The sequence below is a fragment of the Herbaspirillum sp. BH-1 genome, assembly GCF_002870055.1.
Taxonomy (GTDB): domain Bacteria; phylum Pseudomonadota; class Gammaproteobacteria; order Burkholderiales; family Burkholderiaceae_D; genus Herbaspirillum; species Herbaspirillum frisingense.
In genome coordinates, this window is the sequence record NZ_PKOI01000004.1 from 112483 (window position 1) to 168833 (window position 56351).

Genomic DNA, 56351 nt, shown 5'->3' on the forward strand with positions numbered 1-56351 from the left:
TATGGTCACCGCCCCTCATCACCTGGCCGCCCAAGCCGGCGCACAGATCCTGCGCGAAGGCGGCAATGCGGTCGAAGCCATGGTGGCTGCGGCGGCCGCCATCGCGGTGGTCTATCCGCACATGAACGGCATCGGCGGCGACGGCTTCTGGCTGATCAGCGAGCCCGGTCGCGAGCCGGTGGCCATCCGCGCCTGCGGACCGTCGGCGGCCCTGGCGACCAAGGCGTTCTATGCCGGTCATGGCTACAGCGCGGTACCCACCCGTGGCGCGCATGCGGCGCTGACGGTGGCCGGCGCCGTGGGCGGCTGGTCGGCCGCGCTCGATTACGCGCAACGCTTCGGCCGCGCTCTGCCGCTGCCGGTGCTCTTGGCCGACGCCATCCGTCACGCCCAGGCCGGGGTCCCCATCACCCGTTCGCAACATGAACTCACCCGCGACAAGTGGTCCGAACTCAAGGACCAGCCCGGCTTCGCCGCCACCTATGCCGCGACCGGCATTCCGGCCCAGGGCGCGGTGCTGAAACAGCCAGCCCTGGCCGCCAGCCTGTCACGCCTGGCCGAAGCCGGGCTGGACGACTTCTATCGCGGCGACCTCGCCGCCACCCTGGCTGCGGGCCTGGAAGCGGCCGGCAGCCCGGTGCGTCGTGCCGATCTGGAAGCCTTCCACGCCCAGATCGTGCAGCCGTTGATGGTGCAATTGCGCTCAGGCCGCGTCTACAACCTGCCGCCGCCGACGCAGGGCGTTTCCGCGCTGATGATCATCGGCCTGTTCGACCGCCTGGGGATCACCGAGGCCGACGGCTTCGCCCACATCCACGGTCTGGTGGAAGCCACCAAGCGCGCCTTCATCCTGCGCAACAAGCATGTCACCGACCCGGCCCACATGAGCGTGGACGCGGCGCACTGGCTGCTGGCCGATGCACTGGACCAGGAAGCCCGCCAGATCCACCTGCAGCAGGCCGCGCCCTGGCCGCATCCGGCCAAGCCCGGCGACACCATCTGGATGGGCGCGGCCGATGCGCAGGGCCGCGTGGTCAGCTACATCCAGAGCATCTTCTGGGAATTCGGCAGCGGCGTGGTGCCGGCCGATACCGGCATCGTCTGGCAGAACCGTGGCGCCAGCTTCACCCTGGACGATGGCGCCAACCAGCTGCAACCGGGCAAGCTGCCGTTCCATACCCTCAATCCCTCGCTGGCGCGTCTGGAGGATGGTCGTACCCTGGCCTACGGCACCATGGGTGGGGAAGGGCAGCCGCAGACCCAGGCCGCCGTATTCACCCGTCATGTGCTCTTCGGCCAGAACCTGCAGGCCGCCGTCAGCGCACCGCGCTGGCTGCTGGGGCGGACCTGGGGCGATGTCTCCACCAACCTGAAGGTCGAAGGCCGGGTGCCGGCCGCTACCATCGACGCCCTGCGCCAGGCAGGTCACGAAGTGCAGGTGGTGGAGGAATACACCGACATGATGGGGCACGCCGGCGCAGTCTGCGTGCATCCGGATGGCGTCATCGAAGGCGCCACCGATCCCCGCGCCGATGGCGTGTGTGCCGGCCTGTAAATCTCCATTCCCCACCCCGCGACGGATGGCCGCGATCCTCACAGATCGTCGCCATCCGTTGTCTTTTTGCATTTCCCGCCTGTCGGGAAATGCTGTCTATTGCGCGCTTTTGCCTGCAGTCATGTCGCTTTGAGGGGAAAGCGCTGCGGAGTATTGGTGAGTATTTTCCTGCGTAAAAATTTTCTCGAAGTTTTTCGGGAAATGCGATGAAAAACCATAGTTGTTCTGGCAAGATGCCGAAATACCCAAGCGGTTCACAGGGGAGCCGTCATGCATCCAGTCGTATCGCAGCATTTTGTCTGAATTGAACAAGAAAAACGCCCCATCTCCGCCGAATCTGTCGTCGCTGATTACGCTGGGGGTGGTTATAACCGTGCTCATCACGACCGTGTCAGTGCTGATTCTGGTGGATCAGTTCACGCGCGGCTACGCGCGTTCGGAATCCGAAACACGCATGAAGCAGCTGGCCTGGCAGATGCAGGACGCGCTCGAGCGCGGCATGATCGAACGCGAGATCGATCTGCGTCTGCTGGTGCAACGCCCGTCCATCCGCGCCGCGACCGATGTGGCGCGCGTGCGCCGGGTGCTCAACGAACTGCAGTCCAATGTGCCGCACTATGCCTGGATCGGCCTGGCGCAACCCGATGGTGCCGTACTGGCGGCCACCAATGGCTTGCTTGAAGGTGTCAGCGTGGCCGAGCGCCCCTGGTTCCAGGAAGGCCGGAAAAGCGAATATGCGGGCGACTACCATCCCGCACTCCTCCTGAGCAAGAAGCTGCCCCCGCAGTCCGATCCCTGGCGCTTCGTCGACCTCGCCGCACCCGTGCAGGATGCAAACGGTCAGCTGGTGGGCGTGCTGGGCATGCACCTGTCCTGGAGCTGGGCCCGCGATATCGCCGCCAAGCTGCTCGACCCCGCCGGCAACCGCTATGACGTCGACGTGATCATCGTGCGCGATGACGATACCGTCATCCTCGGTCCCCGCAATCTCGAAGAAACCAAGGTCGATACCGCCAGCCTGCGTGCCGCGCGCGCCTCGCGTACCGGCGGCTCGCTGCTGGAGACCTGGCCTGACGGTTTGCGTTATGTCACCGGTTACGCCCGTACCGGCCAGCAGGGCGGCATGAAACTGAACTGGAGCGTGCTGGTGCGCCAGCCCGAGTCGGTGGCGCTGGCCGCCTTCCGCGATCTGGAACGACGCGTGATCGTGGTCGGCACGCTCTCCGGGGCCGTGCTGGTGATCCTGGCCTATGTGCTCACGCGACGCCTGGTGGCGCCCATCAACGCACTCTCGGCAGCGCTGGAGCAACGCGCCGCCGGTCGCTCCGACGTCTCCATCCCGCGGGTGGACAGCTATCGCGAAATCCATCTGCTGTCCTCCACCCTGGTCAACATGGTGGCACGCGAAGAAAGCTATCTGCGCGAAGTGCGCTCCCTTAATGAAAGCCTGGAGCATCGGGTCGCCGAGCGCACCAGCCGCCTGCACGAGACCGCCACCGCCCTGCAGCAGGCGCTGGACCAGCAACAGGCCAACCAGATCCAGCTAGAAGAAAGCGCCGCCGAACTGCGCGCCATCCTGGAAAACGCCCAGGACGCCTTCATTGCCGCCGACGAACACGGTCGGGTGGTCGAATGGAACCGTCAGGCCGAACTGTTGCTGGGCTGGCCGCGTGACCAGGCCATGGGGCGCGACATGGCCGAACTGATCATCCCGCCCGACATGCGCGCCGCCCACAATCGCGGCATGGAGAAGTTCTTCGAAGATGGCACCAGCGTGGTCATCAACAACCGCATCGAACTGCAGGCCCTGCATCACGATGGACATGAACTGCCCATCGAGATCACGGTCGGGCATGTCAAGCGCCAGAGCGGCCACCTGTTCATCGCCTTCCTGCACGACATCACCGAACGTCTGGCCTTCCGCGACCAGATGCGCGAACTGGCCCTCACCGACGTACTGACCAGCCTGCCCAATCGCCGCGCCTTCAGCGACCGCCTGCCCGAGGGCATGATGCGTGCGCGCCGCGCCCATCAACTGCTGGCGCTGTTCTTCATGGACCTGGATGGCTTCAAGGGCATCAACGACCGCTATGGTCACGAAGCCGGCGATGAACTGCTGGTCGAGTTTGCGCGGCGTCTGCAACAATCGGTGCGCGACGTCGATACCGTGGCGCGCCTGGCCGGTGACGAGTTCGTGGTGATCCTGGAAAACCTGCAATCCCAGGAAGACGCCCTGATGGTGGCCGAGAAGGTCCTCCATACCATCCGCGAACCCTTCCAGCTGACCCACTCCACGGTCAACATCTCCAGCAGTATCGGGGTGGCGGTCTATCACCCCGACCTGGACGGCGAAGTCGGCCCCGAAGAACTCCTGGCCATGGCCGACAAGGCCATGTACGCCGCCAAGCGCCTGGGCAAGAACCGCGTCGAACTGGGCAAGGTGTCCGACGTCTGATCGGCCGGCGCTGCCGGCCGCTGTTGTTTTCTCTTCCCGTTTCTCCCCTCGTTATTACCGTAGCGCCGCCATGGTGTCTTGCGGTTGTCAGGTATTCCAGCGTCTTCTCGGCGTGATGCCCTGCCAATCGGAATCCGGACGCGATCCAGACCTTGCATTCAAAGACATTCAAAAGACATTCTTCGATTTATTGCGCTTTCTTCGACGCGGCTTCTTATCGCGCCATGCTGGTCACAGATAATCCCGGACTCTGCGATATCTACGTTTCAGTCATCTCTTCATTCGCTCCTACGGACTCGACGATCGTGAAAACAGCTCTCGCCGCCCCACCAGATGTTGAATTCGGAAAATCCGACGGAGAACCGACCATCGCGTCCAGCTCCCGTATTGCGTAGCTACCTATACACATGGTCAATCGTCCCGAATCCGATTCGTCGGATCATGCCGACTACGCCGCCGCCCACACCGAGATCGTGGACCTGATCGAGACGGCCCGACGCGCTGCCGCACGCAGCGTCAATGCTTTCATGACGGCCAGCTATTGGGAGATCGGGCGACGCATCGTCGAGCTGGAGCAGGGTGGCAGGGAGCGGGCAGGATACGGACAGGCTTTGCTCAAGCGTCTGTCGGCCGACCTGTCTGCCCGCTTCGGGCGAGGGTTCGGCGTAGACTCACTGGAATCCATGCGCTTGTTCTACCAGACCTATCCGCCTTCGACGATATCCGAATCACTGATTCGGATATCGCCAGCAGGCAGCCTGGCGCTGCCCCCAAGGTCGTTGACCAGACATTTCGACATCCGTCAGATGGCGCAAGTATTCCCGCTGTCCTGGACCCACTATATCCACCTGATGCGCCGTACACGTTCAGCTCAAGAGCGGGCATTCTACGAAGCCGAAGCCCTGCGTGGCGGGTGGAGTGTACGCCAGCTAGACCGCCAGATCAGTTCCCAGTTTCACACCCGCGCCTTGCTGTCGAAGAACAAGCGCACCATGCTTGAAGAAGGAAGCCAGCAGCAGCCCCAGGATGTCGTCACGCCAGATGAGGTGATCAAAGATCCCTACGTGCTGGAGTTCCTCGACCTCAAGGATGAGTATTCCGAATCCAATCTGGAGGAGGCGCTCATCCGACGCCTGGAAGATTTCCTGCTTGAACTGGGTAGCGACTTCACCTTTGTCGGCCGCCAGCGCAGACTGCGCATCGACGAAAGCTGGTTCCGCGTGGATCTGCTGTTTTTTCACCGCCGCCTGCGTTGCCTGGTCATCATCGATCTGAAACTGGGGGAGCTCAGTCATGCCGATGTCGGGCAGATGCATATGTATTGCAACTATGCCCGTGAGCATTGGACGTTGCCGGATGAAAATCCGCCCGTCGGCCTGATCCTGTGCGCCCGTGCCAGATCGGCGCTGGCCCGCTACGCCCTGGAAGGTCTGCCCAACAAAATCATGGCGGCCCAATACCAAACCGTGCTGCCTGACGTAAAGCTGCTGGAAGCAGAACTGGAGAAGACGCAGAGAGAACTCCAGGCGCGGCACGTTGTGGGCAATGTCGATGGTGTTGACGACCTGTAGTGCGCACTCGGACGCCAGAGAAACCTCCGGTCCTGCAAATCACCTCGTCTCGCCCGGCCCTACCTCGCTCCGCCCGCACGTCATCACCTTGCCGGCCCACGTTTACTTCTTGTTTACACCCCCGCCCCAAACATTTACCCGGATTTAATGCCGCTTTCCCTATCGTTCCACTGTCGCTGATTCCGGTTCCCGGAGCGGCGGGACACAACGTCAACAATGGAGTGGGAAATGTGGCAAACGGATTTTCTCTACGTGGGCATGCTGCTGGTCTGCGGCATCTCGATGTGGGCATTCATCGCCCTGTGCAGCCGTCTGGAACGGCAGGAAGGCGAGAAGAAATGAACCTCATGTATCTGCTGGGGCTGGTCGTTTCCATTGCCCTGTTGCTGTACCTGGTCTATGCGCTGATCAAGCCGGAGGACTTCTGACATGGACAGCAACAACTACCTCCAGCTCGGCCTCTACCTGGCCGTGCTGCTGATTCTCTCCCTGCCGCTGGGCTGGTACATGGCCCGCGTGATGGAGGGCAGGTCACGCGTGAATCGCCTCTTCGGTGGCATCGAACGCGTCTTCTATCGCCTCTGTGGCATCAGCCGCGAGCAAGACATGGACTGGAAGCAGTACGCCATCGCCGTGGTGCTGTTCAACTTCCTCGGGTTGATCGTGGTGTACCTGCTGCAGCGCGTCCAGCAATGGCTGCCGCTCAATCCGCAGGCCTTGCCCACCATCAGTCCCGACTCGTCCTTCAACACCGCGCTGAGCTTCGTCACCAATACCAACTGGCAGGGCTATGTGGGTGAAGCCACCATGAGCTACCTGACCCAGATGGCGGCGCTGGCGGTGCAGAACTTCCTCTCGGCGGCCACCGGCATCGCGATCGCCTTTGCGCTCATTCGCGGCTTTGCCCGCCACAGCAGCAAGGGCATCGGCAACTTCTGGGTGGACCTGACCCGCAGCACGCTCTATGTGTTGCTGCCGCTGTCGGTGGTGCTGGCCCTGGTGCTGGTGCAGCAGGGCAGCATCCAGAACTTCCGTTCCTACCAGGAAGTGAAGACGCTGGAAGTGACCCACTACACCGTGCCAAAACTGGATGCTGCCGGCCAGCCTTTGAAGGATGCCAAGGGCGAACCGCTGGTCGATGCCCAGAGCACCGACCGGCAGACCTTGCCGATGGGACCGGTGGCCTCGCAGGAAGCCATCAAGATGATCGGCACCAACGGCGGTGGCTTCTTCAATGCCAACTCGGCCCACCCCTACGAGAACCCGACTCCGCTCGCCAACTTCCTGCAGATGCTGGCCATCCTCATCATCCCGGCCGCGCTCTGTACCAGCTTCGGCGTGCTGGTTGGAGACCGGCGCCAGGGCTGGGCCATCCTGGCCTCGATGACCTTGCTGTTCGTGGTGCTCACGCTGGTGCTGATGTACAGCGAGTCGCAGACCAATCCCATGCTGGCGTCGCTGCACGCCTCCGGCCCCGGCATGATGGAAGGCAAGGAGACCCGCTTCGGCATCCCGGCCTCGGCCCTGTTCGCTTCCATCACCACGGCGGCGTCCTGCGGTGCGGTCAATGCCATGCACGACTCGCTCTCGCCACTGGGCGGGCTGGTGCCGATGCTGCAGATGCAACTGGGTGAGGTGGTGTTCGGCGGCGTCGGCTCGGGCCTGTACGGCATGCTCATCTTCGCGGTGCTGGCGGTGTTCATCGCCGGCCTGATGATCGGCCGTACGCCCGAATACCTGGGCAAGAAGATCGGCGTATTCGACATGAAGATGATGTCGATCGCCATTCTCATGACCCCGGCCCTGGTGCTGATCTTCACCGCCCTGTCGGTGATGGTGGAGGGCGGCCTGGCCGGCATCGCCAACCCCGGTGCGCACGGTTTCTCGGAAATCCTGTACGCCTTCAGCTCGGCGGCCAACAACAACGGCAGCGCCTTTGCCGGGCTCTCGGTCAATACGCCGTACTACAACATCACGACCGGCCTCTGCACCTGGCTGGGCCGCTTCGGCATCATCGTGCCGGTGCTGGCCATGGCCGGTTCGCTGGCCGGCAAGAAGCGCCTGGCGGCCACCTCCGGCACCTTGCCCACGCACGGTCCGCTGTTCGTGGCCCTGCTGATCGGCGCGGTGATCCTGGTGGGTGCGCTGACCTATGTGCCGGCACTGGCGCTGGGTCCGGTGGTGGAACACCTGCAGATGATGGCGATGTAATTGATTCGATGGCTTGCGCGGCAAGGGCGGACACGCCCGCGCCGCGCAGCAACCCGCAACGGAAAACCTATGACTACCCCTTCCAGCAATACTCCGGCCGCTGCCAGCAAGCTGCAGGCCGATGCCATTCCGTCCGCCGCGCAGACCGCGCGCTGGATGTTCGATCCGAAGATCGTCAAGCCGGCCCTGGCCGACGCCGTGCGCAAGCTGTCGCCACGCGTGCAGTGGCGCAATCCGGTGATGTTCGTGGTCTATCTCGGCAGCATCCTGACCACGCTGCTGTTCATCCAGGCCCTGGTCGGCAAGGGTGAGGCGCCGGCCGGTTTCATCGGCGCCGTCGCCGCCTGGCTGTGGTTCACGGTGCTCTTCGCCAACTTCGCCGAAGCCCTGGCCGAGGGCCGCAGCAAGGCCCAGGCCGCGGCCCTGCGCGGAGTCAAGAAGAGCGTGACGGCCAAGAAGTTGCGCAATGCGGCCTCGGTGGCAGGCACTGCGAACGCCGCCCGCCAGTGTGAAGTGGTGGAAGGCGACAGCCTGCGCAAGGGCGACCTGATCCTCATCGAAGCCGGCGATACCGTGCCGGCCGACGGCGACGTCATCGAGGGCGTGGCCACCGTGGACGAGAGCGCCATCACCGGCGAATCGGCACCGGTGATCCGCGAATCCGGCGGCGATTTTTCGGCTGTCACCGGCGGCACGCGCGTGCTGTCGGACTGGATCGTGGTGCGGGTCTCGGTCAATCCGGGCGAAGCTTTCCTGGACCGCATGATTGCCATGGTGGAAGGCGCCAGCCGCAAGAAGACCCCCAATGAACTGGCCCTCACGCTCTTGTTGGTGGCGCTGACGCTGGTGTTCCTGCTGGTGACGGTGACCCTGCTGCCGTTCTCGATCTTTTCCGTGACCGCCGCCGGTGCCGGTGCGCCGGTGTCGGTGACGGCCCTGGTGGCACTGCTGGTGTGCCTGATCCCGACCACCATCGGCGGCCTGCTCTCGGCCATCGGTGTGGCCGGCATGAGCCGCATGATGCAGGCCAATGTGATCGCCACCTCCGGCCGCGCCGTGGAAGCCGCCGGTGACGTCGACGTGCTGCTGCTGGACAAGACCGGCACCATCACCCTCGGCAACCGCCAGGCCGCCGCCTTCATGCCGGCGCCCGGCGTGGCGGAGCGCGAACTGGCCGATGTCGCCCAGCTGGCTTCGCTGGCCGATGAAACGCCGGAAGGCCGCAGCATCGTGGTGCTGGCCAAGAACCGCTTCAACCTGCGCGAACGCGAAATGGCCGGCCTGGGCGCGGAATTCATCCCGTTCTCGGCGCAGACCCGCGTCTCCGGCATCGACATCGGCAGCCGTCGCATCCGCAAGGGCGCCGCCGACGCCATCCGCAAGCTGGTGCGCTCGGCCGACCAGCGCTTGCCGGCGCAGGTGGAGAGCGACGTGGAAGCCATCGCCCGTCGCGGCGGCACGCCGCTGGTGGTCATCGAATGGCACGCCGAGGCAGCCATGGTCAACCAGGGTGCGCCGATCCGCATCCTCGGCACGGTGGAATTGAAGGACATCGTCAAGGGCGGCATCAAGGAACGTTTCGGCGAACTGCGCCGCATGGGCATCAAGACCATCATGATCACCGGCGACAACCGCCTGACCGCTGCTGCCATTGCTGCCGAAGCGGGTGTCGATGACTTCCTGGCCGAGGCCACGCCGGAGCAGAAGCTGGCGCTGATCCGCCAGCACCAGGCCGAAGGCAAGCTGGTGGCGATGACCGGCGACGGTACCAACGACGCCCCGGCACTGGCCCAGGCCGACGTCGCCGTGGCCATGAACAGCGGCACCCAGGCGGCCAAGGAAGCCGGCAACATGGTCGATCTGGACTCCAATCCGACCAAGCTGATCGAGATCGTCGAGATCGGCAAGCAGATGCTGATGACGCGCGGCAGCCTGACCACCTTCAGCATCGCCAATGACGTGGCCAAGTATTTCGCCATCATTCCCGCCATGTTCGTGGCGACCTATCCGCAGCTGGGCGCGCTGAACGTGATGCATCTGGCCAGCCCAGACTCCGCCATCATGTCGGCCGTGATCTTCAATGCGCTGGTGATCGTCGGCCTGATCCCGCTGGCCCTGCGCGGAGTGCGCTATCGCGCCCTGGGCGCGGCCGTGCTGCTGCGTCGCAACCTGCTGATCTACGGTCTGGGTGGTCTGTTGGTGCCGTTCGTGGGCATCAAGCTGATCGATATGCTGCTGGCCGCTTTCGGCCTGGTATGAACTTGTCTCCTAGCTCCAAGGAAAGCCTCATGAAAACCTCTACTCCCCATCCTTTGCGTCCGGCCATCACGCTGTTCATCCTGCTGGGCGTGCTGCTGGGCGGCCTCTACCCGCTGCTGGTGACCGGCCTGGCGCAGGCCTTCTTCCCGCAGCAGGCCAATGGCAGCCTGATCGAACGCCAGGGACAGCCGGTCGGCTCCGAACTGATCGGCCAGAACTTCAGCAGCCCGGCCTATTTCTGGGGCCGCCCCTCGGCCTCGGGCACCTTCCCCAACAATGGCATGGCCTCCGGTGGCAGCAACCTGGGTCCGACCAATCCGGCCCTGAAGCAGGCCGCCGAAGACCGTGCCAAGGCCCTGCAGGAAGCCGATCCCGGTAACACCGGCGCCATCCCCATCGACCTGCTGACGGCCTCGGCCAGCGGCCTGGACCCGCACATCAGCCCGGCCGCTGCCGACTACCAGGCCGCTCGCGTGGCCCGTGCACGTGGCGTGAGCGTGGAGCAGGTGCGGGCGCTGATCCGTGGCAACAGCGAGACCCCGCAATGGGGCCTGTTCGGTGAACCTCGCGTCAATGTGCTCAAGCTGAACCTGGCCCTGGATGTGGCCGCGCCAATGCGCGCCCAGGCCGATCCCAAGTAGGTCAGACATCCGCGCAAGCCAGGCCGGGGGCACGCGTTTGCCGTGCCCCCGGCCTTTTGCCACTACAATGCCAGCAACCCGAATACCCGCCATGGACCAACGCCCCGACCCCGACGACCTGCTGGAACGCGTGATGCGCGACGAAGAACGCCAGGCACGCGGCCGCCTGAAGATATTCTTCGGCTTCTCGGCCGGCGTGGGCAAGACCTTTGCCATGCTGGAAGCGGCCCAGGCGCTGGCGGCCCAGGACGTGGACGTGGTCGCCGGCGTGGTCGAAACCCATGGCCGCGCCGAGACCGAGGCGCAACTGGCCGGCATTGCGCGCCTGCCCATGCGCATGGTGGCCTACCGCAATCGCCAGTTGCCCGAGTTCGACCTGGATGCCGCGCTGGAACGCCGGCCCGGCGTGATCCTGGTGGACGAACTGGCGCACTCCAATGTCCCCGGTTCGCGCCATGCCAAGCGCTGGCAGGACATCGACGAACTGCTGCGCGCCGGCATCGATGTCTACACCACCCTCAACGTGCAGCACATCGAAAGCCTCAACGACGTGGTGGGCCAGATCACCGGTATCCGCGTCTTCGAGACCGTGCCCGACCATGTCTTCGACGATGCCGACGACGTCAAGCTGGTCGATATCCCGCCCGACGAACTGCTGGCGCGGCTGCAGCAGGGCAAGGTCTATCTGCCGCAGCAGGCCGAGAAGGCCGGACGCAACTTCTTCCGCAAGGGCAATCTCATCGCGCTGCGCGAGATCGCCCTGCGCCGCACCGCTGACCGTGTCGATGCCGACATGCGCCAGTACCGCGCCGACCGCTCCATCGCCCAGCTGTGGCAGGCGCGTGAGCGCATCGTGGTGGCCATCGGCAGCGGCGTCGGTGAGGAACGCCTGATCCGCGAAGGCGCCCGGCTGGCCGCCAAGCTGCAGGCCGAATGGCTGGCGGTGCACGTCGATCTGCCGCGCCAGCGCCAGGCCATGGCCAGCCGCGAGCGGGTGGTGGCCTATCTGAAACTGGCGCAATCGCTGGGTGCGGAAACGGCCAGCATCAGTGGTGAGGAGCTGGCCGCCGCACTGCTGCAGTTTGCCCGCAGCCGCAACGCCGGCAAGCTGGTGATCGGCCAGCAGAGCCGCGGTCTGCGTCACCTTCTGCAGTGGCCGCGTGGCTCGCTGGCGCAACGTATCGCCGCGGCCGGTGGCGAGATCGATCTCTACACCATCGCCCGCAGCCGCACCCGCGAGCAGCCCGAGGGACGTGCCGGTGACGGTACCGACAGTGCGGCCAGCGCGGCCGAGGCCCTGCTCACGCGGCGGCGTCGCACGCGTGGCACCCTGTGGGCCGTGGCCAGCTGCGCAGCCACCACGACGCTGGCCTTCCTCTTGGACGGCAAGCTGCATCCGGCCAACGTCATCATGCTCTACCTGGTGGGCGTGATGCTGGTGGCGATGCGCCATGGGCGAGCAGCGTCGGCGCTGGTGTCGGTGCTGTCGGTGATCTCCTTCGATTTCTTCTTCGTCGATCCGCGTTTTTCGATCACGGTGTCCGACGCCCAGTACCTGCTGACCCTGGCGGTGATGCTGGCGGTGTCGCTGTTCATCAGTTCGCTCACGGCACGCCTGCGGCGCCAGGCCAGCGTGGCCATGCAGCGCGAGGCGCGGGCTGCCAATCTCTACATGCTGGGCAAGGAACTGTCGGCCCTGCTCACGCTGGACCAGATACTGGAAATCGGCCGCCGTCACCTGGCCGCGGTGTTCGGGGCGCGCATCGCCTTCTTCCTGCCGGACAGTGCCGACCAGTTGCGCCTGACGGCGCCGGAGCAGGACGGTAGTGGCGCGCATGTGCTGCACAGTGTGGATGCCGGCGTGGCGCAGTGGGTCTATGACAACGGGCAGGTGGCCGGCAAGGGCACGGCCACCTTGCCTTCGGCCGCAGCCCTGTATCTGCCGCTGACGGCCACCATGCGGACCCGTGGCGTACTGGCTTTTGCCATCGATGCCGCCAGCGAGGAAGAGGGCCAGTTGGCGGCCGCCCAGCTGGCGCTGCCCGAGAATCGGCAGATGCTGGAAATCTTCTGTTCCCAGATCGCCATGGCCATCGAACGCCTGCACTACGCCGAGGTGGCCCAGGATGCGCTGGTGACGATGGAATCGGAACGCCTGCGCAATTCGCTGCTGTCGGCCATCTCGCACGACCTGCGCACGCCGTTGACCTCGCTGGTGGGCAGTGCCGACGTCCTGGCCGCCAATGCCCGCCTGGACGATGACGCCCGCGCCATGGCCCGTACCATCAGCGAGCAGTCGCAGAAGATGGTCGGGCTGATGAACAACCTGCTGGACATGGCACGGCTGCAGGCCGGTGTGGTTACGCTGAACCGGCAATGGAATGCCCTGGAAGAATTGACCGGCTCGGCCCTGCGTCTGCTGGCCAAGGCACTGGAAGGACTGTCGGTGGAAACCCGCATCGCCGCCGACCTGCCCTTGCTGCGGGTGGACGCGGTCTTGCTGGAGCGGGTATTGGCCAACCTGGTGGAGAACGCCATCAAGTATTCACCCGCCGGCAGTCCCATCACCATCGCGGCCCATGTCGAGCAGAGCGATGGCAGCCGCCAGCTCAAGGTCAGCGTGAGCGATCAGGGGCGCGGCTTCCCGCCGGCCATGACGCAGCATGCCTTCGAGAAATTCACCCGTGGCGACAACGAGTCCAGCACCCCCGGCGTGGGCCTCGGACTGGCGATCTGTCGCGCCATCATCGAGGCGCACCAGGGCCGCATCTGGATCGCCCCGCAGGAAGCCGGGCAGGGGGCTACCGTCTGCTTTACCCTGCCGGTGGAAACGCAGCCGGCCCTGCCTGAAGAATGAGGAACACCATGCAAGAACACGCAGGCAATATCGTCTTCATCGAAGATGACCCGCACATCCGCAAGCTGGTCAAGGGCGCGCTGGAGCAGGAAGGCTTCATCGTCCACGAAGCCCGCACCGCCCGCGAAGGCATCACCGAGGCCGGGACCCGCAAGCCGGACCTGATCATCATCGACCTCGGCCTGCCGGACGGCGACGGCAAGCAGGTGGTCAGCGAAATCCGCAACTGGAGCAGCGTGCCCATCGTGATCCTCTCGGCCCGCACCCAGGAGTCCGAAAAGGTGGAGGCGCTCGACGCCGGGGCCGACGATTATCTGGTCAAGCCCTTCGGCATGCCCGAGTTGCTGGCCCGCATGCGCGCACAATTGCGCCGCCATGCGCGTGCTTCGGCCACGGGACAGGCCAGCGGTCGCTACCGCATGGGGGAGGTGGCGGTGGATCTGCCGGCGCGCAGCGTCACGCGCAATGGTGAGCCGTTGCATCTGACGCAGATCGAATATCGCCTGCTGGCCACGCTGCTGCGCGATGCCGGGCGCGTCATCACGCACCGCCAATTGCTGGTGGCCGGCTGGGGACCGTCGCACGTGGAAGATGGACATTACCTGCGCATCTACATGCAGCGCCTGCGCCAGAAGCTGGAGCGCGATGCCGCCCAGCCGGTGCACATCCTTACCGAGATCGGCGTGGGCTATCGGCTGGCCGATGTGGTGGCCGAATAGTCGTTGCGGGCAGGGCGATCAAGGCCAGTTCAGCAAGGGCAGCGCCAGCACCACCATGGCGATGCAGCCGAGATTGAGCAGCATGCGCTGGCGCTTGAGCACGAAGGACAGCAGCCAGGCCCCCGCCACGAAGACGATGAAGTTGGACAGATACTGCTTGGCCGCTGCGGCCACCGGCAGCTCCGGTGCATCGGCCAGGCCCGAGAATTTCCAGGCGCATGCCAGCGCCGCCAGCACGGCGCAGTTGAAGTAGGTATTGACGGTGGGGAAGCTCTCTTCCTGATGCGCGGAAATCTCCACGCTCTGGCATTGCCCGTCGCGATACACCGCATCCAGCCAGTGGCGCTCGCCACGCCAGCGTTGCAGGGTGCTGCCGTCATCCTGTTCCACTTGCGCATGCGGCTTGCCCAGCCGGGCGAACAGGAAGTCAGGCGCGGTAGCGCGCCAGTCGCTGGTCTGCGCAGCACGAAAGCCCTGTTCCAGCTGCCTCGCCTTGCGGCGTCGCCCCAGTTGCTTCAGGGCCAGCTGGGCCAGGGCCAGTGAATTGAACAGGTAGATCCATTGCAGGATGGTGGCGTAATCGGCTTGCATGAGCAGTCTGATGAAATGAGTAGCGGCGGGGATGCGGCATCTTGCCGTCAGCCCCGCCACTTGTCCAGTCCATCGCACGCTCAGGGACGGGAAGTGAACCTAAAGGTCCCCCCATAGGTCGATCTGGCGCCGGATTTCGCCGCTGCGCGCATCGCAGATGAACATTACTTCACGCAGGTCCTTGCGCACCACGTAGCGGAAATATTCGCGATCGCTGCGTGCCACGAAATCCTCGCTTTCTATCTTCCCCGCCATTACCTGGCCGATCTGGCGACGACAGTCCTTGCGGTGCTGCAGGGCCTGCGGCGAGGGGCCGTAGTCGTCTTCAGCGCGATAAGGGGCCACTGCCTGGGTCAGTGGCGCCATGCCGGCGCATACCAGGAAGATCAGCAGCGCCACCAGCATGCAGCGGTAGCGCCGCCGCTGCGCGGTACGCAGGAACAGGTGGCGCGGCGAGAGCGGATGGAGGCGGTCCTCGCCCCGTTTCCAGTGCAGACGGCTACGCATGATGGACTTCCTCCTTGCGCGTGGTTGGGGATCAGAAGCCCTTGTTGAGCGAGGCGATCCACTGGTTGCGGCCGATGTTCTTGCCGCGCAGGGTGTAGCCGGCGTCGGGTGCGTTGCTGCCGGTATAGGCCAGGCCCAGCACATAGCCGGAGAAGTCGCGGCTCATGCCCAGCTTCCAGTCGGTGTAGGACAGGTTGGCGGCATTGGGGCCGGTGTAGTGCTGGCGGCCGATATGGGCCAGTCCGGTGATGCCGGCGAAGAGCTCATGCGTGAGCGACAGGTCGGCGTAGCTGCTGCCGCGGGTATCGGCATTGCCGAAGGTGTTGCCGGTGCTGTACGAATACTTGAAGGCGATCCATTTGGCATCCAGTCCGAGATAGAGCTCGGTGGTGTCGGGGTGGGTCATGCCATCGGGATAGCTGCCAGGATAGGCATAGTGCAGCACGCCGATGTCGCCGTTGAGCCAGTCGCTCAGGACCGGCTTCCAGCCGCCATAGATATCCGCTTCCAGGCTGGCCGAGGCGGCCGGGTTCGTATCCGAAATCCAGCTGATGTTGGACAGCCATACGCCGGCGTAGAGACCGTTGTCATGCGTGAGATCGAAGCCGCCCTGCAGGGCCGGCTTCTGGTTGGTCTGCGTGGTGCCACGGAAGACGTACTGGCTGACCACGCCGATGTTACCGGCCAGGTGCAGGGCGGAAGTATCGGCCAAGGGTGTGGCATTGGCATTTTCTTCAGCCTGCGCCGGGGTGACGACGGCGATGGCCAGCAGCACACTGGCGGCCAGGGTCGCCAGTCCGGCCACACCGGCCAGTTGGGCCCGGCGCAGGCGGCGCTGGCCCAGCGGGACCAATTCCGGTTGGGTTTGTTGATGTTGTTCCTGGTGACGGCGAATCATGCTGGGTGCTCCACGGGTTGAGGAGCACGCAGCTTAGGTGGGTGGGCGTTTAATCCGGATAAAACTTCATCTTGGCGTCGTATACATGACGTAAAAAACCGGCGCGGAGTCGAAATTCTATCTCGTACGAGCGAGCGTATGGCGTGCCGATAAAGCCTCCAGCCTGAGTAACTAGAATTTTTTTGAACTTGTTTTTGGGAGTTTTCTAGCTTTCGCTCATTTGTTCGCGCAGACCGAGCCGTGGCCCACAATTCGTCGCAAAGTCCTGCCTTTCCTCGCGTGCCCGTCACGCGCATCGACCGTGCAGGAGTTTCCATGAGCCAGGCTGTTCCTTCTTTCCAGCAATTGCTTCAGCAACACCAGCGTCAAAACCAGCGGCTCATGCGGCTGCATTTCCCCCAGGACGATGCTCCGGCTTCACCACTGCTGGTTCAGCGGCTGGATGCCGAGGAAGCAATGTCGCGGGACTTCAGTTACAAGGTGGAATTGCTGAGCGACGATCCCAAGCTCGCTCTCAAGGAGATGCTGGGCAAGCTGCTGGTCATCGAACTGGTCTGTCAGGATGGCAGCCTGCGTTACTTTTCCGGGCACGTCATCTCGTTTTGCCGCACCCGTGCCGACGGCGCCTTCGTGTTCTACGAGGCGGTACTGGGACCCTGGTTCACTTTTCTCTCATTGCGCCGCGACCATTTCCTGTTTCACGAAAAGAACCTGCGCCAGCAGACCAACGAAATCCTCGCTGACTACCGCCCGCATGCGCGCTGGGAATGGCACGTCCGTGCCGATGACCCGGTCATGACCGATGCCTGCCAGTATGACGAGACCGATCACAACTACCTCAGCCGGCGCTGGGAAGCCGCCGGTTGGTACTACTGGTACGAGCACGACGCCACTGGCCACACGCTCATCGTCGCCAGCGATAGCCGCCTGCAACCTGCCATCGATGGCGATCAGGAAGTACGCTTTCACGGCGCCGGCGGTTCGCAGGAAGAGGACGCCATCGACCAGTGGTCGCCTCGGCGCCAGATGGCGTCTGCCAACGTCGCGCTGCGCAGCTTCAACTTCAAGGGACCGCTTCCGGTGCAGGTGGGCATCGCCACGGTAAATCGCCAGGGTCGGCTGCCGCTTCTGGAGGATTACGAATACACCGGCCATCTGGGCTTTCGTAACCTGGACCATGGCGAAGCCCAAAGCCGTGTCCGCATCGAGGAAATCGAATCCCTGGCCCGCCAGGTCGAAGGGCAGGGCAACTGCTGCAGACTCTTGCCCGGACGCTGGTTCCAGCTGACCGATCACTTCGAGTTGCCGCGCATGCACTGGGATCGGACGCCGGGACATGACGAATTCCTCATCCTCGGCATCCGTCATCGCGCTGTGAACAACTACCTGCCCAGGGAAGGCGATAGTGACGAACCGTCTTATCGCAACTGGTTCAGCTGCAGCCGTCGCCCCTACCCGTGGCGCCCGGGGCGCGGCTTCAACAGCACCACACCACGCGTCGCCGGACCACAGACTGCCACCGTGGTCGGCCTGCCCGGTCAGGCTGCGCTCTATACCGATGAATACGGACGCGTGCGCGTGCAATTCCACTGGGACCGGGCCGGCAAGCTCAATGCCGGCAGTTCGGCGTGGGTACGTGTGGCCAGCCCCTGGGCCGGTGCGCGATTGGGCGCAATGGCCTTGCCCCGGGTCGGCGCGGAGGTCGTGGTGCAATGGCTGGACGGCAACCCGGACCGGCCACTGATCATCGGCAGCGTCTATAACGCATTCAACATGCCACCCTGGAACCTGCCCTCGCAACGGACCCTGACGGGTATGCGCAGCCGCGAGCTGACCGGCAAGACCGGCAATCATCCCCTCGGTCGCAGCAATCACATGATTCTCGACGACACGCTCGACCGCATGCAGGCGCAGCTACACAGTGACCATCAGAGCAGCCAGCTCTCGCTGGGGCATCTGCATCGCATCGAGGATGAAAAAGGTCGCCAGGACGCCCGTGGCGAAGGCTGGGAATTGCGTACCGATGCCTGGGGTGTATTGCGCGCCGGACGCGGCATGCTGGTGACCACCGAGTCCCGCCCTCGCGCCCGCCGCCACGCCAAGGATCTGGGCGAGACGCTGGCGCGCCTGGTCACGGCACGTCAGGAACAGCACGCACTGGCCCGGCTGGCCCAGCGCGCCGGCGCACAAGAGAGCGATGCACAACAAGCAGAGGTGGCGGCGGCCCTCAAGGCACAGACCGTTGCCATCCGCGGCACTGGTCCTGGCACCGCAGCGGGTACGACGCAGGCCGGAGAACAGGGCTTCCCTGAACTGTCCGAACCCTCGCTGGTGCTAGCGAGCGCAGCCGGCATCGCCGCCAGCAGCGCGCGGGACACGCACCTGGCCAGCGGCGGCGATACCGCCTTGACGGCCGGCCGCCATCTGTCGCTGGCCGCATCTGGCGGCTTCTTCGCCAGTGTGCGCGATACCTTTCGCCTGTTCGTCCAGAAGGCAGGTTTGCGGATGGTGGCCGCCAGCGGTGACATCGACCTGCGCGCCCTCAAGGACAACATCCACCTGCTAGCCAAGTTGAAGATCACCCAGACCGCCGACGAAATCGTCTTGAGCGCCAGGCAACGCATCGTCCTCAACGGTGGCGGGAGCTATGCCCGCTTCGATGGCAGCGGTATCGAACTGGGGACCAAGGCCGGGTTCGATGTGAAGGCTGACCTCAAGCGATTCATGGGTAGCAATGCCATGCCGTTACCGCAGGTCGATGTGAGGGAGATGACGGCGTTTGACGAACGCTTCCGGCTGGTCGATGAGGCCGGCCAGCCGATGGCCAATTGTGCATATCGGGTGGTGAGCAGTTGCGGCATGACATGGGAAGGTCGCAGTGACGCGCAGGGCTTGACCCCGTATTTCAATACTGATCAGCCGAGCAAGTTGCGGCTCGAAATTCTTCAGGAGGCCAATGATGGTTGAAAAGAAAAAGCAGAGCAGAAAGGGTAATGACAACGCCGGCATGACTAACCGCACCAAGAAATCCCTGGTGGAGGTTGTCGTGCGCACGGACGACCGGGGGGAATGGGTGAAGCCAGACACGATGGAGAAATTCTTCATCGATGAAGAAGCAGTGTTTCCCAACATCGAATTCGAATTCAAGACCGAGGTGCCGGGACCTTATCTCTGGGCTTGGAAGATGACCTGGAGTGCGAAGGTCAGTGGTTTGAGCGAAAAGGACAGAGGGCGGGAGCTAAAAACATACATGGACGGAGGAAGCATCACGCAGGAAGGGAAAAGCTGGAACGCGCGCAGCATAGGCAAGGTGATCGGCGGCATTCTCACGGTCACCGTTACGGTTGGTACGGAGAAATTTATCAGGACAGTCGAGGTGTTGGCCAAGCAGCCGGGTAAAGAACGCATCGTGGCGCTGATCCGCAAGAACAATGAACCCCTGATGGAAAAGGCCATCGCGCAGGAATCGCGCTTCAAGCATGTGCGCGATAAGGATTTCCAACCGATCGTTTCGGGAGATAAAGGATTTGGTGCAGGCCAGCTTACGAAGGATCCCCCAACCTACGAGCAAATCTGGAGCTGGAGAATCAATATCGAAGAGTCGATAGATCGCCTCAGGAAGAAGCGAGCTATCGCAGAAGCCTATCTAAAATCGGAAGGAGGAGCGTATACGCCACAGATGTTGGATCTTGAAACGGTGACTGGCTGGAATGGGGGGAAGTATCACAAGTGGGACGACGCGTCGCATTCATGGAAACGTATTGGAAATATCCAATGTGATACGCAGACGGGGAATATCGGTTGGGATATGGATAAGGAGGCAAACACCGGGAAGAGTGAAAAAGAGCTTCGGGAGCGTGATAAAGATAGTTACAACAAAATGAAAAAGGGACAAGACGCGGAACATCAGTGGAAATATTCTGGGGTTTGTTATGCCGACCACCTACTTAAAAACTAAGTTTTTTATTGTTGCTATTTTTTTTCCAATTTTCTCTTTCGGTCGAGATTTTCCCGGGATGAGCGAAGACATTGTGGCGAGTTATCGTGCGGAGTCCCCGCCTGGAATCCCACCGGAGAAGTACGTCCTTGTTCACCCGGATGGCTCATGGGCGGTGAACATGAAACTTAACGATCCCATCTACCTGCTCAACATCCGGACGGAATCGGCTGACAACCTCTTCTATTCAAGAGAAATCGACAGCCTTTTTAAAGGAGATTTCAGCGTCCTTGTTGATCGAGAGACACTGCTGAGTAATGGGAAGACAGACTACGTCATTTTGACGATGTCGCGCCCTGCGGAGAATAATCCGTACTACGTGCGTTGCGCGCCAAACATGGGAGAGGATCGAGCCTATCTTCTCGCTATCTCCGATGGCAAGGTCAAGGTCGTCAGCAAGAAATTCGGTGGATGTTCGCGCACATATGAAGTTATTCGTGAGCAGGAATTCATCGGCTACCGCGTGAAGGAGGGAGGCGAAAATCCAGAGATTTTGCGATACATGATCCGAGGGAATTCAATCGTCTGGGAGCGTGAGTAGGAGTATTCGATTGCGAGAGATTGGTGACAGGGAGACTTTGGTCGGTGCGGTCGCTTAGGACCGATTTATTAGAGGAACTCTGAAAAATAGGCAGATGCGGAAGGTCGCCCCTGAAGTCCAAGCAGGCAAGAATGAATTTGGTGATATCTGAATGATGCAGGGCCCGGGAAACGGAGCCAATGTCGCGAATAAAAGAGATTTTTATGTCGATTAGATCATTGAAAAGTAAGTTATTTTTTATTTTTATATGTTTTCCACTTATTTCATTCGGTCGAGATCTGCCAAAAATAAGCGAGGAAATCGTTGTGCGTTATCGTGCGAGACCTCAACCTGAAAGCCAACCGGAGAAATACGTTCTTGTTCACCCGGATGGCTCATGGGCGGTGAACGTGAAACTCAACGATCCCACCTACTTGCTCAACATCCGGACGGAATCGGCTGACAACCTCATCTATTCAAGAGAAATCGACAGCCTTTTTAAAGGAGATTTCAGCGTCCTTGTTGATCGAGAGACACTGCTGAGTAATGGGAAGACAGACTACGTCATTTTGACGATGTCACGTCCTGCAGAAAACAATCCACGCTACGAGCGTTGTGCGCCAAACATGGGAGAGGATCGGGCCTATCTTCTCGCTATCTCCGACGGAAAAGCCAGAGTTGTCAGTAAAAAATTCGGCGGGTGTTCGCGCGAGTATGAGGTAGTTCGGGGCCAGGGTTTTGTCGGTTATCGGGTGACAGAGCGAGGCGAAAATCCAGAGATTTTGCGATACATGATCCGAGGGGATTCACTCGTCTGGGAGCGTGAGTAGGCGTGGTGATGTGACGAGACTGACTAGGAGAAAGGCCAGGCTGGTCTTCCTTAGAGAGTGGTTCGATCGGAATAAGGTAGGAAAGCGCGAGCCGGTTGTTCAGAAAGCGTTGCTTCCTCACGTCGCATAGATACATTGTCGAGCGTTGATGACGCGGAAGTGATTTCCCTGAGCGTGATCGCGCGGCAGTCGATAAATAAAAGGATAAACACAATGAAGAAAATGCTTTCAAATATTCTGCACTATGTGACTCAGTCCATAGCGAGAAACAAGAGCTGCCTGGCCGCCACGTTGATGGCGATACTTGCCGCGCCGGTCCTGGCACAGCCGGCGATCAGCGTGAATCAGTTGAAAGAGTTCCGGGCGATGTACGGGCGTTCCCCGATAGCGGTGAAATATGTGCTTGTCCGCAGTGATGGGAGCGAGTGCTGCGAGGATGGGGCGGCTACGCCAGCCTATCTGCTGGATATCACGTCCAAGAAGGCGATAAAGCCGGCTCCGTTGAAGGAGGCATTCAATCTCCTGAAACAGGACTTCGTCCTCGCCATTGACGATGAATCACTCATCAGTACAGCGCAGGGCGATTATGTCGTGATGACCGTGACGAGGATCCCGGAGAATAAAACGCAGTACAAGCCGTGCATGACCGGCATGGGGGATGAACGTGCATACCTGATTGCAGTAAAAGGGCGCACGGCGAAAGTCATCAACCGCGATTTTTGGGGGTGTGGAAAGAGTTACGAGGTGATCCGGGAAGGGACAGACCTCGGTTATCGGGTGAAAGAGCAGGACGGGGCGACTTCCACCCGATATCTGTTGCGCGGTGGCGCGTTAGTTGAAGAGAAAATGGTTTCAAGGGAAATGTCACGGCAATGAATGGCGTAGTCCCTGTTGGGGCGGGAGATAGGACGAGAAACGCCGATGGACATGTTCTTCAGCGATCTGCCGACCTCGTGAAAAAATCGGAGCTATCGCCAGCTCGCGTGTGCGAAATCCGTGTCCGGGAAATCCGCCTTGTGCAAGGAAAAAATGATGTTCGAAAAAACGGAGTCGTGGAGACGCATCATGCAAGACATCGCCTCGATACTTTCAGCGCGCCGTTCAGGTCGGCGCGCTTCATGCTCCGCGGTGATTCCATCGTAAGAGAACCCGACTATTTGAATAAGGACAGTGGCAAATGAAAAGCGCCGTTTTAAGAGACTATGAATCCACCCCAGACGATCTGGTCCGCGCCGTTCTCTATCCTTTTTGCATGGCAGATTATGACGGAGATGAGGCGATCCGGGGCAGTGCCGTGCGCACGTCGGATGTGCTGGACGGGCGACGCGTCGAACTGGTCAATGAGGCCTTGTCGGCCGCGCAGGAGGCTGGGCTGATCGAGCAGGTGGAGGACCGCCCCGGGGCCATCGCGATGACCCTGCTGGGGAAGAAGAAATTCCTGCTGGTGCGCGACGATTTCCTGGACGACGAGGTGGTGGTCCAGTTGCGTGATGAGCTCAAGGGCATTGATCTTTACGCCATGCTGGAGTCGCAGGCCTACCGTCATCACAAGCAGACCTGTACCGCGCTGGCGGTCTTTCCCGAGCAGCCCTGTCCGGTGTCTGGTCGGTGGGTGGCGCGGCGCCTGGACCAGCGACAATGTGCGCTGCGCGAGGGTGATCCTGTTCCCTTGCCAGAACTGGACGAGAATGATGACCCCGTGTTCTGGTACCTGATGAAGACTTGATCAAGACCTGATGGACCGCAAGTCGGCGGCAATCGATTCTCCTTGATTGCCCCGGAACCTCATGGCAACAGATCCCGCGGCGGGCGCAGATCTCGCCGAACCAGCCATTTATTCCCGCGTCGGGTGCCAGCGCGGCACCCGCTTCTCCAGAAACGCATCGATCCCTTCCATCGCCTCCGCATCCATGATGTTGCAGGCCATGACCTCGGCCGCGTGGGCGTAGGCATCCGGCAGGGCCATCATCTGCTGTCGGTACAGCATGGCCTTGCCGCGCCGGATCGAGATGGCGGGCTTGCTGCAAATCTCGTGCGCCAGCGCCAGCGTGGCGGCGTCCAGGCCGGTATCGGGGACGGCCTGGTTGATCAAGCCCCACTGGGCCGCGGTGGCGGCATCGATGAACTTGCCGGTGACCAGCATTTCGAAAGCGCGCTTGATGGGCAGGTTGCGCGTCAGCGCGACCGCCGGGGTGGAACAGAACAAGCCGACATTGATGCCCGATACCGCGAAGCGGGCGCTCTCGGCCGCGACCGCCAGGTCACAGCTGGCCACCAGCTGGCAACCGGCAGCAGTGGCCAGGCCTTGCACCTTGGCGATGACCGGCACGGGGAGTGCGCGCAGCGATTGCATCAGCCGGCTGCAACGGTCGAACAGCTGTTGGAAGTAGGCCTGCTCGGGCGTGGCCCGCATTTCGCGCAGGTCATGGCCGGCACAGAAGGCGCGACCTTGCGCAGCCAGGATCACGCAGCGCGCGTTCTCGTCCCGTGCGAGCTGATCCAGCTGTCCCTGTAGCGCATCGAGCATCGCTTCCGAAAGGGCGTTGAATAGCTGTGGGCGGTTCAGAGTGAGGGTGGTGATGCCATCCTGGTCCTGCCGCAGCAGGATAGATTCGTGAGCTGTCATGCATGGGTCTCCTTGAGTATTGTTGTGAGATGGTAGCGCGTCATCATGAGGCCAGTCCGCTCAGCTATGCCGCCCCGCGATACGCATCTCCTGTTGTTTGGGAATTGTTGTGCCGGGACTGAAAAATAGTCATGAAAAATACAGACTTTCACTGAAATCACCCTTTAGCCGAGGACATTGCCGGCCGTAAACGAGGATGGGGGAGTGAACGTCGCGCCGGGGTCCCGGCAGCGGGTGGCGTGGGCATTCGGCTTTCCCGATCACCTCACAAACGCAGTGCAACCACGGCCACCTCTTTCCGATCATGAACAATCTCTCTCTGAAGAAAAAACTCTGGCTTCCGCTAGTGTTCTCCTGGATCGCCCTGCTGGTGCTCTCGATCTGGCATGCCTACCAGACCCGCGACCTGCAGATTGCCGAACGGCAACGCGGTCTGGAAGACGTCACCGAGATGGCCTATACCACCGTCGCCGGCTACGCCAAGCTGGAAGCCGACGGCAAGCTGTCCCGCGAAGACGCACAGAAGGGCGCCATTGCACGCGTGCGCGACCAGCGCTATACCGGTGATGGCTACGCCACCATCGTGGCCGCCGATTCGGTCATCGTGATGCACCCGATCAATAGCAAGCTCGATGGCCGCAACATGATCGATTTCAAGGATGCCAAGGGCAATGCGCTCTACAAGATGATCGCCGCAACCGGCTCCTCGGCCGATGGCAAGGGCTACCTGGAATACTGGTGGCCCCGGCCGGGCAGCGACAAGCCCAGTCCCAAGCTGGGCTTCGTCAAGCGCTTCAAGCCCTGGAACTGGGACCTGATCTGTAGCGTCTATTCCGACGACATCGAGGCCGATTTCCGTCGTGCCCTGATCCAGGCGGTGGTGGTGCTGGTGGTGCTGGGTGTGATCCTGTCGCTGATCGCGGGCCTGGTCTCGCGCAACATCTTCCGCTCCATCGGCGGCGAACCCAGCGAGGCGGCGGAGATGGCGCGCAAGATCGCTGCCGGTGACCTCACCGGCACCATCCGTACCATGGGGGGTGACGACCGCAGCCTGGTGGCGGCCGTGGCCTACACGCGCGACCGTCTGGTCGATACCGTGCACGGCATCAAGGGCGCGACCGAGTCCATCAAGACTTCGGTCGATGAGATCGCCAACGGCAACATGGACCTGTCCAACCGCACCGAGCAGCAGGCCGGTTCGCTGGAAGAAACCGCCTCGGCCATGGAAGAGCTGACCTCCACCGTCAAGCAGAATGCGGCCAATGCCCAGCACGCCAACGAACTGGCGTCCGGTGCGGCCAAGGTAGCGATCCAGGGTGGCGAGGTGGTGGGGCAGGTGGTGCAGACCATGGCCTCCATCAATGAGTCGTCGCGCAAGATCGTGGACATCATCAGTGTGATCGATGGCATCGCCTTCCAGACCAATATCCTGGCGCTGAACGCCGCCGTGGAAGCGGCCCGTGCCGGCGAGCAGGGACGTGGCTTTGCAGTGGTGGCTTCCGAGGTGCGTTCGCTGGCGCAACGCTCGGCGGCGGCAGCCAAGGAAATCAAGCAACTGATCGATGACTCGGTGGGCAAGGTCGACGCCGGGACGCATCTGGTGCAGCAGGCCGGGCAGACCATGCAACAGGTGGTCTCCAGCATCCAGGGCGTCTCGACCGTGGTGCATGAGATCGCAACCGCCAGCCATGAGCAGAGCTCTGGCATCGAGCAGGTGGGCGAGGCCATCACCCAGATGGATGAGACCACCCAGCAGAACGCGGCCCTGGTGGAACAGGCTGCCGCTGCGGCGCAGTCCCTGCAGGAGCAGGCCGACAAGCTGGTGGGCCTGGTGGGCGTGTTCACGCTGGATCGCCCGGCAGGCGCGGTGGCGGCGTCCCGTTCCTCTTCGCTGGTGGTCAAGCGCTGAGGATATCCCTGGCGGCCTGCTGCGGCACCGCAGGCCTTGCGATCAAACCGGGGCGGCGCAGTTCGAAGTGGTGCATGCTGCGCCAATTTGGTTTGTTCGAATAATTAATCTGAAAATCAGGAAATGGCAGCAGGAAATGCTGCAAACCTCGTTTCTCCAGATCAAATACGGCAGCACTTTTTGCCGTCTGTTCTCTACCATGAAGGCCGTTTGGATGCGCTGCAACATGCATCCGGCGGCCTTTTTTCATGGGCCGTCGGGCAGGGTGGCGCTCCTGTTGCCTACCTGGAGTCCGAGATGTCCACCGCCATTGCCACCCCCCATGCCACCCGATCCGCAGCTGCCCGGCAACCGGCCATGAGCCGCCTGTTCCTGGTCTGCGTGGTACTGGCGATCTGCATCTGGGGCGGTAACTGGCCGGTGATGAAGTTCGGCAGCCAGTTCATTCCGCCGCTGTGGTTTGCGGCCAGCCGTTTCCTGTCGGCGGCGTTGCTCAGCTTCGCAATTGCTGCCGTCATCGGCAAGCTGCGCCTGCCCACTCGCCAGGAGTGGCCGGTGGTGATCGGGGTGGGGGTGCTGCAGATGGGCTTGTTCACGGCACTGGTGACCGGCGCCTTGCATTTCGTCATGCCGGGCCGTGCTTCGCTGATCGCCTATGCCACGTCGATCTGGGTGGTGCCGGGCGCCGCGCTGGTGTTGAAGCACAAACTGAACGGCCGGCAATCGCTGGCCACCGTCTGCAGCTATGTGGGGATTGCCGTGATCGTGCTGCCGGCGCTGCTGCATGCGGACCTGCACAGCATGATCGGCTACCTGATGCTGGGCGCGGCCTCGCTGTCGTGGGCCATGAACATCCTGCAGATCAAGCTGACCCCGGGCGTGAAGCTGGACTTCGACCTGCTGCCCTGGCAGACGCTGGTGGCGGCCGTGCCGCTGTGCGTGCTGGCGACGCTGGTCGATGGTGCGCCGACCTTCCTGGCCGACCCGCACTCCTGGGGCGTGATCGCCTATACCGGTCCGCTGGCCACCGCGCTGACCTTCCTGATCGTATTGCAGATGACCCAGCGCCTGTCGCCGGTGACGGTGTCGGTGTGCATGCTGGGCGTGCCGGTGGTGGGCCTGACGCTGTCGTCGCTCATCTTCGGGGAACGTCTCTCCCCCGATCTGTTGCTGGGCATGGGCCTGCTGTGCCTGGGCCTGTTGCTGCCGGCGCTCCCGGCCATGGGTTGGCGCCGCCTGGCCATCAAGGGCTGAAGCTCGACTTCAGCGGTCGGCGAGATAACGCGCGATGCGCTCGCCGAGCAGTTCGCGCAGGGCCCGTACCGTCGGTGACAGGCTCATGCGATGGGTACACACCAGATCCAGTGGTGAGGGTTCGCCCAGATAATCTTCCATCACCGCTTCCAGCTTGCCGCTGCGCAGATCGGCCAGCACGTCCAGGCGCGACTTGTAGGCCAGGCCACGGCCATCGACCGCCCAGCGGTGGACCAGCTCGCCATCGTCGCAGACGCGGTCGCCGCTGACCTGCACCTGGATTGGTGTGCCGTCCTTGAAGAAGGTCCACTGCGAATGCAGCATGTCCGACAGCAGGTAGCGCAGGCAATTGTGCTGGCGCAGGTCAGCCGGCGTGCGCGGGCGTCCATGGCGTGCCAGATAGTCCGGCGAGGCGCACAGCACGCGCCGGTTTTCCGGGGCCAGCGACAGGGCGACCAGGCTGGAATCGTCAGGCGGGCTGTAGCGGATGGCCACCTCTACCGGTTGCCGGAACATGTCGGCCACGCGGTCGCTGATGCGTACCTGCAGGCTGACCGCCGGATGCTGGGCCTGGAATTCGTCGAGCCAGCGACACATCAGGTTGCGGCCGAAATCGGAGGGCACCGATAGCGAGAGATTGCCACCCACCATGCGCCGGCCATGGGCCACCGCGTCGCGCCCGGCGTTGACTTCGGCCAGGGCATTGCGGGCGTATTGCAGGTAGCGTTCGCCATCGGAGGTGAGGCGCAGGCTGCGCGTGGAGCGGGCCAGCAGACGCGCGCCCAGTTCGGCTTCCAGCCGCTTCATGGCGGCGCTGGCCACAGCAGGCGTGACGTCATGCTGGCGGGCAGCGGCGGAGAGGCTGCCGTTGTCGGCAGCGCAGACGAAGATGGCGAGGTCGTCCAGGCGGATCATGGGTGGGCGTCAAGGCAGAGGTGAGATCAGGCGGCTATTTTACTTTCAATTTTTTTTTGAAAATGTTTTTGCCGCGCCGTACTTTTTTGAAAGCGCTTCCTGCCCGATGATGTCATGCAAGCAGCCGTCCCACTGGCATGCCCCCGCATTGTTCAACACCATCGCCAACCCATTCACGCAAGGAAATCCCATGAGCCTGCTCCACGCCGCCCGCAAGCGCCATTCCACCAAGGCCTTCGATCCCAGCCGCAAGATCCCCGAGACCATCATCGCCGAACTGCGCGAACTGCTGCGCCTGGCACCGTCGTCGGTGAACTCCCAGCCCTGGCATTTCGTATTGGCGTCGACCGATGCGGCCAAGGCGCGTATCGGCAAGGCGGCCGAGGCCGGTTATCCGTACAACCTGCCCAAGATCCTCAATGCCTCCCACGTACTGGTGCTGTGTGCCCGCACCGCCATCAGCGAGACGCACCTGGAGGCCTTGCTGGAAAAGGAACAGGCCGATGGCCGCTTCGTCAATGACGAGGCACGCGCCGGCCAGCGCGGCTCGCGCCTGTCGTACAGCAACCTGCATCGCTATGAATTGAAGGATGCCCAGCACTGGATGGAGAAGCAGGTCTATCTGGCCCTGGGCACGCTGCTGCTGGGCGCGGCCGAACTGGAAGTGGATGCGGTGCCGATGGAAGGCTTCAATGCCAAGGTGCTGGACGAGGAACTCGGCCTGCACGCGCAGGGCTTCACCAGCGTGGTCCTGGTTGGCCTGGGCTATAGCGGTGCCGACGATTTCAACGCCAAGCTGCCGAAGTCGCGCCTGGCAGCGGAGACGGTCTTCACCGAACTCTGAGCCGTCTCGCCCTGATCCTCAGACCTGGTTGATCAGGGTATTGGCAGCCTGCTGCAGGGCGGGCAGGATGCGCTCCAGTGCCTGTTCGCGGCTTTCGGCGGCCATCGGGATGCTCAGGCTCAGGGCGCCGATCACCCTGGCATGGCGGTTCTTCAGCGGCACCGCGATGCCGCGCACGCCGGTCTGCAATTGCTGCTCGACCACCGCATAACCGAGCTCCCGGGCCTGGGCGATGAGTTCGTACAGGCGCCCTGGGTCGGTGATGGTATGCGGGGTGAAGGGCGTCATCGCGCAGGTGGCCAGCCAGGCCCGCACCTGCTCTTCCGGTAGCGCACCCAGCATCACGATACCCGGCGAAGCCAGTTGCGCCGGCACCCGTGCGCCCAGCACGAAGCCGGTGGTCATGACGCGGGTGGCGCCGTTGCGGGCGATGAAGACCAGTTCCCAGTCATCGAGCACGCTGGCATAGACGGCTTCGCCGGTGTGGCCGGTGATCTGCTGCAGGTGCGGCTGCAGGATGCGTGGCAGCGGCGCCGAATCGAAATACGACCAGCCCACCTTGAGCACCCGTGGCGTCAGCGCGAAGGTCTTGCCTTCACTGTGCAGGTAGCCGAGATGTTCCAGGGTCAGCAGATAGCGGCGCGCCGCCGTGCGCGACAGCCCGGTGCGGGCAGCCACCTGGGCCGAGGTCATGCGCTGGTTGTCGTAGTCGAACGCTTCCAGTATCAGCAATCCCTTTTCCAGCCCGGCGATCCAGTCGCGGCGCGACAGGCCGCCCGGAGCGGCGTCCATCGATGCGGGTTGATCAGGCGCAGTCATCGGGTCTTCCTCACACCCACATCATCAGCGTATTGGCCGTGGTCTGCAGCGCCGGAACCCCGCGTGCGATGGCATCCTCGCGCGAGCAGGCGGCCAGGTTGGAGGTCACGCTGAGGGCGCCGATCACGCGACCATTGCGGTTCTTGACCGGGATGGCGATACCGCGCATGCCCATCTCGAACTGGTTTTCCGTGATGCCATAGCCCTGCTTGCGCATGGTGACGATCTCCTGGAACAGCGCGGCCTTGTCGGTGACGGCCATATGGGTGTGCGGGATCAGGGTGATGCGCTCCAGATAGGCCTGGATTTCCGCATCCTCACGCGTACCCAGCAGCACCCGGCCGGCGGTGGTGGTATAGGCCGGCAGGCGGGTACCCGGTTCAAAGCCGGCATTGACCAGCTGGGCCGCCGTGACCCGGGTCACATAGACGATCTCGTCGCCATCGAGCAGCGAAAAATTGGTCGATTCCTGCAACTGCTGCGTCAGCCGCTGCAGGAACGGCACCACCGCGCGCGGCACCCGCGCCGATTCCAGATAGGACTGCCCCAGGTTCAGCAGACGCGGCATGAGCCAGAACTTCTTGCCGTCCGAGGCCGCCATGCCGGTGTGTACCAGCGTGAGCAGGTAGCGGCGGGCCGCGCTGCGGGTCAGGCCGACACGCTCGGCCACTTCGCTGGCGCTCAGTTGGGGGGCGTCGCTGGTGAAGGCGGTGATGACATCGAATCCCTTCATCAATCCCTCGATCAGATCACGCTTCTGGATGTCCAGGTCCACCGGGTTTGGGTCGATCATCGTAAAAAAAATCCGAAAATGAGTGATTGGCGAACAAGTTGCGCGATTATCGCACGTTTGACGCCAAATCGGGCTGTCTGTGGGGGTGGTGCTTGGCTATACTCGGCTCCGAGACAAATCATCGGGATCAAGATGAACACCATAGAAAACAATCCTGTCCCCACCAATGCGCTTGGCATCGATGGCATCGAGTTCATCGAATACGCCACCACCGAGCCGCTGGCGCTGGGCGCCGTGCTGGAGCGCATGGGGTTCGAGCAGGTCGGGCGGCATCGCTCGCGCGAAGTGGTGCTGTATTCGCAGGGCGAGATGAACGTGATCGTCAATGCCGACGTGTCGGCCTGGTCCGGCTTCGATCACGAGGTGCAGGCTACCAACCTGAGCGCCATCGCGCTGCGGGTGCGTGACGCCAACGAGGCCTATCGGCGCGTCACCGAACTGGGGGCCTGGGCCATCCCGACCCGGGCCGGGGCGATGGAACTGAACATCCCCGGCGTCCATGGCTGCGGCGACACCATCCTCTATTTCGTCGATCGCTATCGCGATTTCTCCATCTATGACGTGGACTTCAAGCCCTCCAGCCAGGAGCGGCGCAAGACCACCGCACTGGCCGGGCTGCATTTCTTCGGCGTGGTGCAGGCGGTGCGGCCGGAGCGTACCCGTGAGTGGATCGACTTCTACTCCACCCTGATGGGGTTCACGGTGCTGCCGGAAGGGCAGTTCTTCGGCATCCTGCCCAAGGGGACGCTGCTGGCCAGCCCTTGCCGCCAGTTCTACATCCAGTTGGTCGAGCCCCCGGAGGGCACCGAGGATATCCAGTGGGAAGAGGAATTGCTGCGCCTGGGCCTGGGTACGCCGGACGTGCCGCAGGCGGTGCGGCAATTGCAGGAACGTGGCGTGGTCTTCGTCGATCGCGCGCCCACCCAGATCAGCGAGCGCGGTGCGCTCACCCAGCTCTACAAGGGCGGCGTCAGTTTCGAACTGGTGCGCAGCCGGAAAGAACAGAACTAGGATCATGAAGGAAATCACAGGCACCACCCGTATCTTCCCTGTCATCGGCTGGCCGGTGGAACAGGTGAAGGCGCCGACGCTGTTCAACGCCTATTTCAAGCGCCACGACCTGGATGCCCGGGTCATTCCCTTCAAGATCGAACCGGAGCGCTACTGCGAGGCGGTGCGCATGTTCATGAAGACGGCCAATGTGGGCGGTATCTTCGTCTCCATCCCGCACAAGCCGATGACGCTGGAGGCGGTCGAGCAGGCCACGCTGCGCGCGCGCGTGGCCGGCGCCTGCAATGCCGTCTATCGGGATGCCGAGGGCGTGGTCTGGGGCGACCTGATCGATGGCGAAGGCTTCATCCGCGCCCTGGCCCGCACGACGGCCGAACGACCACTGCAGTGGAACCGGACGCGGGCGCTGGTGGTGGGGACCGGTGGCGTCGGTTGCGCCATCGTGGCCTCGCTGGCCGCCCAGGGAGTCGCCGAGATCAGCGTCTTCGATACCAACCGGGCGGGCGCCGAGGCCCTGCTGGCACGGGTCGAGGCGGCCTATCCCGCGACCCGGGTGCGCTTCGCCCAGCCGGACGCCAGCGGCATGGACCTGCTGGTGAACTGCACCCCGCTGGGCATGCATGCCGGCGACCCCATGCCGTTTGCGCTGGAGGGCGTGAGCCCGCAGGCGGTCGTCGCCGATTGCGGCATGAAGATCGAGATGAGCCAGTTGCTGGTGCAGGCCCGGGCCAAGGGCTGCCGCATCCAGAAGGGCAAGGAGATGTTGATCGAGCAGGCGCCGCTGTATCTCGAACTGTTTGGCTGGCCGGATGTTTCGTCCGACGACTTCCGTCATCTGGAGGCTTTATGAATCTCGACAATTTCGGCATGGATACCATTACCTTGCCGGGTGGGCTGGAGTCCAAGCTGCAGGCGTCGAGCGCGGCCGGCTTCACGCAGATCATGCTCTGGTCCCGGGACCTGGTCGGTTATCCCGGCGGGCTGGAGGCGGCCGTGAAGCTGGTGCGCGACAGTGGCGTGCGCGTCACCGGCATCCAGGTGATGCGCGACTATGAGGGCTTGCAGGGAACGCTGCATGACTACAAGGTGGACGTGGCCAAGAACTTGCTGCAGATCTGCAAGGCAGTCGGTGCGCCACTGTTGCTGGTGTGTTCCTCGACCTCGCAGCACGCCAGCGGCGACACTGGCCACATCGCGCGTGACCTGGCCAAGCTGGCCAACCTGGCGGTACCACTGGGCATACGCGTGGGGTTCGAGGCGCTGTCCTGGGGCCGCCACATCAACCAGTACATGCAGGCCTGGGAAGTGGTGGAGATGGCCGATCACGCCAACCTCGGCGTAGTCATCGATTCCTTCCACATCCTCGCCAATCGCGGCGCGCTGGAGGACCTGGATGCCATTCCCGGTCGCCGTATCGTGATGGTGCAATTGTCGGACTTCATGTGGCGCGACATCCGCAGTCCCGAGGAACGGCTGGAGACGGCGCGCCACCTGCGGGTGTTCCCCGGCGAGGGCGAGCACTCGGCCGAACTGTCGGACATGGTGCGGCGCCTGCATCGCGGCGGTTATCGCGGCGATTACAGCTTCGAAGTGTTCAACGATGATTACCTGCAGATGTCGCCGGCGGTGGTGGCGGGACGCGCACACCGTTCGGCCAAGTGGGTCACCGATCAGGTTCTGCGGCGCGGCTTGCGCGTGCGCGAAGCGCTGGTCGCATGAGGCTGGCCGGATCGGCCAACGATAGACGCACACAGATGCGCACAGACGCACATAGATGCAGGCCAGCTCGCCCAACACAAATACAAGAGCGGGCAGGTTTTCCGATGTCGGTCCGCACGACGGCCACATCCACACCCTAGAGGAGACGACATGACAACGCAGCGCCCTTCATCCTGAGCCCCTGCCGGCGCGCCGGCACGGTCCGATTCCCCTTCTTGTATCGCGCATGTCGCCCCGGCGTCGGCAGGGGATGCCTGCGCCCGCAACCAGGGCTGTTCTACCCACCACAACGACAACAGAGATTACCGAGACATGAATATCAGAACCTTGCGGACACCCGTCGCCATGGGCTTGCTGCTGGCTGCGTCGGGAGGCGCGCTGGCACAGAGCGCCAGCAACGTCACCCTCTACGGCACCGTTGACCAGTACCTGGGCTACATGCGCAGCAGCAGTGGCAAGAGCCTGTGGGCGCTCAACGACGGCGCGATCCTGCGCAGTCGCATCGGCATCAAGGGGAGCGAAGACCTGGGGGGCGGCTATGCAGCCACCTTCACGCTGGAAAATGGTTTTGCCGGCGATACCGGCGGGCTGGCCGACAGCAACCGCCTGTTCGACCGTCAGTCCTGGGTCGGCATCAAGACCCCCGAGGCCGGCGAGTTGCGCATCGGTCGCCAGAACAGCGTGCCCTTCTTCATCGGGGGCGCCATCGACTATACCGAGCGCACCACCTACGGTTCCATCATCAATACCTTTGGCGTGCCTTCGCGCTTCGACAATGACCTGTCCTGGAAGTCGCCGCGCTGGGCCGGCTTCCAGTTCGACATCCACTACGCCATGCCGGAGACCGCCGGCGAGGGCCTGGGACGGCGCGGCGTCTATCAGTTTGGCGTGGATTACACCAACGGTCCTTACCGCGCGGGGTATGCCGGCCTGCTGGCAAAACCCAATACCGGCGGTCGCTACGACAACGCGGTGCAATACCACAATGTCTATGCGGACTACGACTATGGCGCCGGCAAGCTCTACCTGGCCTACGTTCGCAGCAACAACACGACCGCCAATGCCAACGGCAACAATGCGGCCACCATTCTCAACAACGTCAGCAATCCCAATAACTTCTTCGCCGGCAATGATCCGAACATCCAGCGTTTCTATAACGTCTACCAGGTCTCGGCGGATTATCGATTGACCCCGCAACTACGCATCGGCGCCCTGTATGGCGTGATGGTTGATACCTCGCACCAGCAGGGCGGCGCGCAGGGTGGCAACGTCGGTGCCTACTACGACCTTTCCAAACGCACCACCCTGTACGGATTCGCCAACTACATGAAGAACCAGTCCAATGCCGGCTGGCGCTTCAGCGGGTCGGCCGGGCCGGGCAGCAACCTGGCCGGGGCCGATATCAATGGCAAGAGCCTGGTCGGCCTGCAGATGGGCATCCTGCATCGCTTCTGACACCATCCCGGCGAGCCGGCCCGCTCCACCGAGGACGGCTTGCCAGGGGCCTGCCCCTATAATCTGCGCTCGCGCAGCCTGGGTGGTGACAGGCCCTGACATCACCAGACGGAGACACCATGCAATCCTCACATACCAACGACCCTACCCAGCAGAGCAAGAAAGCCGCCGCCAGCGGCTGGATCGGCTCGGCGCTGGAGTACTACGATTTCTTCATCTACGCGACGGCGGCTTCGCTGATCTTCCCGCAACTGTTTTTCCCCAAGGGCGACCCCACTACCGCCATCATCGCCTCGCTGGCGACCTATGGCGTGGGCTACGTGGCGCGTCCGATCGGCGCCTTCGTGCTCGGCCACCTGGGCGATACCCATGGCCGCAAGAACGTGCTGCTGTGGTGCATGTTCCTGATGGGGTTTTCCACCATCGGGGTCGGCCTGTTGCCCACCTATGACCAGGTCGGTCTGTGGGCGCCGGCGCTGCTGGTGATCATGCGGCTGGCGCAGGGCTTTGCGGTGGCCGGCGAGATTTCCGGCGCCAGTTCCATGATCCTGGAGCACTCGCCCTTCGGGCGACGCGGCTATTACTCCAGCTTCACCCTGCAGGGGGTGCAGGCCGGGCAGATCCTGGCGGCCGCGGTCTTCCTGCCGCTGGCGCACTACATGCCGGCCGAGCAGTTCAATGTCTGGGGCTGGCGCATTCCCTTCCTGTTGAGTTTCCTGGTCATCATTGCCGGCTGGATCATCCGTCGCACAGTCGAGGAAACGCCGGTCTTCAAGGCCGCCGACCAGCAGCAGGCCAAGCGTCGTTCACCGGTGGTGGAGGCCTTCCGCGATTGCACGCCCAACATGCTGCGCGTGGTCTGCATGGCGTTGATGAACGTGATTCCGGTGGTGGCCACCATCTTCGGCGCGGCCTATGCGGTCCAGCCGGCCTATGGCATCGGTTTCGCCAAGGACGTCTATTTGTGGATTCCCGTGGTGGGCAACATCGTGGCGGTGCTGGTGATCCCCTATGTGGGCAAGCTGTCGGACCGCATCGGCCGTCGTCCGCCGATCATCGTCGGCTCGCTGCTGGCCGGCCTGTTCGCCTTTGCCTACCTGTATGCGATCAGCATCCGCAATGTCCAGCTTGCCTTCGTCATGTCGATCCTGATGTGGGGTGTGGTGTACCAGGGATATAACGCGGTCTTCCCCAGCTTCTATCCGGAACTGTTCCCGGCCCGTGCGCGCGTCTCGGCCATGGCGATTGCCCAGAACGTGGGGACCGCGATCACCGCCATGCTACCGGCCCTGTTTACCGCCGTGGCACCACCGGGATCGAACAACATCTGGCTCACGGTCGGCTGCATTGCCTTCGGCATCACGGTGGTGGCAGCCCTGGCGGCATGGTCGGCGCGCGAGACCTATCGTATTCCGCTGGACAAGCTGGGCGAGGCCGATGCCCAGCCGCTGCCACGCAACGAGTACGATCGCCTGCGCGCCCAGTCGGAACTGGAGGGACGCTACGCCAAGTCGTAAGCGGCGTCGGTGGTTGGCAGTTGCGTTAATGAAAACGCTGTTTCCTGACGGGAACAGCGTTTTTTTTCGTTCATATGCGGTCATCGGCGCAGCATTGGCGCTGCGCCAGGAGCTGTCGTGCAAGGGAAAATACCTTCTCTTTCCGCAATTGAATGCACGCCATAGTCGTGATAATCCCCTTCGTAAAATCGCAGGCGGTACGCTATGGAAGACGTATTTCCACTAGAGGACGTCACCTGATTGTTTTCGACCGAGGGATGCAATGATGATGGGATGGTTCAAGAATCTGAAGATTGCCAAGAAACTGCAGCTGGCATTCCTGGCGGTACTGCTGCTCATGGCGATCCTGGGTGTCTTCTCGATCAGCCAGCTGGCCAAGGTCAAGAACGCGTCCTCGGAAATCTCGCGTGACTGGATGCCTGCGCAGAAGAAGCTGGGCGACATCAAGCTGTACTTCGTGCGCCTGCGGGGCACCGAGTCGCAGCTGGCCATCTACGATGGCGATGTGGAGGCCATGAATGGCCTGATTTCGCGCAGTCAGGCCATCCTGACCGGGCTGGACAAGACCATGAAGGACTACCAGGCCAGCCTGGACACCCCCCAGGAGCGCGAAATCTATCCTCGGGTCGCGGCCCAGATCGCCGAATTCCTGGGCGAGCACAAGAAGATCGTGGCCGCTTTCCTGGCCAAGAACAACAGTGAGGGGCGTGACCTCTTCCTGGGCTATTCCAACAAGCTCTATCCGCAAATCCTGGGTGACCTGGAGAAGCTCATCAAGATCAACCAGGACGGCGGTGATGCCGCCACCGCCGGGGCTGACGACACCTTCGGCAAGTCGCAGGTGGGCGTTCTGGGTTTGCTGATCGCGGCCCTGGCCATCGGCATGGGGCTGGCCCTGTACATGGGGCGCATCATCGCCCGGCCGATGCAGGAGGCGGTGGAGATCGCCCGCCGCGTGGCTGCCGGTGACCTGGCGGCGAAAATCGCCGTGCAGAACCGGGATGAGACGGGGCAGCTGATGGGGGCGCTGCAGACCATGAACGAGGGTCTGCGCCAGGTGGTGGGTGAGGTGCGCAACGGTACCGACAGCATCGCCACGGCCTCCACCGAGATCGCCACCGGCAACCTCGATCTGTCGCACCGTACCGAGCAACAGGCGACCGCCCTCGAAGAGACAGCATCGGCACTGGAAGAATTGACCTCGACCGTCAAGCAGAATACCGACAACGCCCGTCAGGCCAATGAACTGGCCATGGCGGCCTCCGGTGTGGCGGTGCGGGGCGGCAGTGTGGTGGGCCAGGTGGTGGAAACCATGCAGGCCATCGATGAGGCCTCCAACCGCATTGTTGAAATCATCAGCGTCATCGATGGCATCGCCTTCCAGACCAATATCCTGGCCTTGAATGCGGCGGTGGAGGCGGCCCGGGCCGGTGAGCAGGGCCGTGGTTTTGCGGTGGTGGCGTCGGAAGTGCGATCGCTGGCGCAGCGTTCGGCCTCGGCTGCCAAGGAAATCAAGCAACTGATCGACGACTCGGTCAGCAAGGTCGGTGCCGGTACCTCGCTGGTGCGTCAGGCCGGGGCCACCATGTCGGAAGTGGTGGAAAGCGTCAAGCGGGTGACCGACGTGGTCTCGGAAATCTCCGCCGCCAGCAACGAGCAGAGCGTGGGCATTGACGAGATCAACCGCGCGGTGGCCCAGATGGACGAAGTGACCCAGCAGAACGCGGCGCTGGTGGAGCAGGCCGCCGCAGCCGCGCAATCCATGCAGGAGCAAGCCGCCAGGCTGGCATCCACGGTCAGCGTGTTCAAGCTGCGCTGAGCCTGCCGTCTGGCAGCTCAGGCCGGGCCGGGTGGTCTGGCGTCCTGCTGTTGCTGTCGCAGCTGATCGTCGGCCGTCTGCCGTTGCGCGGGCGGCAGAGGCATTTTCCTTTGCAGCTGGGCCTTCACTTTCTCGCGCATCTCACTGAAGACATCCATCTCCAGCAGCGCAGTGCGCCTGAGCAGCTTTTCCATCAGCTTGCGCTGTCTGGCGGTCATCTGGGCCGAAGACGTGTCTGTCCCGATGCGGTCGGTGAGGCTGCTCTGCAATTCCTCGGCCAGGCGCTGCCTGGCCTCCCCGGACAGCTTGACCACCGTCGAGGCGGCATTGGGTGCCACGCTGTCTTGCGCGGCGTCGCTGGCCGCTGCCTGATCGGCGGCCGCCGGTAATGCGAGCTCCCCAGTGTTTGTCGTGCTTGCCGTGGTTGTTGTTCTTGCAATCTGCATGATCGTCTCGCCAGGAATTCGATTCCGGTATTATCGGCGGCCAATCGTCCCGCTGAAGCCGATGTCAGGAAGTTTACCTGCCCAAAGGTGCAACTTTTGGGCTGTATGACAACCTTAGTCATATCGTGGGCGAACGTATAATGCGTGAAAACTCATTAATCCTTCGCACAATAAAAAATTCGAGCATCCATCCACATGAGCGATCACCAGCAGCCCCATCCATCCGCCCCCGTCCGGACCCATCGGCCCAGCCGCATCCCCCTGATCAGTACGGGGATTGCCGGGTTTGACGAGATCCTGGGTGGCGGTCTGCCAGCGGGTAGCCTGTATCTGATCCAGGGGCTGGCCGGCAGCGGCAAGACCACGCTGGCCTCGCAGGTGGGCTTTGCCCAGGCGCGCGGCGGCAGCAAGGTGATGCTGTTGACGCTCATTGCCGAATCGCACGCCAAGATGCTCAATCATGTGAGCAATTTTGATTTCTTCGATGAGAGCCTGGTCGGCGAGCAGATGCAGATGCTCAGCGGCTATGGCGCGCTGGCCAGCGAGGGCTTGCGTGGCCTGTTGCGGCTGATCAGTGCCGAACTGAATCGTCATCGTCCGGCCATGCTGATCATCGACGGCTTCCGCTCGGTGCGCGATTCGGGGCCGTCGGACCTGAATCTCTCGGAATTCATGCATTCGCTCAATGCCCTGGTCTTCGCCATGAATTGCACCACCATCCTGCTTTCCCCGGTGGAGGGCAACATGCCCGAGTCCGAGAACACCCTGGTGGACGGTGTCATCGAGCTGAGCCAGCACGAGTCGGGCATGCAGCTGGTGCGCGAGATCAAGGTGTTCAAGCTGCGCGGCGCCAATCACCTGCTGGGCAAGCATGTGTTCGAAATCAACCAGAGCGGGGTCGAGATCTTCCCCCGCTTCGAGGCCACCGCCACCCGCGCCGGCAAGGTCCCGGGCACCTCGGACCGCTATGTCAGCGTGGGCATCCCTTCCTGGGACAAGTGCATCGGCGGTGGCGTGGTCAGTGGTTCCCTGACCTGCCTGCTGGGCAGCCCCGGGGTGGGCAAGACCCTGATGGGCCTGCATTTCATCGAGCAGGGATTGAAGGATGACCAGCAGTGCCTGATCCTGGGTTTCTACGAATCCCCCGAGCGTCTGCTGGCCAAGGCCCGCAAGGCCGGCATGCCCATGGAACAGCATATCGAGAGCGGTGCCCTGCAGATGATGTGGCAGCTGCCGCTGGAAATGCTGTGCGACGACCTGGCCAAGCGCATGCTGGACAACATCTCCAGTCGTGGCGTGACGCGCCTGCTGATCGATGGCGTCGACGGCCTGCGCAGCATCGTGGTGCAGCAGCAGCGCGTACGGCCCTTCCTGGTGGCGCTGACCAACGAACTGCGGGCGCGGGGCGTGACCACCTTCATCACCGAGCAACTGCCGTATTTCCGCGAATCACGGCCCCAGGTCGACCCCAGCTCCTCGCAGCTGTATGAAAACATGATGTTGCTGGAGTACGTGGTCCAGCACGATGTCAGCCGTCGCCAGATTTCAGTGATGAAACTGCGCGAAAACGGCTATGACGGCGCCAGCCGGCTGATGAACATTTCGGATGCCGGCATTGAGATCGATGGCCTGGTCTCCCCCTCTACCGCGCCGGTTGCGGATGGACGTTGACCATGTCCGGCGTGTCATCTGCACCAACGGCGGCATTGCCGCTACTGTTGATCGTCGACGATGAGATCGATATCACCGATACCTATTCCATGCTGCTGGAGCTGCATGGATACCGGGTGGTGACCGCTCAGCATGGCGCCGATGCGCTGGTCAAGGCGCAGCAGGAATGGCCAGATCTGGTCATCTCGGATTGCATGATGCCGGTCATGAATGGGCTGGAGCTGTGCGCCGCGCTGCGCGCCTTGCCTGGCGGACAGAGCTTGCCGGTCATCCTGTGCAGCGGGGCGCCGGAGCGTCACGATCTGTCGCAATCCAGTCACAACCTGTTCCTGCGCAAGCCCGTCTTCTTCGACCGCCTGCTGGAAGAAATCCAGCGCCTGCTGCCTTCCTCTCCCTGATCCCCTCGGGCTGCCCGTCCTACGGCCGAGCTTGGCCGGGCGCGGGTCGGCCACGCTTTTGCTCTCCCTGACATCGACGTTTTCCCCCTGCGTGAAGGCCATGCAGGGAGCGCCTCGTCGTATTGTGCGCATGGCCAGGCGGCAATGTTGTCGAGAGTTTCAGGAATTTCCTGATATCCCGATTCTTCGCCAACCATCACCATCAGTCACAACAAGTCACCGTGACATCGTGTACGGGATGAATGACAGGAGGGATGTTGTGGCAAACAGCGACAAGCAAACGACCGTACTGGTCGTCGAAGACCATGCAGACTCGCGCGAAATGCTGTGCGAACTGCTGCGCCAAGGGGGATTGACGGTCATGGCGGCGGCCGACGGGGTGGACGCCATCGCCATGATGCAGGCCGCCACGCCGGCGCTGGTGCTGACCGATCTGCGCATGCCGCGCATGGATGGCATGGAGCTGGCGCGCTATATCAAGTCGCATGAGCGCTATGGCCATATCCCGGTGGTATTGATCAGCGCGCACCTGCCTGCGGCCAGTGCCCGCATTCCCACCATTGCTGCCTTTCTTCTCAAGCCTTGCTCGGTCGACCACCTCCTGGGAACCGTCACCGGGCTACTGCGCCAAAGCGCGCAAAGCCAGGCGCAGCGGAGTTTTCAGGGCTGAGGGGTCTGCGAGTTTTTATGATTTTATGCGCAGATATTTTCTGTATAACGTTGTGATTATGGAAAGCATCTCCCTGCCTGCAGGTGGGCCCGGATGCACGTACGGAACAGTACGCGGGGGATGCTCCGGAAGTCATAAAAACAGTTTTCATCCGGAACGCTAGAGTATGAAAGTATTAATTGTTGAAAGCGATCTCGAGTGGCGCAATTCGCTGAACGCGCATGTGGGGGAGTTGGGGTATGAAATCTCGGTCTGTTCCGCATTGGGACAGGCGCGGGATATCCTCAGGAGCCGCCAGCCCGACATCCTGTTATCCGACGTCGGTCTGCCTGACGGTAGCCTGATGCCCGAACTGGCTTCGCTGCGCCAGCATTTCCCGTCCATGGGCATCATCGTTTTGACCGCTGCCAGCCGCAGCGAAGAACGGGTGCGCTGCATGAGCGACGGCGCCGACTATACCCTGGCCAAGCCGGTCAAGCTGGACGAAGTCTCGGCCACCCTGACGGCCCTGGCGCGCCGCATGAAGACGGCGCCGCACCAGAGTTCGCCGCAGTCGGAGACCTGGGCCTTCCATCGCCGCTCGGGGCGCCTCTCCCGCAATGGGGCGGTGGCCCTGCAATTCACCGACAAGGAGAGCACCGCCCTGGCGGCTCTGCTGCAGAGTCCGAATTATCCGGTGTCGCATGGCCAGCTGTTCGACCTGCTGCGCTCCGGTGGCGAAGAGTACGACGCCCACCGCATCGACGCACTGATCTACCGTGTGCGGCAGAAATTGCGCTCGTTGCCGGAGTCGCCCATGCAGATCCGCAACATCTACGGCGAAGGCTTCCTGATGCTGCGTCGCAGTTCGTCGGTCGATATCGTGCTGGAATCCTGACCTGCCTATCGGTGGCCGGCTCGCAACAGTGCCGGTACCACCTGCTTTTGCGGGCGAACTGCCTGCTAGTACGTTCATATTAGAAGCTCGCATTGCGAATATATTGCAATGCGGGCTTTTTGCCTTCTGCAGTACTCCCAACGTGCCACCGCCGCTGATGCTGCGCAGCTTTCCAGTCACGGCAAGAAATGCTGCGCCGCGAAAGTTTTGCCGCTTTCGGGTATCATTAAGTCAGTTTCGACGCTAAATCGTATATCTCTACTCTACGTTTTTTGCTGAATCTGTCCTGCGCAGACATGCCGTCTGCGGCCACCCGACCGAAAAGATGAAGCAGGCCATCCGGCCCGCTGCGCCATTCCCATGCACATCGTGCAGCGGCGCAGTCGCGCCGGATGTCTGCTTTGCCGTTAGTGAACCATCATGACCACTTCCGCTGAATTTACCGGGGCCTTGAACGAGTCCCAGCATCGCCCTCTCACTTCCTCCGACTATCGCACCCTGGGCCTGTCGGCCCTGGGCGGCACGCTGGAGTTCTACGACTTCGTCATCTATGTGTTCTTTGCCGCCGTCGTCGGCAAGCTGTTCTTCCCGGCCGACATGCCGGAATGGCTGCGCATGCTGCAGACCTTCGGCATCTTCGCTGCGGGCTACCTGGCGCGTCCGGTGGGCGGCATCATCATCGCCCACTACGGCGACGTGATCGGCCGCAAGCGCATGTTCACGCTGTCGATCTTCCTGATGGCCGTGCCCACGCTGGTGATCGGTCTGTTGCCGACCTATGCCAGCATCGGCGTGGCCGCGCCCATCCTGCTGCTGTTGATGCGCACCCTGCAGGGTGCGGCCATCGGCGGCGAGATGCCCGGCGCCTGGGTGTTCGTGGCCGAGCACGTCCCGGCCAACCGCTACAGCTTCGGCGTCGGCTCGCTGACTGCCGGCATCACCGGCGGCATCCTGCTGGGTTCGCTGATGGGCATCTTCATCAACAGCGTCTATGCACCGGCCGAGGTGGCGGGTTACGCCTGGCGCATCCCCTTCATCCTGGGCGGCGTGTTCGGCCTGGTGTCGGTCTACCTGCGTCGCTACCTGGAAGAAACGCCGGTGTTCCGCGAGCTGGCCGCGCGCCGCAAGCAATCCACCGAACTGCCGCTCAAGACCGTGCTGCGCGAGCACCGCGCCGCCAGCATGCTGACCGCCGGCATGACCTGGTGCCTGTCGGGTGCCGTGGTGGTGGTGATCCTGATGACCCCGTCCTACCTGCAGACCGTGCATCACCTGCCAGCCAAGCCGGTGATGCAGGCCAACTGCGCCGGTACCCTGATGCTGACCATCGGCTGCCTGGCCATCGGCTGGCTGTGCGACCGCATCGGCACCCGCGCCAGCATGATCATCGGCTGGGGTGGCCTGGGCTTGTCCACCTGGTGGTTCTACGGCCAGCTGCCGGGCTCGCCCGAGTCGCTGATCTGGGGCTATGCGCTGGTGGGCCTGTTCGTGGGCAGCATCTCGCTGACCCCGATCGTCTCGACCCGCGCCTTCCCGCCGGCGGTGCGCTTCACCGGCCTGTCTTTCGCCTACAACATGGCCTATGCCATCTTCGGTGGCCTGACCCCGGTGCTGATCTCGCTGTGGATCAAGGCTGACCCGCAAGGTCCGGCGTTGTACGTGATCGGTCTGTCCATCCTGGGCGTGCTGCTGGCCTTCGTGCCGATGAGCAGCAAGGGCTACCGCGCCTGATCCGCACTTCGACATCCTGACGCCACCAGGCCCGGTGACCGCAAGGCACCGGGCCTGGTCGTTTTTGTGGATGGCTCGCGTACAATGCCGGCACCGTTGGCCGTCCCCGATCCGTCGACCATGCCCCCTTTGCCCCGTTGCGCCGGCTGGCGCTCCCTTCTCTTGCTCGTGCTGGCCGTGCTGCTGGCCTCCTGTTCACGCCAGCCCGCCGCCGAGGTCGGGCTGGCCCAGGATGTCTATGTCTGGCAGCGCCAGTGGACGCCCGCGCTGCGCAACGCCCTGTCGGCCTCCAATGCCCATGTGGCGCGCTGGCATGTGCTGGCCGCCGAGCTGGGCGCCTCCGGTGGCTGGATCGACATCCAGCCCGACGCCGCACTGCTGGCCGGTACCGGTCGGCCGCTGCTGATGACGGTGCGCATCAATGGCCAGTTGGCGCGCTTCGATGGTGCCGCCATCCAGACCCATCTGCTGGAACTGGTCGACGCCTGGCGCCAGCGCGGATTGCAGCCGGCCGCGCTGGAAATCGACTATGACTGCGCCACCGCACGCCTGCCCGAATACACCGCCTTCCTGCGCAGCCTCAAGACGCGCATCGCCCCGCTGGACCTGACCGTGACCGCCTTGCCCACCTGGCTGGCCAGCCCGCGCCTGGCCGATCTGCTGGCTGTTGCTGACGCATCCACATTGCAGGTGCACGCCGTGCAGGACCCGCGCCTGGGCCTGTTCGATGCCGAGCGCGCCCAGGACTGGATGCAGCAATATGCCCAGCGCACCCGTCGCCCCTGGCACGTGGCCTTGCCGGCCTATGGATCGCGGGTGGTCTGGAACGGGCAGGGCAGGATCGCCGCCGTCGAGAGCGAGTCGGCGCTGCTGGTCGGTGGCGTGGCGCAGGAGCTCATGGCCGAGCCACGCACCATGGCGCGCTTCGTCACGCAGTTGGAAAAAGCGCCACCGGCGGGCCTGGCCGGCATCGTCTGGTTCCGCCTGCCGACCGGGGACGATCGTCGCGCCTGGAGCCTGTCGACCTGGATCGCCGTCCTGCAGCGCAAGCCGCTCCAGGAGGGCCTGGCGGTGCAACTGGTGGCCGCCCAGCCCGGCCAGCCTGCACGCGACATCCGCCTGGACAATGCCGGCAATGCCGACGCCCCCTTGCCGCTGCGCATACGGGTGCGCCAGGGATATCCGTCACCGGCCGGACCGGTCGGGAACACCTGCACCGCTGACGGCATCAATGGCTACACGCTGGAAAACGATGCGCAGGGACGTTACCTGCGCCTGAGCCAGGCTGGCCTGCTACGCGCCGGTGCCAGTCGCACCATCGGGTGGTTGCGCTGCGACGATGCGGCCGCCCCGGATATCACACTGGAAATGGGATCCTGATGAAACGAAGCAACCCGGCCGTCCGCGTTGCCTGCGCACTGAGCGGACTGCTGGTCCTGGGCGCGGCCACGGTAGTGGCCTGTGGCCCGGACTTCCCGCTGCAGCTGCTGGACGACCGCGCCGGCAGCCTGCGCAACACCCCCGCCAATTCCTTCACCTGGGAGACCGCTCATCTGGTGACTGCGACCGACCGGCTGCAGGCCGACGAGGGCAGTGGCTATGAGCAGGCCAGTGGCAGTCCCGATGATCCGCGTTCGCTGCGCATGCTGGAGAAGGGCCAGCTGGACGCCACGCAATGGGCCGCGCTGCAGGCCATGCGCGCCGCCTCCGATGGTGAGGCCGCCTATGCCGCCGGTGCTGCGCTGCCGCCAGCGATCCGGCTCTACACTGCCGGCGCCCAGGATTTCCGTCACAACGCACTGGAACCGGCACGCCAGCGCTTCGAGGCCGTGCTGGCCTTGCCGCCGGCGCAGGCCAGCGAGCGTGCCGTGTGGGCGGCCTACATGCTGGGTCGCCTGCATGCCACGCAAGGCCAGCGGGCACAGGCCATCGCCAGTTTCGACAAGGCCCGCACCCTGGCGGCAGCGGGCGCGCCCGATCCGCTGGGGCTGGCGGTGGCCAGTTATGGCGAACAGGCGAGGCTGTTGCTGGTCGGCGCGGCGGGCGCCTGCAACTGGTCCGATTTCAACGAGGGCCGCGACTGTGGCGAGAGCATCCCGCCGGCCGATTTGAAGCAGGCCATCCGGTTGTACGCGGAGCAGGCTGCGCGCGGCTCCTATAGCGCGCCCTCCTCGCTGCAGGCGCTGGCCGCGTGGAGCCTGGCGCGCCCGGCGATTACCATGGCCCTCATCGATGATGCGGTCGCCCAGAAGCTGCTGGTGGCCTATGCGCTGGCGCGCGTGGGCGATGTCAGCGAAGGCCCGCAGATGGCCGGTAGTGACTACGACCCGGGCGCAGCCGGTAGCGGCTCCTCCGGTTATGCCGATGCCGCCCGCGGCAGCCGCATCCAGCCCAATCCGGTGCTGGTGAACCTGGTCGATGCCCTGCGCCGGCGTGGTCTGGAAAAGATCGCCGGGGCCGATCGCGTGGCTGCCCTGGCCTATCGCACCGGTCGGTATGACCTCGCGGCCTCGCTGGCCGGCCGGCAGGAGTCGGCGTTGGCCTGGTGGGTACGCGCCAAGCTGGCGCTGCGCCAGGGCGACAACGACGGCGCAGCGCAGGCCTATGCGCGTGCCGCGCAGGGATTCCCGCGCAACGATGCCAGCGTGGAACCGGGCAATGCCAATCTGCTGGTCGGCGAGCAGGGCGTGCTGACGCTCTCACGCGGGCAGTACGTGGAAGCGCTGGCGCAATTCCACCGCGCCGCCCGCCAGACCGCCCAGGCCGGCGGCAACGGATTCGCCGCCTACATTGACTATTACAACGACCTGGCCTACGTCGCAGAACGGGTGCTGACCACCGACGAATTGAAGACCTATGTGGATGCCCACGCCCCGGCTTCGCCCATGCCGGCACCGGAAGCGGTCGCCAAGGCAGCGGCGCAGCAGGAACCCGGCCGGCAGTCCCTGCGCTGGGTCGCGGTGGGCTTGTCGGCGGTCACGGTGGAAGACCGTCTGCGCCAACTGTTGGCGCGCCGTCTGGTGCGCGAGGGCAGGGTGGAAGCATCACTGGCCTACTTCCCCGATGAACGCGATGAGCGTTTCGTCGACAGCAGCTTCGACGACAACGGCAAGGAACTGCCGGTGACCTGGCGGGTACGCGCCAAGGCACGCGACTATGGCCAGGCGCTGGAGCGCGGGCAGCATGCCTGGCGCGCCAACAGTCGCGCCCAGGGCTGGTACGAGGCGGCCGTGATTGCGCGGCGTCAGGGCATGGAGATCATGGGATACGAACAGGGACCGGACTTCGCCGTCTATGGCGGCAGCTACCCCTGGGGCGCCGGACGTGGTGCAGCCCCGTATGGCGACGAGAACAGACCGCTTCCGACCACGCCCCAGTCACGAGCCCAGGCCGACCTGCCCGGGCCGCTGGTGACCGAGGGTGAGCGCCAGCGCTATGCCGCCAGTGAAGCCAAGCCCTACAAGCGCTTCCACTACCGCGACATCGCAGCGGGCTACGCCATGAAGGCGGCCGACGAACTGCCGCCGCGCTCGCAAGCCTTCGCGGCGGTGCTGTGCCAGGGTGTGAATTTCGTGTATTACGACCCGCCGCGTGCCAAGCAGCTTTATCTTCGCTATGTGCGGCAGGGTGCGGCCGTGCCGTTCTCGGCGGACTTTGGGCAACACTGCGCAGAACCGGACTTTGCCGCAGCGGCGCGCTTCCCGTATCAACAGGCCTGGCGCAGTACACGGCAGTGGGTGAGCCAGCATCGCGCGCTCAGCGCGGCGCTGTTGCTGGTCATCGTGGTCGGTGGTGGATGGAGCGTGGCGCAGTGGCGTCGCCGCCGCCGCGCCGGAAGTGCGGAAACAGGAATTAGTTGACCAGTTCGCGCTTGAGTTCGGAAATGAGGGCTGGATTCAGCGGCCCCGCGCACAGGAAGGCAGGCCATTGTCCCTTCACCAGATCCATCTCCCGCTCATCGCGGCAGAGCAGGATCACCGGCACATCGGCCAGCGTGTCCTGTGCCTTGAGGTAGTGCGCCAGGCGCAGGCCGCTCATGCCTTCCATGGCCAGCTGGGCCAGCACCAAGTCGGGCCGGTCCAGGGCGATGTGCTCGATGGCATCGTTGCCGCTGCCGGCGATCTGGATATCGATGTCGTTGATGGCCAGCCACTCGGTCAGCGCGCGGCTGACTTCGGGTTGGGAAGTGGCGATCAGGGCGGTCTTGTGCATGAGGGGCTCTCGCGATGGTCGTTGGACAAGCTCATCATGCCCCGATGGCAACACTGTCGCCATCGGGGTTTTCCTGAGGCCATCTCACCCATCCTCACGCTCTCTCACAGCGATCCCCGCAGCGACAGGCTCAGGTATTGACGATCTCGCCCCCGTTGGGATGCAGCACCTGCCCGGTCATGTACGAAGCGCCTTCGGTGGCCAGGAACACGTACGCCGGCGCCACTTCGTCCGGCTGCCCGGGGCGGCCCAGTGGCACGTTCTTGCCGAAGCTGGCGACTTCTTCCGCACTGAAGCTGGAGGGGATCAGCGGGGTCCAGATCGGCCCCGGGGCCACGGCGTTGACGTGGATGCCGGCGGGCGCCAGCTGCTGCGACAGCGAGCGCGTGAAGGCCACGATCGCGCCCTTGGTGGCGGCATAGTCCACCAGATGCTTGCTGCCACGATAGGCCGTCACCGAAGTGGTATTGATGATGCGCGCGCCCCGGGTGAGGAAGGGCATGGCTTCCTTGACCATGTAGAACATCGAGAAAATGTTGGTGCGGAAGGTATGCTCCAGCTGCTCAGGCGAGATCTGCTCGATGCTGTCGGCCGGATACTGCTGGGCCGCATTGTTGACCAGCACATCCAGACGGCCATAGGCATCCATCACCGAACGCACGGCACGGCGGCAGAACTCGGGCGACCCGACGTCGCCGGGCAGCAGCAGGCAGGGCGCATCCAGTGCCTGGACATCCTGCTGGGTCCGGCGTGCGTCTTCTTCCTCATCCAGATAGACGATGGCCAGCTTGGCCCCTTCCCGCGCATAGGCCAGGGCGACGGCGCGTCCGATACCGCTGTCGCCGCCGGTGATCAGGGCCACCTTTCCCGCCAGCCTTCGTCCGGGTTCGCCGGCCGGTGCGCTTTGCGGGCGGGGTTGCATCTGCTGTTCGTCACCCGGTTGCCGGGATTGCTGTTGGGCAGGAATGCCTGCGGGTTTGCTATCGCTCATGCGGACCTCCATGTTGAACGCACATGGTAGGCGGGTGGGATGCTGCGGTATGTAGGTGCGCGCCGGGATCCGCGCCCGGTCCCTGGCCGACGCCGATGCCGGAAGCACTGAAGCTGAGCTCAGTGCACGAAGCCGCCCTTGATGAAGCGTACCGGTTCGGCGTCCATGGCGGCGATCAACTGGTCGATGCCGCTGGCATCGGCTGGCCCCGCGCCGGTCGGCGTCGCTGCGCCAGCCAGGGGCGAGCGGCACAGCATGTCGCTTTGCGACCAGGCGCCACCGCTGCTGCGGGCGCGCAGCCAGCCATCCCGGTCGGCGATCAGTTCGGTGCCGGGCAGGCGTTCTTCGGCAATCCCGGTGACGATGGCAATGGCACGCAGGGCGCTGGCGTCGGTGCTGCTGCAATCGATGGCACCGACCGCCCCGGTGGAACCGCCGGTGGCTGCGCCCAGCAATACCGATTGCAGCCGTGGGTCCTCGCCCGGAACATCGTTCGCGCCCGCGGCCCCCACCACCAGGCGGATGCGCTGCCCTTGCCACTGGCGCAGGTGGGTCACCGCTGAGCGCCGGCAGCCCACGGCCAGGTCGGGCAAGGCGACCGGGCGCGGCCAGCTGCCGGTGTCGCGGAGGGCGACGCCGGCAGCATTGGCTTTCATGTAATCGATCAGTGCCCAGCGTTCTTCCACGCTGGTGCGCTCGGCAAAGCCCGGCATCTGCCCCTTTCCATGGCGCAGGCTCCAGTAGAGATCGCCGTCAAAACGCCGCCACAGCAGACCGCTGGACAGATTGGGCGGTGCCACCGGCAGTGACAATGCCAGCGGGGTATTGCCGCGTCCGTCCGCACCGTGGCAGGCCAGGCACTGGCTGCGATAGAGCTGTTCGCCGCGCACGATGCTGGCGGCCGTAGAGGCATGGGGAGCGCTCTGGAAGCTGGTCGGGGTGGCTGCCGTGGTGATCAGGCTGGCATCGGGCCAGGGCGCAAACCAGGTCAGGACGACGGCCAGCGCCAACAGCAGCCAGCGGCGACGGCGCCAGAACAGCGCCAGGCACAGCAATAGCAGCGCCCCGCCCAGCCAGGCCAGTGCCAGCAGCAAGGCACGCGCCACGCTGCGGTCGATCAGCATCACCTCGCCCGACAGGCGCAGGGCAAACGGCCAGGCGGGCTGGCCGTCGAGTTGCGGAGCCAGATGCAACCAGGCGAGCACTTGCAGCAAGCCTTGCTGCAGCCCCTGCATGGCTTGCAGCATGAGGTTCAGGCAGGCGTCCCAGTCGAACTGCAGGCGACTCATCGCGGTGTCTTACCAGCTGTCATCCAGTCCCAGGTGGCGCAAGGCCTCGTGTCGCAACTGCGCCAGCAGCGGATCCCCGCGATGGCGCGGATAGGGCAGGTCGACCTTGATCTCGGCGTGGATGGCGGCCGGCCGCTGGCCGAACACGATCACCCGTTGCGCCAGGAACAGCGCCTCTTCCACGTCGTGCGTGACCAGCAGTGCCGAGAAGCGACGTCGTTGCCACAGGGCCACCAGTTCGCTCTGCATGGCCAGGCGGGTGAGCGAATCGAGCTTGCCCAACGGTTCGTCCAGTACCAGCAGTTGCGGATCGTTGACCAGCGCCCGCGCCAGGGCCACGCGCTGGGCCATGCCGCCGGAGAGCTGATGCGGGAAGGCGTCGGCGAATTCATCCAGGCCCACCAGCGCCAACGCATCGTCCACGCGATGACGCTGTTGTTTCAGCAAGCCGCGTGCCTGCAGGCCCAGGGCGACGTTGTCCCACACCGTGCGCCAGGGGTAGAGCGTCGGGTCCTGGAACACCACGATGCGCGAAGGATCGGGCCGGGTGATGGGCTGCCCATCCTGCAGGATGCGGCCGGTGGTGGCCGGTTCCAGCCCGGCCACCAGGCGCAGCAGGGTGGACTTGCCGCAGCCGCTGGGACCGAGCAGGGCCACGAATTCTCCGGGCGCGACGGTCAGCGAGATATCGTCCAGCACCTGCAGCAGGCCTTGCCCCCCTTTTCGCTCGAACCAGTGGCTGACCTGGGCGATGTCGATGTGGGCGCCGGCAGTGCCGGTCTCGGCCTCGGCGGCGGTAAGGGTGGTGTTCACGGCGGATGGGGTGCTTACCATTTGACGGTTCCTTTCTGCCATGACAGGGCGTGGTCGCGTACCTTGAACAGGAGCGTGATCAGGCCCGAGCACAACACGGCCATCACGAACAGCGCTGCATACATGTTGCTGTAGGCGGCCCAGCCTTGCGCCCATTGCAGATACCATCCCAGACCGGCCTTCACGCCCATCATCTCGGCGGTCACCAGTACCGAGAAGGACGCACCGAGGCCCATGAACAGTCCGACGAAGACCTGCGGCAGTGCTGCCGGTATGGCCACCCGCAGCACCAGGAAGCTTTCCGATGCGCCCAGCGTGCGGGCCACGTCGTAATAGCTCTTGTTGACGGCGGCCACGCCCGACCAGGTCAGCACCGCAATCGGGAAGAAGCTGGCCAGCGCGATCAGGAACACCGCCGCAGCATAGCTGGACGGCGCGAAGAAGAAGGCCAGCGGCAGCAGTGCCGAGGCCGGTACCGGTCCCAGGAAACGCAGCACCGGATGCACCCAGTAGCCGGCGATGCGCGACCATCCTATCCACACCCCGACCAGGAAGCCGACCAGTGCACCGCTGGCGAATCCATGGGCCAGCAGCCGCAGCGAATGGGCGGTGGAGAGCCCCAGACGCGGCCAATCCTCGCCATAGACTTCGATGAGTGCCTGGGGCGGAGCAAAGAAGGGCGTCGGCAGCAGGCCCAGCTTGGCCGTGAGGATCTCCCACACCAGCAGCAGCAACGGCAGGGCCACCAGCCATTGGCCGGCAGGACGCAGCAGATGCACCAGGCGCGCGGTAAAGCTGCCGCCGGCCGCCAGCAGTTCCAGCACGCCGGCGATCACCAGGGCCACGTAGCCGAATTCATCGGTGTAGGCCCAGTCGGAAAATCCCACTTCCTTGTTCGGCCATTGCAATACCAGTGCGCCCAGTGCCAGCCAGGTCACGGCGGCCAGCAGGCCGCTGCGCCACAGGGTGGCCCGTGGCGTAGCCGATAGCCGCGCGGGTGACGATGGTGGCGATGCGGATTGGGAGGCAGATCCGGCCTGGTGCGGCAGGCTGTCGGTGGTGGTGGTCATGTCATGCTCCGGTTGGAATGGATGGAAGACGCTCAGGCCAGCACATCCACCGTCACGTGACTGGCGAAGCGCGCCGGGTCGGTGCTCTTCTTGAGCACGCCGGCGGTGTGGAAGTCGCGTGCGAAATATTCCACTTCGGAGCGCAGCACGGAGCCGGTCGGATGGTTGTGATAGGTCAGGTCGGTCAGCAGGGCGCGCAGGTCTTCCACCGGGATCTTGGGCGAATACTTGGCGTACAGCTTGGCGGCCTCATTGGGATTTTCGGCCACGTATTCGGAGGCCTGGATGATGGAGCGCACCACGGCCGCAGCGGCGGGACGGTTGTTGCGCACGAATTCGCCGCGGGCGCCGGTGATGCAGCAGATCTTGTCCTTGTATTCGCCCGTGGCGTTGTTGCCGATCTCGGCAAAGACGCCGCGGTTGCGCTTTTCGATCAGATAGAGATTGGGGTCGCCATCGGCGATGGCCTGGATCTCGCCCTTCTTGACCGCCACGTCCAGCAGATCGGCAGGGTAGACGCGCCATTCCACGTCTTTTTCCACGTTCACGCCGCGCTTGGCCAGGTGGATGGCAAAGAAGTTCTTGGCCGGGCTGTTGATGTCGGACACCCCGATGGTCTTGCCCTTGAGTTGCTTCCAGTCGGAAACGCCGGCTTCCTTCACCCCCAGCATGCGCAGGCAACCGCCGTGGGCCGAGCCGATTACCTTGACGTCGAAACCGGATTCGAGCGGCTTCAACCAGCGGTGGATCAGGCCGACGCCGACATCGGCCTTGCCGGTGGCCAAGGCTTCCAGCAACTGGTCGGTGGATCCGCCCCAGTTGAGCAGTTCGACCTGCAGATTGTTCTGTTCGAAAAAGCCTTTTTCCTGCGCCACCACCACCGGCGAGAGGCAGAAGGCGACCTGGCTCCAGGCGAAGGTGACCTTCTGTGGCGGCCCCGCCGACCAGGCCTGACGGGCAGCCAGCGTGCCGCCGAGGCCGGCCAGGGCAGCAGCGCCACCGGCGCGCAGCAGGGAGCGGCGCACGTGGCTGGGTTGTTCTTCTTGTTCGGACAGCAGCAGGTCTTGGGTCATGATGGTGGGCTCCGCAGGTGGAAAGGATGGGCGTGGCTGGTGCAGGCAGAGCCCCCCAGCATGTGCAGAACGACAATATGCAACAGCCCTTCTTCATCGCAAACGAACAAGTTCGAAGATGGATATGCGACAGGAAGTGCTTATCGATATGCGGATTGCTTCCTTGTCGCTGCCTGACCATGGCGGGACACTTGCTCCCCGATTCCGCATCATCCACCCCTGCCCGCGCGAGGACCCCATGACATCCCTGAACCATTACCTGAGCGAAAAACGTAGCGCAGTGCTGGCCCGAGAAGCCTTGATCGACGCCGGCAACGCCGGCCCCACCCAACTGGCCGCGCGCGTTACCGCCGAAGGCCGCAGCGGTGTGCGCCGCATCCGCATCCGCGATCACCAGGTCATCAGCGACAGTCCGCCCGATTTCGCCGGCTACAACCTGGGACCGAGCTCCCCGGAATTGCAATTGGGCGTGCTGGGCTCCTGCGTGACTCACATCTTCCTGATCCAGGCGGCGCATCGGCAGGTAGCGGTCGATTCGCTGGAAGTCGAGGTCAGTGGTCGCATCGATCCGCGAGGCGGTCGTCCCGGCCATGAAGACATTCCGATCTGGCCGCACGACATCGGCTATGTGGTCCATCTGGAATCACCGGCTCCGGCGGCCGATGTGCAAGCGTTGTTCGAAGCAGTGGAAGCGACTTGCCCCATCCTCAACCTGTTGAAGAACCCGCAGCAGATCCGCGCCGAGCTGCGTCATCGCCAGACCGAGGCCGCCGACACCCCCGGCGATGGTCATGGTGCGGAAAACGTCATCGCCTGAAGTGCCCTGCGCCGGCCGGACGGTGACGAAACAAATGATTTATAGTGGCCGTCTGAGCCGGCGCAGACCGAGCACTGGTACAAAGCAGAGAGGGACACATGACAACACCCCATCCATCCGGCAAGCAGCTCTGGCGCTTGCGCGAGTTCATCACCGGGTTTGCCGGCCTGCTTGATGGCAAGCCCGGGCAGGCCCTCATCCTGGAGCAGGGCGGCGCCTTGCTGCGCCAACTGGTGGCGCACGATGACTGGTTGCCCGATGCCTATGCCCAGCCGCATCCCGAGCGTTACCAGCAATTCCTGTTGCATGCCGATTCGGCCCAACGCTTCTCTGTCGTCAGCTTCGTCTGGGGGCCGGGGCAGCGCACGCCGATACATGACCACACCGTCTGGGGATTGATCGGCGTGCTGCGCGGCGCCGAGCATGCGCAGTCCTTTGGCTGGCAGCGCGAGCAACTGCAGCCGGTGGGCGAACGCGCGCTGTTGCAGACCGGACAGGTGGAGGCGGTGGCGCCCGATCATCCCGGACTGCACGACGTGCATCAGGTCAGCAATGCCTTTGACGACCAGGTGTCGATCAGCATCCATGTCTATGGCGCCAATATCGGCGCGGTCCGGCGTTCCGTGTATCACCCGGATGGACGGCGCGTGCCGTTCATCTCCGGCTATTCCAATTCCACCTTGCCCAATATCTGGGACCTCTCCATCGAACAAGCATCCTCATGACTCAAGACCACGCCGCTGCTTCCATCCCTGTCATCAGCTATGCCGAGGTGCGTGCCGCGCTACTGGCACGCGAGGAGATTGCCTTGCTCGACGTGCGCGAAGAAGCACCGCATGCGCAAGCGCATCCGCTGTTTGCTGCCAATTTCCCGTACTCCCATCTGGAACTGAACGCTTATAGCCGTTTGCCGCGCCGTGACGTGCGCATCGTCACGCTGGATGACGGCGAAGGGTTGGCCGTGCGTGCCGCGCTGCGCTTGCGTACCCTGGGTTATACCCGCGTGGGCGTGCTGGCCGGCGGCGTGCGCGGCTGGCGGGAGGCCGGGGGCGAGCTGTTCCAGGACGTGAACGTGCCCAGCAAGGCCTTCGGCGAACTGGTGGAGTCGCAACGCCATACCCCGTCGCTGTCCGCCGAAGAGGTCAAGGCTTTGCTCGACAGCGGGGAGGACGTGGTGGTGGTCGATGCCCGCCGCTTCGATGAATACCAGAACATGAACATCCCCGGCTCCATCAGCGTACCCGGCGCCGAACTGGTGCTGCGCCTGCCGGCCATCGCCCCGGACCCGAAGACACGTGTGATCGTCAATTGCGCCGGTCGCACGCGCAGCATCATCGGGACCCAGTCGCTGGTCAATGCGGGCATTCCCAATCGCGTGCATGCGCTGCGTAACGGCACCATCGGCTGGACGCTGGCCGGTCAGCAGCTTGAGCACGGGCAGGCGCGTCGTTTCCCGCAACAGGTCGAGGTCGGCCAGCAGCAACAGTCGCGTCGCCAGGCTCGCAGCGTGGCGGACCGGGCCGGGGTGAAGCGCATTGCGTTCGCCGCGCTGGACACCCTGGCGCAGCCGGGTCGCACCGTCTATCGATTCGATGTCCGCACGCCCGAGCAGTACCGGGAGGGGCATCTGCCGGATTTCCTCTCGGCGCCCGGTGGCCAGCTGGTGCAGGAGACCGAGATGAACGCGCCGGTCCGTGGAGCGCGTATCGTGCTGGCCGACGATGATGGCGTACGCGCCGACATGACCGCCTCCTGGCTGGCCCAGATGGGGTGGGACGTGTATGTGGTGGAGGGCGCGACGCCGGCTGACTTCGCCGTCAGCGGCGAGGCGCCGCGCGCGCTGCCGGTGGCTGCCGTCACACAGCAGCAGCGCATTGGCCCCCAGCAGTTGAAGAACTGGCTGGATGCCGACAGGAGTGCCCAGGGCACCGTAGTCATCGACCTGGCCCTGAGTGCCCGTTACGTGGCAGGCCATATTCCGGGTGCATGGTTCGCCCTGCG

General features: G+C 63.7%; 51 protein-coding genes (2 of these 51 only partly in view). 34 read left to right on the plus strand and 17 right to left on the minus strand.

Features of this window, described 5'->3' with window-relative positions; all coding sequences use genetic code 11:
- A protein-coding gene (locus HBH1_RS07305; RefSeq protein ID WP_102662184.1) for a gamma-glutamyltransferase family protein crosses the window boundary here: on the plus strand, positions 1-1555 show its 3' portion. Its footprint begins 29 nt before the window's first position; the window shows 1555 of its 1584 coding nt (coding positions 30-1584); its start codon lies off the left edge, out of view; the stop codon is at positions 1553-1555.
- Positions 1556-1651: 96 nt separating this feature from the next.
- On the opposite strand, the gene HBH1_RS25375 is transcribed toward HBH1_RS07305, so the two are convergent.
- Complete coding sequence (locus HBH1_RS25375) at positions 1652-1936, minus strand: hypothetical protein (RefSeq protein ID WP_233207565.1); 285 nt, start codon at positions 1934-1936, stop codon at positions 1652-1654.
- Positions 1937-2009: 73 nt separating this feature from the next.
- Between HBH1_RS25375 and HBH1_RS07310 the strand changes: the two genes are divergently transcribed.
- From HBH1_RS07310 to HBH1_RS07345, 8 genes are all read left to right on the plus strand, one after another.
- Positions 2010-4010: a sensor domain-containing diguanylate cyclase gene (locus tag HBH1_RS07310; protein ID WP_369878605.1), complete on the plus strand. Its 2001-nt coding sequence runs from the start codon at positions 2010-2012 to the stop codon at positions 4008-4010.
- Between the two features lie 407 nt (positions 4011-4417).
- Complete coding sequence (locus tag HBH1_RS07315; protein ID WP_102662185.1) at positions 4418-5581, plus strand: PDDEXK nuclease domain-containing protein; 1164 nt, start codon at positions 4418-4420, stop codon at positions 5579-5581.
- Between the two features lie 338 nt (positions 5582-5919).
- Positions 5920-6009 (plus strand): K(+)-transporting ATPase subunit F, encoded by a 90-nt coding sequence (kdpF, locus tag HBH1_RS07320; RefSeq protein ID WP_017452361.1) that lies wholly within the window; start codon positions 5920-5922, stop codon positions 6007-6009.
- Between the two features lies 1 nt (position 6010).
- On the plus strand, positions 6011-7792 hold the full coding sequence (gene kdpA, locus HBH1_RS07325) for a potassium-transporting ATPase subunit KdpA (RefSeq protein ID WP_102662186.1): 1782 nt from the start codon (positions 6011-6013) through the stop codon (positions 7790-7792).
- 69 nt (positions 7793-7861) lie between these two features.
- On the plus strand, positions 7862-10051 hold the full coding sequence (gene kdpB / locus HBH1_RS07330) for a potassium-transporting ATPase subunit KdpB (RefSeq protein WP_102662187.1): 2190 nt from the start codon (positions 7862-7864) through the stop codon (positions 10049-10051).
- Positions 10052-10080: 29 nt separating this feature from the next.
- Positions 10081-10692, plus strand: coding sequence for a potassium-transporting ATPase subunit KdpC (kdpC, locus tag HBH1_RS07335; protein WP_077235451.1), 612 nt, complete (start codon positions 10081-10083; stop codon positions 10690-10692).
- Positions 10693-10783: 91 nt separating this feature from the next.
- Positions 10784-13549, plus strand: a complete 2766-nt coding sequence (locus HBH1_RS07340; protein ID WP_102662188.1) for a sensor histidine kinase — start codon at positions 10784-10786, stop codon at positions 13547-13549.
- An 8-nt stretch (positions 13550-13557) separates the two neighbouring features.
- Positions 13558-14268 carry a response regulator gene (locus tag HBH1_RS07345; RefSeq protein WP_102662341.1) on the plus strand — a complete coding sequence of 237 codons (711 nt, stop codon included), beginning with the start codon at positions 13558-13560 and terminating at the stop codon, positions 14266-14268.
- 18 nt (positions 14269-14286) lie between these two features.
- On the opposite strand, the gene HBH1_RS07350 is transcribed toward HBH1_RS07345, so the two are convergent.
- The 3 genes from HBH1_RS07350 to HBH1_RS07360 form a co-directional block, all read right to left on the minus strand.
- The gene (locus tag HBH1_RS07350) at positions 14287-14859 is read right to left on the minus strand and encodes a hypothetical protein (protein WP_102662189.1); all 573 of its coding nucleotides are present in this window, start codon (positions 14857-14859) and stop codon (positions 14287-14289) included.
- A 99-nt stretch (positions 14860-14958) separates the two neighbouring features.
- On the minus strand, positions 14959-15366 hold the full coding sequence (locus tag HBH1_RS07355; RefSeq protein WP_102662190.1) for a hypothetical protein: 408 nt from the start codon (positions 15364-15366) through the stop codon (positions 14959-14961).
- A gap of 31 nt (positions 15367-15397) precedes the next feature.
- The gene (locus HBH1_RS07360) at positions 15398-16264 is read right to left on the minus strand and encodes a TorF family putative porin (protein ID WP_102662191.1); all 867 of its coding nucleotides are present in this window, start codon (positions 16262-16264) and stop codon (positions 15398-15400) included.
- A 315-nt stretch (positions 16265-16579) separates the two neighbouring features.
- On the opposite strand from HBH1_RS07360, the gene HBH1_RS07365 reads away from it, so the two are divergent.
- The 6 genes from HBH1_RS07365 to HBH1_RS07390 all read left to right on the plus strand — a co-directional run bounded on the left by HBH1_RS07365 (position 16580) and on the right by HBH1_RS07390 (position 23337).
- Positions 16580-19231 carry a type VI secretion system Vgr family protein gene (locus tag HBH1_RS07365; protein ID WP_102662192.1) on the plus strand — a complete coding sequence of 884 codons (2652 nt, stop codon included), beginning with the start codon at positions 16580-16582 and terminating at the stop codon, positions 19229-19231.
- Complete coding sequence (locus HBH1_RS07370) at positions 19221-20222, plus strand: hypothetical protein (RefSeq protein ID WP_102662193.1); 1002 nt, start codon at positions 19221-19223, stop codon at positions 20220-20222. Before HBH1_RS07365 ends, HBH1_RS07370 begins: the two co-directional genes overlap by 11 nt.
- Positions 20197-20802, plus strand: coding sequence for a hypothetical protein (locus HBH1_RS07375; protein WP_102662194.1), 606 nt, complete (start codon positions 20197-20199; stop codon positions 20800-20802). Before HBH1_RS07370 ends, HBH1_RS07375 begins: the two co-directional genes overlap by 26 nt.
- A gap of 203 nt (positions 20803-21005) precedes the next feature.
- Entirely contained in the window at positions 21006-21611 is a 606-nt protein-coding gene (locus HBH1_RS07380; protein WP_102662342.1) for a hypothetical protein, read from the plus strand.
- Between the two features lie 213 nt (positions 21612-21824).
- Positions 21825-22487, plus strand: coding sequence for a hypothetical protein (locus HBH1_RS07385; protein ID WP_102662195.1), 663 nt, complete (start codon positions 21825-21827; stop codon positions 22485-22487).
- A gap of 301 nt (positions 22488-22788) precedes the next feature.
- Positions 22789-23337 (plus strand): hypothetical protein, encoded by a 549-nt coding sequence (locus HBH1_RS07390; protein ID WP_102662196.1) that lies wholly within the window; start codon positions 22789-22791, stop codon positions 23335-23337.
- A gap of 108 nt (positions 23338-23445) precedes the next feature.
- Here HBH1_RS07390 and HBH1_RS07395 read toward each other — a convergent pair whose 3' ends face one another.
- A complete protein-coding gene (locus tag HBH1_RS07395) occupies positions 23446-24237 on the minus strand; it encodes an enoyl-CoA hydratase (RefSeq protein WP_102662197.1) in 792 nt (263 codons plus the stop codon).
- A gap of 304 nt (positions 24238-24541) precedes the next feature.
- Here HBH1_RS07395 and HBH1_RS07400 point away from each other — a divergent pair, with 304 nt between their 5' ends.
- Positions 24542-26146: a methyl-accepting chemotaxis protein gene (locus HBH1_RS07400; RefSeq protein WP_102662198.1), complete on the plus strand. Its 1605-nt coding sequence runs from the start codon at positions 24542-24544 to the stop codon at positions 26144-26146.
- On the opposite strand, the gene HBH1_RS24860 is transcribed toward HBH1_RS07400, so the two are convergent.
- Positions 26136-26396 (minus strand): hypothetical protein, encoded by a 261-nt coding sequence (locus HBH1_RS24860; RefSeq protein WP_146012827.1) that lies wholly within the window; start codon positions 26394-26396, stop codon positions 26136-26138. The two genes, HBH1_RS07400 and HBH1_RS24860, sit on opposite strands and share 11 nt — an antisense overlap.
- A 47-nt stretch (positions 26397-26443) precedes the next feature.
- Between HBH1_RS24860 and HBH1_RS07405 the strand changes: the two genes are divergently transcribed.
- Positions 26444-27400 carry a DMT family transporter gene (locus HBH1_RS07405; protein ID WP_102662199.1) on the plus strand — a complete coding sequence of 319 codons (957 nt, stop codon included), beginning with the start codon at positions 26444-26446 and terminating at the stop codon, positions 27398-27400.
- A 9-nt stretch (positions 27401-27409) separates the two neighbouring features.
- Here HBH1_RS07405 and HBH1_RS07410 read toward each other — a convergent pair whose 3' ends face one another.
- Both HBH1_RS07410 and HBH1_RS25075 read right to left on the minus strand, forming a co-directional pair.
- Positions 27410-28315, minus strand: coding sequence for a LysR family transcriptional regulator (locus tag HBH1_RS07410; RefSeq protein ID WP_102662200.1), 906 nt, complete (start codon positions 28313-28315; stop codon positions 27410-27412).
- 45 nt (positions 28316-28360) lie between these two features.
- Complete coding sequence (locus HBH1_RS25075; protein WP_158243282.1) at positions 28361-28507, minus strand: hypothetical protein; 147 nt, start codon at positions 28505-28507, stop codon at positions 28361-28363.
- On the opposite strand from HBH1_RS25075, the gene nfsB reads away from it, so the two are divergent.
- Positions 28506-29159 carry an oxygen-insensitive NAD(P)H nitroreductase gene (gene nfsB, locus HBH1_RS07415; RefSeq protein ID WP_077235459.1) on the plus strand — a complete coding sequence of 218 codons (654 nt, stop codon included), beginning with the start codon at positions 28506-28508 and terminating at the stop codon, positions 29157-29159. The two genes, HBH1_RS25075 and nfsB, sit on opposite strands and share 2 nt — an antisense overlap.
- An 18-nt stretch (positions 29160-29177) precedes the next feature.
- Here the strand turns inward: nfsB and HBH1_RS07420 are convergent, their stop codons facing one another.
- Together HBH1_RS07420 and HBH1_RS07425 are read right to left on the minus strand one after the other, a co-directional pair.
- Positions 29178-29978, minus strand: a complete 801-nt coding sequence (locus HBH1_RS07420; RefSeq protein ID WP_102662201.1) for an IclR family transcriptional regulator domain-containing protein — start codon at positions 29976-29978, stop codon at positions 29178-29180.
- Positions 29979-29988: 10 nt separating this feature from the next.
- On the minus strand, positions 29989-30771 hold the full coding sequence (locus HBH1_RS07425) for an IclR family transcriptional regulator domain-containing protein (RefSeq protein ID WP_102662202.1): 783 nt from the start codon (positions 30769-30771) through the stop codon (positions 29989-29991).
- A 132-nt stretch (positions 30772-30903) separates the two neighbouring features.
- On the opposite strand from HBH1_RS07425, the gene HBH1_RS07430 reads away from it, so the two are divergent.
- The 6 genes from HBH1_RS07430 (at position 30904) to HBH1_RS07455 (ending at position 38292) form a co-directional block, all read left to right on the plus strand.
- Complete coding sequence (locus HBH1_RS07430) at positions 30904-31782, plus strand: 4-hydroxyphenylpyruvate dioxygenase (RefSeq protein ID WP_102662203.1); 879 nt, start codon at positions 30904-30906, stop codon at positions 31780-31782.
- A 4-nt stretch (positions 31783-31786) separates the two neighbouring features.
- Complete coding sequence (locus tag HBH1_RS07435; RefSeq protein WP_102662204.1) at positions 31787-32632, plus strand: shikimate dehydrogenase family protein; 846 nt, start codon at positions 31787-31789, stop codon at positions 32630-32632.
- On the plus strand, positions 32629-33501 hold the full coding sequence (locus tag HBH1_RS07440; RefSeq protein ID WP_102662205.1) for a sugar phosphate isomerase/epimerase family protein: 873 nt from the start codon (positions 32629-32631) through the stop codon (positions 33499-33501). Before HBH1_RS07435 ends, HBH1_RS07440 begins: the two co-directional genes overlap by 4 nt.
- 312 nt (positions 33502-33813) lie before the next feature.
- Entirely contained in the window at positions 33814-34956 is a 1143-nt protein-coding gene (locus tag HBH1_RS07445) for a porin (RefSeq protein ID WP_102662206.1), read from the plus strand.
- A gap of 119 nt (positions 34957-35075) precedes the next feature.
- The gene (locus HBH1_RS07450) at positions 35076-36473 is read left to right on the plus strand and encodes an MFS transporter (protein ID WP_102662207.1); all 1398 of its coding nucleotides are present in this window, start codon (positions 35076-35078) and stop codon (positions 36471-36473) included.
- A 268-nt stretch (positions 36474-36741) separates the two neighbouring features.
- Complete coding sequence (locus tag HBH1_RS07455; RefSeq protein WP_102662208.1) at positions 36742-38292, plus strand: methyl-accepting chemotaxis protein; 1551 nt, start codon at positions 36742-36744, stop codon at positions 38290-38292.
- 17 nt (positions 38293-38309) lie between these two features.
- Here HBH1_RS07455 and HBH1_RS07460 read toward each other — a convergent pair whose 3' ends face one another.
- A complete protein-coding gene (locus HBH1_RS07460; RefSeq protein ID WP_102662209.1) occupies positions 38310-38738 on the minus strand; it encodes a hypothetical protein in 429 nt (142 codons plus the stop codon).
- Positions 38739-38933: 195 nt separating this feature from the next.
- On the opposite strand from HBH1_RS07460, the gene HBH1_RS07465 reads away from it, so the two are divergent.
- The 7 genes from HBH1_RS07465 to HBH1_RS07495 all read left to right on the plus strand — a co-directional run bounded on the left by HBH1_RS07465 (position 38934) and on the right by HBH1_RS07495 (position 47945).
- Positions 38934-40409, plus strand: coding sequence for an ATPase domain-containing protein (locus HBH1_RS07465; protein ID WP_102662210.1), 1476 nt, complete (start codon positions 38934-38936; stop codon positions 40407-40409).
- Positions 40410-40411: 2 nt separating this feature from the next.
- A complete protein-coding gene (locus HBH1_RS07470) occupies positions 40412-40807 on the plus strand; it encodes a response regulator (protein ID WP_102662211.1) in 396 nt (131 codons plus the stop codon).
- A 259-nt stretch (positions 40808-41066) separates the two neighbouring features.
- Positions 41067-41477 carry a response regulator gene (locus tag HBH1_RS07475; protein ID WP_102662212.1) on the plus strand — a complete coding sequence of 137 codons (411 nt, stop codon included), beginning with the start codon at positions 41067-41069 and terminating at the stop codon, positions 41475-41477.
- A gap of 166 nt (positions 41478-41643) precedes the next feature.
- On the plus strand, positions 41644-42354 hold the full coding sequence (locus HBH1_RS07480) for a response regulator transcription factor (protein ID WP_102662213.1): 711 nt from the start codon (positions 41644-41646) through the stop codon (positions 42352-42354).
- 420 nt (positions 42355-42774) lie between these two features.
- Complete coding sequence (locus tag HBH1_RS07485) at positions 42775-44085, plus strand: MFS transporter (RefSeq protein WP_102662214.1); 1311 nt, start codon at positions 42775-42777, stop codon at positions 44083-44085.
- A 120-nt stretch (positions 44086-44205) separates the two neighbouring features.
- The gene (locus tag HBH1_RS07490) at positions 44206-45465 is read left to right on the plus strand and encodes a DUF3142 domain-containing protein (protein WP_233207554.1); all 1260 of its coding nucleotides are present in this window, start codon (positions 44206-44208) and stop codon (positions 45463-45465) included.
- Positions 45465-47945, plus strand: coding sequence for a hypothetical protein (locus HBH1_RS07495; RefSeq protein WP_102662215.1), 2481 nt, complete (start codon positions 45465-45467; stop codon positions 47943-47945). The genes HBH1_RS07490 and HBH1_RS07495 overlap by 1 nt, the downstream gene beginning before the upstream one ends.
- On the opposite strand, the gene HBH1_RS07500 is transcribed toward HBH1_RS07495, so the two are convergent.
- From HBH1_RS07500 to HBH1_RS07525, 6 genes are all read right to left on the minus strand, one after another.
- Entirely contained in the window at positions 47938-48297 is a 360-nt protein-coding gene (locus tag HBH1_RS07500) for a response regulator (RefSeq protein ID WP_102662216.1), read from the minus strand. The genes HBH1_RS07495 and HBH1_RS07500 overlap by 8 nt on opposite strands.
- A gap of 130 nt (positions 48298-48427) precedes the next feature.
- Entirely contained in the window at positions 48428-49288 is an 861-nt protein-coding gene (locus HBH1_RS07505) for an SDR family oxidoreductase (RefSeq protein ID WP_102662217.1), read from the minus strand.
- 119 nt (positions 49289-49407) lie between these two features.
- Complete coding sequence (locus HBH1_RS07510) at positions 49408-50577, minus strand: c-type cytochrome (protein ID WP_102662218.1); 1170 nt, start codon at positions 50575-50577, stop codon at positions 49408-49410.
- Positions 50578-50586: 9 nt separating this feature from the next.
- A complete protein-coding gene (locus tag HBH1_RS07515) occupies positions 50587-51411 on the minus strand; it encodes an ABC transporter ATP-binding protein (protein ID WP_208399244.1) in 825 nt (274 codons plus the stop codon).
- Entirely contained in the window at positions 51405-52460 is a 1056-nt protein-coding gene (locus tag HBH1_RS07520; protein WP_102662219.1) for an ABC transporter permease, read from the minus strand. Before HBH1_RS07520 ends, HBH1_RS07515 begins: the two co-directional genes overlap by 7 nt.
- A gap of 32 nt (positions 52461-52492) precedes the next feature.
- On the minus strand, positions 52493-53533 hold the full coding sequence (locus HBH1_RS07525) for an ABC transporter substrate-binding protein (protein ID WP_102662220.1): 1041 nt from the start codon (positions 53531-53533) through the stop codon (positions 52493-52495).
- A gap of 238 nt (positions 53534-53771) precedes the next feature.
- Here HBH1_RS07525 and HBH1_RS07530 point away from each other — a divergent pair, with 238 nt between their 5' ends.
- The 3 genes from HBH1_RS07530 to HBH1_RS07540 form a co-directional block, all read left to right on the plus strand.
- Complete coding sequence (locus tag HBH1_RS07530; protein WP_102662221.1) at positions 53772-54350, plus strand: OsmC family protein; 579 nt, start codon at positions 53772-53774, stop codon at positions 54348-54350.
- Positions 54351-54448: 98 nt separating this feature from the next.
- Positions 54449-55075, plus strand: a complete 627-nt coding sequence (locus HBH1_RS07535; RefSeq protein ID WP_102662222.1) for a cysteine dioxygenase family protein — start codon at positions 54449-54451, stop codon at positions 55073-55075.
- Positions 55072-56351: the 5' portion of a rhodanese homology domain-containing protein gene (locus HBH1_RS07540; protein ID WP_102662223.1), read on the plus strand. 340 nt of this gene lie beyond the right edge of the window; the window shows 1280 of its 1620 coding nt (coding positions 1-1280); the start codon lies at positions 55072-55074; its stop codon lies beyond the right edge, outside the window. Before HBH1_RS07535 ends, HBH1_RS07540 begins: the two co-directional genes overlap by 4 nt.

What these genes read in the sequence shown, in the direction of transcription:
- HBH1_RS07460 (WP_102662209.1), bottom strand. Translation starts at nt 38,738, where the DNA reads ATGCAGATTGCAAGAACAACAACCACGGCAAGCACGACAAACACTGGG.
- HBH1_RS07495 (WP_102662215.1), top strand. Translation starts at nt 45,465, where the DNA reads ATGAAACGAAGCAACCCGGCCGTCCGCGTTGCCTGCGCACTGAGCGGA.
- HBH1_RS25375 (WP_233207565.1), bottom strand. Translation starts at nt 1,936, where the DNA reads ATGAGCACGGTTATAACCACCCCCAGCGTAATCAGCGACGACAGATTC.
- kdpB (WP_102662187.1), top strand. Translation starts at nt 7,862, where the DNA reads ATGACTACCCCTTCCAGCAATACTCCGGCCGCTGCCAGCAAGCTGCAG.
- HBH1_RS24860 (WP_146012827.1), bottom strand. Translation starts at nt 26,396, where the DNA reads ATGAAAAAAGGCCGCCGGATGCATGTTGCAGCGCATCCAAACGGCCTT.
- HBH1_RS07465 (WP_102662210.1), top strand. Translation starts at nt 38,934, where the DNA reads ATGAGCGATCACCAGCAGCCCCATCCATCCGCCCCCGTCCGGACCCAT.
- HBH1_RS07375 (WP_102662194.1), top strand. Translation starts at nt 20,197, where the DNA reads ATGCCGACCACCTACTTAAAAACTAAGTTTTTTATTGTTGCTATTTTT.
- HBH1_RS07445 (WP_102662206.1), top strand. Translation starts at nt 33,814, where the DNA reads ATGAATATCAGAACCTTGCGGACACCCGTCGCCATGGGCTTGCTGCTG.
- HBH1_RS07405 (WP_102662199.1), top strand. Translation starts at nt 26,444, where the DNA reads ATGTCCACCGCCATTGCCACCCCCCATGCCACCCGATCCGCAGCTGCC.
- HBH1_RS07450 (WP_102662207.1), top strand. Translation starts at nt 35,076, where the DNA reads ATGCAATCCTCACATACCAACGACCCTACCCAGCAGAGCAAGAAAGCC.
- nfsB (WP_077235459.1), top strand. Translation starts at nt 28,506, where the DNA reads ATGAGCCTGCTCCACGCCGCCCGCAAGCGCCATTCCACCAAGGCCTTC.
- HBH1_RS07470 (WP_102662211.1), top strand. Translation starts at nt 40,412, where the DNA reads ATGTCCGGCGTGTCATCTGCACCAACGGCGGCATTGCCGCTACTGTTG.
- HBH1_RS07520 (WP_102662219.1), bottom strand. Translation starts at nt 52,460, where the DNA reads ATGACCACCACCACCGACAGCCTGCCGCACCAGGCCGGATCTGCCTCC.
- HBH1_RS07490 (WP_233207554.1), top strand. Translation starts at nt 44,206, where the DNA reads ATGCCCCCTTTGCCCCGTTGCGCCGGCTGGCGCTCCCTTCTCTTGCTC.
- HBH1_RS25075 (WP_158243282.1), bottom strand. Translation starts at nt 28,507, where the DNA reads ATGGGATTTCCTTGCGTGAATGGGTTGGCGATGGTGTTGAACAATGCG.
- HBH1_RS07485 (WP_102662214.1), top strand. Translation starts at nt 42,775, where the DNA reads ATGACCACTTCCGCTGAATTTACCGGGGCCTTGAACGAGTCCCAGCAT.
- HBH1_RS07410 (WP_102662200.1), bottom strand. Translation starts at nt 28,315, where the DNA reads ATGATCCGCCTGGACGACCTCGCCATCTTCGTCTGCGCTGCCGACAAC.
- HBH1_RS07435 (WP_102662204.1), top strand. Translation starts at nt 31,787, where the DNA reads ATGAAGGAAATCACAGGCACCACCCGTATCTTCCCTGTCATCGGCTGG.
- kdpF (WP_017452361.1), top strand. Translation starts at nt 5,920, where the DNA reads ATGAACCTCATGTATCTGCTGGGGCTGGTCGTTTCCATTGCCCTGTTG.
- HBH1_RS07420 (WP_102662201.1), bottom strand. Translation starts at nt 29,978, where the DNA reads ATGACTGCGCCTGATCAACCCGCATCGATGGACGCCGCTCCGGGCGGC.
- HBH1_RS07350 (WP_102662189.1), bottom strand. Translation starts at nt 14,859, where the DNA reads ATGCAAGCCGATTACGCCACCATCCTGCAATGGATCTACCTGTTCAAT.
- HBH1_RS07355 (WP_102662190.1), bottom strand. Translation starts at nt 15,366, where the DNA reads ATGCGTAGCCGTCTGCACTGGAAACGGGGCGAGGACCGCCTCCATCCG.
- HBH1_RS07315 (WP_102662185.1), top strand. Translation starts at nt 4,418, where the DNA reads ATGGTCAATCGTCCCGAATCCGATTCGTCGGATCATGCCGACTACGCC.
- HBH1_RS07455 (WP_102662208.1), top strand. Translation starts at nt 36,742, where the DNA reads ATGGGATGGTTCAAGAATCTGAAGATTGCCAAGAAACTGCAGCTGGCA.
- HBH1_RS07380 (WP_102662342.1), top strand. Translation starts at nt 21,006, where the DNA reads ATGTCGATTAGATCATTGAAAAGTAAGTTATTTTTTATTTTTATATGT.
- HBH1_RS07530 (WP_102662221.1), top strand. Translation starts at nt 53,772, where the DNA reads ATGACATCCCTGAACCATTACCTGAGCGAAAAACGTAGCGCAGTGCTG.
- HBH1_RS07440 (WP_102662205.1), top strand. Translation starts at nt 32,629, where the DNA reads ATGAATCTCGACAATTTCGGCATGGATACCATTACCTTGCCGGGTGGG.
- HBH1_RS07310 (WP_369878605.1), top strand. Translation starts at nt 2,010, where the DNA reads ATGAAGCAGCTGGCCTGGCAGATGCAGGACGCGCTCGAGCGCGGCATG.
- HBH1_RS07385 (WP_102662195.1), top strand. Translation starts at nt 21,825, where the DNA reads ATGAAGAAAATGCTTTCAAATATTCTGCACTATGTGACTCAGTCCATA.
- HBH1_RS07515 (WP_208399244.1), bottom strand. Translation starts at nt 51,411, where the DNA reads ATGGTAAGCACCCCATCCGCCGTGAACACCACCCTTACCGCCGCCGAG.
- HBH1_RS07500 (WP_102662216.1), bottom strand. Translation starts at nt 48,297, where the DNA reads ATGCACAAGACCGCCCTGATCGCCACTTCCCAACCCGAAGTCAGCCGC.
- HBH1_RS07535 (WP_102662222.1), top strand. Translation starts at nt 54,449, where the DNA reads ATGACAACACCCCATCCATCCGGCAAGCAGCTCTGGCGCTTGCGCGAG.
- HBH1_RS07505 (WP_102662217.1), bottom strand. Translation starts at nt 49,288, where the DNA reads ATGAGCGATAGCAAACCCGCAGGCATTCCTGCCCAACAGCAATCCCGG.
- HBH1_RS07365 (WP_102662192.1), top strand. Translation starts at nt 16,580, where the DNA reads ATGAGCCAGGCTGTTCCTTCTTTCCAGCAATTGCTTCAGCAACACCAG.
- HBH1_RS07480 (WP_102662213.1), top strand. Translation starts at nt 41,644, where the DNA reads ATGAAAGTATTAATTGTTGAAAGCGATCTCGAGTGGCGCAATTCGCTG.
- kdpC (WP_077235451.1), top strand. Translation starts at nt 10,081, where the DNA reads ATGAAAACCTCTACTCCCCATCCTTTGCGTCCGGCCATCACGCTGTTC.
- HBH1_RS07370 (WP_102662193.1), top strand. Translation starts at nt 19,221, where the DNA reads ATGATGGTTGAAAAGAAAAAGCAGAGCAGAAAGGGTAATGACAACGCC.
- HBH1_RS07425 (WP_102662202.1), bottom strand. Translation starts at nt 30,771, where the DNA reads ATGATCGACCCAAACCCGGTGGACCTGGACATCCAGAAGCGTGATCTG.
- HBH1_RS07400 (WP_102662198.1), top strand. Translation starts at nt 24,542, where the DNA reads ATGAACAATCTCTCTCTGAAGAAAAAACTCTGGCTTCCGCTAGTGTTC.
- HBH1_RS07430 (WP_102662203.1), top strand. Translation starts at nt 30,904, where the DNA reads ATGAACACCATAGAAAACAATCCTGTCCCCACCAATGCGCTTGGCATC.
- HBH1_RS07345 (WP_102662341.1), top strand. Translation starts at nt 13,558, where the DNA reads ATGCAAGAACACGCAGGCAATATCGTCTTCATCGAAGATGACCCGCAC.
- HBH1_RS07390 (WP_102662196.1), top strand. Translation starts at nt 22,789, where the DNA reads ATGAAAAGCGCCGTTTTAAGAGACTATGAATCCACCCCAGACGATCTG.
- HBH1_RS07340 (WP_102662188.1), top strand. Translation starts at nt 10,784, where the DNA reads ATGGACCAACGCCCCGACCCCGACGACCTGCTGGAACGCGTGATGCGC.
- HBH1_RS07395 (WP_102662197.1), bottom strand. Translation starts at nt 24,237, where the DNA reads ATGACAGCTCACGAATCTATCCTGCTGCGGCAGGACCAGGATGGCATC.
- HBH1_RS07510 (WP_102662218.1), bottom strand. Translation starts at nt 50,577, where the DNA reads ATGAGTCGCCTGCAGTTCGACTGGGACGCCTGCCTGAACCTCATGCTG.
- HBH1_RS07360 (WP_102662191.1), bottom strand. Translation starts at nt 16,264, where the DNA reads ATGATTCGCCGTCACCAGGAACAACATCAACAAACCCAACCGGAATTG.
- kdpA (WP_102662186.1), top strand. Translation starts at nt 6,011, where the DNA reads ATGGACAGCAACAACTACCTCCAGCTCGGCCTCTACCTGGCCGTGCTG.
- HBH1_RS07525 (WP_102662220.1), bottom strand. Translation starts at nt 53,533, where the DNA reads ATGACCCAAGACCTGCTGCTGTCCGAACAAGAAGAACAACCCAGCCAC.